Origin of the sequence: Pseudomonas sp. D1HM (assembly GCF_019266105.1) — a bacterium.
Classification (GTDB): domain Bacteria; phylum Pseudomonadota; class Gammaproteobacteria; order Pseudomonadales; family Pseudomonadaceae; genus Aquipseudomonas; species Aquipseudomonas taetrolens.
This window is the reverse complement of sequence record NZ_LRMN01000014.1, coordinates 1-57,671: the sequence shown is the minus strand read 5'-3', so window position 1 is coordinate 57,671 and position 57,671 is coordinate 1. Positions and strand designations below refer to the sequence as shown.

At 56.4% G+C, this 57,671-nt stretch carries 45 protein-coding genes and 1 pseudogene (1 of these 46 running past the window's edge); 32 read left to right on the top strand and 14 right to left on the bottom strand.

The features are described 5' to 3' along the window. Positions 1-509, bottom strand: partial view of an iron-sulfur cluster carrier protein ApbC gene (gene apbC / locus AWM69_RS14555; RefSeq protein WP_218727320.1) — the beginning only. The gene continues 586 nt to the left of window position 1, outside the view; 509 of the gene's 1,095 nt are visible here — the first part of the coding sequence; its start codon is at positions 507-509; its stop codon lies off the left edge, out of view. A 180-nt stretch (positions 510-689) separates the two neighbouring features. Here apbC and metG point away from each other — a divergent pair, with 180 nt between their 5' ends. The 4 genes from metG (at position 690) to AWM69_RS14535 (ending at position 4,945) form a co-directional block, all read left to right on the top strand. Next, entirely contained in the window at positions 690-2,741 is a 2,052-nt protein-coding gene (gene metG / locus AWM69_RS14550) for a methionine--tRNA ligase (protein ID WP_218727318.1), read from the top strand. A 215-nt stretch (positions 2,742-2,956) separates the two neighbouring features. Beyond that, positions 2,957-3,949 (top strand): electron transport complex subunit RsxB, encoded by a 993-nt coding sequence (gene rsxB, locus AWM69_RS14545; protein WP_373274327.1) that lies wholly within the window; start codon positions 2,957-2,959, stop codon positions 3,947-3,949. Positions 3,950-4,017: 68 nt separating this feature from the next. Continuing rightward, a complete protein-coding gene (nth, locus tag AWM69_RS14540; RefSeq protein WP_048378026.1) occupies positions 4,018-4,656 on the top strand; it encodes an endonuclease III in 639 nt (212 codons plus the stop codon). A 106-nt stretch (positions 4,657-4,762) separates the two neighbouring features. Further along, complete coding sequence (locus tag AWM69_RS14535; protein WP_048378027.1) at positions 4,763-4,945, top strand: PA3496 family putative envelope integrity protein; 183 nt, start codon at positions 4,763-4,765, stop codon at positions 4,943-4,945. Positions 4,946-5,032: 87 nt separating this feature from the next. Here AWM69_RS14535 and AWM69_RS14530 read toward each other — a convergent pair whose 3' ends face one another. Then, complete coding sequence (locus AWM69_RS14530; RefSeq protein ID WP_048359026.1) at positions 5,033-5,659, bottom strand: response regulator transcription factor; 627 nt, start codon at positions 5,657-5,659, stop codon at positions 5,033-5,035. A 1,229-nt stretch (positions 5,660-6,888) separates the two neighbouring features. On the opposite strand from AWM69_RS14530, the gene AWM69_RS14525 reads away from it, so the two are divergent. Beyond that, the gene (locus AWM69_RS14525; RefSeq protein WP_218727316.1) at positions 6,889-7,665 is read left to right on the top strand and encodes a hypothetical protein; all 777 of its coding nucleotides are present in this window, start codon (positions 6,889-6,891) and stop codon (positions 7,663-7,665) included. Positions 7,666-7,740: 75 nt separating this feature from the next. Here the strand turns inward: AWM69_RS14525 and AWM69_RS14520 are convergent, their stop codons facing one another. Next, a complete protein-coding gene (locus AWM69_RS14520) occupies positions 7,741-8,958 on the bottom strand; it encodes an argininosuccinate synthase (protein ID WP_131652310.1) in 1,218 nt (405 codons plus the stop codon). Between the two features lie 128 nt (positions 8,959-9,086). Next, positions 9,087-9,992, bottom strand: a complete 906-nt coding sequence (locus AWM69_RS14515) for an OmpA family protein (RefSeq protein WP_218727314.1) — start codon at positions 9,990-9,992, stop codon at positions 9,087-9,089. A 154-nt stretch (positions 9,993-10,146) separates the two neighbouring features. On the opposite strand from AWM69_RS14515, the gene pyrC reads away from it, so the two are divergent. The 4 genes from pyrC (at position 10,147) to bfr (ending at position 12,976) form a co-directional block, all read left to right on the top strand. Further along, complete coding sequence (gene pyrC, locus AWM69_RS14510; protein ID WP_131652309.1) at positions 10,147-11,193, top strand: dihydroorotase; 1,047 nt, start codon at positions 10,147-10,149, stop codon at positions 11,191-11,193. After that, entirely contained in the window at positions 11,190-11,861 is a 672-nt protein-coding gene (rnt, locus tag AWM69_RS14505) for a ribonuclease T (protein WP_131652308.1), read from the top strand. The genes pyrC and rnt overlap by 4 nt, the downstream gene beginning before the upstream one ends. A gap of 227 nt (positions 11,862-12,088) precedes the next feature. Further along, a complete protein-coding gene (locus AWM69_RS14500) occupies positions 12,089-12,307 on the top strand; it encodes a bacterioferritin-associated ferredoxin (protein WP_048378032.1) in 219 nt (72 codons plus the stop codon). Positions 12,308-12,505: 198 nt separating this feature from the next. Further along, a complete protein-coding gene (bfr, locus tag AWM69_RS14495; RefSeq protein WP_048378033.1) occupies positions 12,506-12,976 on the top strand; it encodes a bacterioferritin in 471 nt (156 codons plus the stop codon). 93 nt (positions 12,977-13,069) lie between these two features. Here the strand turns inward: bfr and grxD are convergent, their stop codons facing one another. Beyond that, positions 13,070-13,411, bottom strand: a complete 342-nt coding sequence (grxD, locus tag AWM69_RS14490; protein WP_048378034.1) for a Grx4 family monothiol glutaredoxin — start codon at positions 13,409-13,411, stop codon at positions 13,070-13,072. A gap of 462 nt (positions 13,412-13,873) precedes the next feature. Between grxD and argF the strand changes: the two genes are divergently transcribed. Further along, positions 13,874-14,794 carry an ornithine carbamoyltransferase gene (gene argF / locus AWM69_RS14485; protein ID WP_048378035.1) on the top strand — a complete coding sequence of 307 codons (921 nt, stop codon included), beginning with the start codon at positions 13,874-13,876 and terminating at the stop codon, positions 14,792-14,794. Further along, the gene (locus AWM69_RS14480; RefSeq protein ID WP_131652307.1) at positions 14,791-15,900 is read left to right on the top strand and encodes an ABC transporter ATP-binding protein; all 1,110 of its coding nucleotides are present in this window, start codon (positions 14,791-14,793) and stop codon (positions 15,898-15,900) included. The genes argF and AWM69_RS14480 overlap by 4 nt, the downstream gene beginning before the upstream one ends. A 62-nt stretch (positions 15,901-15,962) precedes the next feature. Here the strand turns inward: AWM69_RS14480 and ybaK are convergent, their stop codons facing one another. Beyond that, the gene (ybaK, locus tag AWM69_RS14475; RefSeq protein WP_218727312.1) at positions 15,963-16,433 is read right to left on the bottom strand and encodes a Cys-tRNA(Pro) deacylase; all 471 of its coding nucleotides are present in this window, start codon (positions 16,431-16,433) and stop codon (positions 15,963-15,965) included. A gap of 380 nt (positions 16,434-16,813) precedes the next feature. On the opposite strand from ybaK, the gene AWM69_RS14470 reads away from it, so the two are divergent. The 11 genes from AWM69_RS14470 to AWM69_RS14420 all read left to right on the top strand — a co-directional run bounded on the left by AWM69_RS14470 (position 16,814) and on the right by AWM69_RS14420 (position 29,335). Then, complete coding sequence (locus tag AWM69_RS14470) at positions 16,814-17,665, top strand: MIP/aquaporin family protein (protein WP_131652305.1); 852 nt, start codon at positions 16,814-16,816, stop codon at positions 17,663-17,665. 89 nt (positions 17,666-17,754) lie between these two features. Then, positions 17,755-19,260 (top strand): glycerol kinase GlpK, encoded by a 1,506-nt coding sequence (glpK, locus tag AWM69_RS14465; RefSeq protein ID WP_131652304.1) that lies wholly within the window; start codon positions 17,755-17,757, stop codon positions 19,258-19,260. 136 nt (positions 19,261-19,396) lie between these two features. Beyond that, complete coding sequence (locus AWM69_RS14460) at positions 19,397-20,152, top strand: DeoR family transcriptional regulator (protein ID WP_131652303.1); 756 nt, start codon at positions 19,397-19,399, stop codon at positions 20,150-20,152. Between the two features lie 248 nt (positions 20,153-20,400). After that, positions 20,401-21,939: a glycerol-3-phosphate dehydrogenase gene (gene glpD / locus AWM69_RS14455; RefSeq protein WP_131652302.1), complete on the top strand. Its 1,539-nt coding sequence runs from the start codon at positions 20,401-20,403 to the stop codon at positions 21,937-21,939. 380 nt (positions 21,940-22,319) lie between these two features. Beyond that, positions 22,320-23,249, top strand: coding sequence for a glutamate/aspartate ABC transporter substrate-binding protein (locus AWM69_RS14450; RefSeq protein ID WP_131652301.1), 930 nt, complete (start codon positions 22,320-22,322; stop codon positions 23,247-23,249). Positions 23,250-23,450: 201 nt separating this feature from the next. Continuing rightward, complete coding sequence (locus AWM69_RS14445; protein WP_048378043.1) at positions 23,451-24,197, top strand: amino acid ABC transporter permease; 747 nt, start codon at positions 23,451-23,453, stop codon at positions 24,195-24,197. After that, the gene (locus tag AWM69_RS14440; RefSeq protein WP_131652300.1) at positions 24,197-24,871 is read left to right on the top strand and encodes an ABC transporter permease subunit; all 675 of its coding nucleotides are present in this window, start codon (positions 24,197-24,199) and stop codon (positions 24,869-24,871) included. The genes AWM69_RS14445 and AWM69_RS14440 overlap by 1 nt, the downstream gene beginning before the upstream one ends. Beyond that, positions 24,868-25,602, top strand: coding sequence for an amino acid ABC transporter ATP-binding protein (locus AWM69_RS14435; RefSeq protein WP_048378045.1), 735 nt, complete (start codon positions 24,868-24,870; stop codon positions 25,600-25,602). The genes AWM69_RS14440 and AWM69_RS14435 overlap by 4 nt, the downstream gene beginning before the upstream one ends. Before the next feature lie 159 nt (positions 25,603-25,761). Beyond that, positions 25,762-27,666, top strand: a complete 1,905-nt coding sequence (locus AWM69_RS14430) for an ATP-binding protein (RefSeq protein WP_218727310.1) — start codon at positions 25,762-25,764, stop codon at positions 27,664-27,666. Continuing rightward, positions 27,663-28,988: a sigma-54 dependent transcriptional regulator gene (locus AWM69_RS14425; protein WP_131652298.1), complete on the top strand. Its 1,326-nt coding sequence runs from the start codon at positions 27,663-27,665 to the stop codon at positions 28,986-28,988. The genes AWM69_RS14430 and AWM69_RS14425 overlap by 4 nt, the downstream gene beginning before the upstream one ends. A gap of 20 nt (positions 28,989-29,008) precedes the next feature. Next, the gene (locus AWM69_RS14420; RefSeq protein ID WP_218727464.1) at positions 29,009-29,335 is read left to right on the top strand and encodes a GlpM family protein; all 327 of its coding nucleotides are present in this window, start codon (positions 29,009-29,011) and stop codon (positions 29,333-29,335) included. 392 nt (positions 29,336-29,727) lie between these two features. On the opposite strand, the gene metE is transcribed toward AWM69_RS14420, so the two are convergent. After that, positions 29,728-32,037: a 5-methyltetrahydropteroyltriglutamate--homocysteine S-methyltransferase gene (gene metE, locus AWM69_RS14415; RefSeq protein WP_218727308.1), complete on the bottom strand. Its 2,310-nt coding sequence runs from the start codon at positions 32,035-32,037 to the stop codon at positions 29,728-29,730. A 107-nt stretch (positions 32,038-32,144) separates the two neighbouring features. Between metE and metR the strand changes: the two genes are divergently transcribed. Continuing rightward, positions 32,145-33,062, top strand: coding sequence for a transcriptional regulator MetR (gene metR / locus AWM69_RS14410; RefSeq protein ID WP_048378050.1), 918 nt, complete (start codon positions 32,145-32,147; stop codon positions 33,060-33,062). Between the two features lie 131 nt (positions 33,063-33,193). On the opposite strand, the gene AWM69_RS14405 is transcribed toward metR, so the two are convergent. Genes AWM69_RS14405 through AWM69_RS14395 form a run of 3 tightly spaced genes read right to left on the bottom strand, consistent with a single transcriptional unit; the run spans position 33,194 to position 34,834 of the window. Then, positions 33,194-33,715 (bottom strand): GNAT family N-acetyltransferase, encoded by a 522-nt coding sequence (locus AWM69_RS14405; protein WP_218727306.1) that lies wholly within the window; start codon positions 33,713-33,715, stop codon positions 33,194-33,196. Positions 33,716-33,727: 12 nt separating this feature from the next. Then, on the bottom strand, positions 33,728-34,366 hold the full coding sequence (locus AWM69_RS14400) for a LysE family translocator (RefSeq protein WP_218727304.1): 639 nt from the start codon (positions 34,364-34,366) through the stop codon (positions 33,728-33,730). Between the two features lie 24 nt (positions 34,367-34,390). Further along, complete coding sequence (locus AWM69_RS14395; protein ID WP_218727302.1) at positions 34,391-34,834, bottom strand: NUDIX domain-containing protein; 444 nt, start codon at positions 34,832-34,834, stop codon at positions 34,391-34,393. A 368-nt stretch (positions 34,835-35,202) separates the two neighbouring features. Here AWM69_RS14395 and AWM69_RS14390 point away from each other — a divergent pair, with 368 nt between their 5' ends. From AWM69_RS14390 to AWM69_RS14380, 3 genes are all read left to right on the top strand, one after another. Next, positions 35,203-36,822: an FMN-binding glutamate synthase family protein gene (locus AWM69_RS14390; RefSeq protein ID WP_218727300.1), complete on the top strand. Its 1,620-nt coding sequence runs from the start codon at positions 35,203-35,205 to the stop codon at positions 36,820-36,822. A 130-nt stretch (positions 36,823-36,952) separates the two neighbouring features. Continuing rightward, the gene (locus AWM69_RS14385) at positions 36,953-38,056 is read left to right on the top strand and encodes an OpgC family protein (RefSeq protein ID WP_218727299.1); all 1,104 of its coding nucleotides are present in this window, start codon (positions 36,953-36,955) and stop codon (positions 38,054-38,056) included. Between the two features lie 220 nt (positions 38,057-38,276). Then, entirely contained in the window at positions 38,277-43,325 is a 5,049-nt protein-coding gene (locus tag AWM69_RS14380; protein ID WP_218727297.1) for an NEL-type E3 ubiquitin ligase domain-containing protein, read from the top strand. Positions 43,326-43,376: 51 nt separating this feature from the next. Here AWM69_RS14380 and AWM69_RS14375 read toward each other — a convergent pair whose 3' ends face one another. Continuing rightward, a complete protein-coding gene (locus AWM69_RS14375; protein WP_048378057.1) occupies positions 43,377-44,795 on the bottom strand; it encodes an amino acid permease in 1,419 nt (472 codons plus the stop codon). Between the two features lie 370 nt (positions 44,796-45,165). Here AWM69_RS14375 and AWM69_RS14370 point away from each other — a divergent pair, with 370 nt between their 5' ends. The 3 genes from AWM69_RS14370 (at position 45,166) to AWM69_RS14360 (ending at position 49,745) form a co-directional block, all read left to right on the top strand. Next, on the top strand, positions 45,166-48,276 hold the full coding sequence (locus tag AWM69_RS14370; RefSeq protein WP_218727295.1) for a transglycosylase domain-containing protein: 3,111 nt from the start codon (positions 45,166-45,168) through the stop codon (positions 48,274-48,276). Positions 48,277-48,387: 111 nt separating this feature from the next. After that, positions 48,388-48,963 (top strand): PadR family transcriptional regulator, encoded by a 576-nt coding sequence (locus tag AWM69_RS14365; RefSeq protein WP_218727292.1) that lies wholly within the window; start codon positions 48,388-48,390, stop codon positions 48,961-48,963. Further along, positions 48,960-49,745 carry a siderophore-interacting protein gene (locus tag AWM69_RS14360; RefSeq protein ID WP_218727290.1) on the top strand — a complete coding sequence of 262 codons (786 nt, stop codon included), beginning with the start codon at positions 48,960-48,962 and terminating at the stop codon, positions 49,743-49,745. The genes AWM69_RS14365 and AWM69_RS14360 overlap by 4 nt, the downstream gene beginning before the upstream one ends. Before the next feature lie 161 nt (positions 49,746-49,906). On the opposite strand, the gene AWM69_RS14355 is transcribed toward AWM69_RS14360, so the two are convergent. Continuing rightward, entirely contained in the window at positions 49,907-50,524 is a 618-nt protein-coding gene (locus AWM69_RS14355) for a Pr6Pr family membrane protein (RefSeq protein ID WP_218727288.1), read from the bottom strand. Between the two features lie 64 nt (positions 50,525-50,588). Then, positions 50,589-50,819, bottom strand: a complete 231-nt coding sequence (locus tag AWM69_RS14350; protein ID WP_003443274.1) for a VF530 family DNA-binding protein — start codon at positions 50,817-50,819, stop codon at positions 50,589-50,591. 211 nt (positions 50,820-51,030) lie between these two features. Here AWM69_RS14350 and AWM69_RS14345 point away from each other — a divergent pair, with 211 nt between their 5' ends. From AWM69_RS14345 to AWM69_RS14335, 3 genes are all read left to right on the top strand, one after another. Further along, on the top strand, positions 51,031-53,067 hold the full coding sequence (locus AWM69_RS14345) for a TonB-dependent receptor (RefSeq protein WP_218727287.1): 2,037 nt from the start codon (positions 51,031-51,033) through the stop codon (positions 53,065-53,067). A gap of 323 nt (positions 53,068-53,390) precedes the next feature. Continuing rightward, positions 53,391-54,728, top strand: a complete 1,338-nt coding sequence (locus AWM69_RS14340; protein ID WP_218727463.1) for a carbohydrate porin — start codon at positions 53,391-53,393, stop codon at positions 54,726-54,728. A 119-nt stretch (positions 54,729-54,847) separates the two neighbouring features. Further along, entirely contained in the window at positions 54,848-57,265 is a 2,418-nt protein-coding gene (locus tag AWM69_RS14335; RefSeq protein ID WP_218727286.1) for a glucose/quinate/shikimate family membrane-bound PQQ-dependent dehydrogenase, read from the top strand. A 64-nt stretch (positions 57,266-57,329) separates the two neighbouring features. Here AWM69_RS14335 and AWM69_RS22895 read toward each other — a convergent pair. Further along, positions 57,330-57,671: pseudogene (locus AWM69_RS22895) on the bottom strand (hypothetical protein); the annotation flags it as partial.

Genomic DNA, 57,671 nt, shown 5'->3' with positions numbered 1-57,671 from the left:
CCATGGGCCTCAATTGGCACGAACCACTTCTGGTCACGAATTTTCGGCCGTGTGCCCTCAGCGATACCAAACATCACACCCTGACTCGGCCCATAGATATCGGCGTCAAGTATCCCGACCCGCGCGCCCTCACGGGCCAGCGCCAGGGCCAGGTTCGCGGCCGTGGTGGACTTGCCTACGCCACCTTTACCGGAAGCAACTGCCACAATGTTTTTCACATTGGCCAGCCCCGGGATTTGCGCCTGCGCCTTATGCGCAGCAATCACGCAGCTGACCTCGACCTTGGCCGAAGTCACGCCATCCATGTTCTCGAGGGCCATTTGCAGCATTTGCGCCCAGCCCCCCTTGAACAGACCGGCGGCATAACCCAGCTCAAGCTGGACGCTAACCCGCGCGCCCTCGATCTCAATGCTTTTCACGCATCCGGCGCTGACCGGATCCTGATTCAAATAAGGGTCGGTGTATTGGCGAAGGACGGCCTCCACCGCTGCGCGATTGACTGCGCTCATGGGCAACTCCCGAAAGACTGAGTAAAACAGGTCGCTATCGTACCTGTAATAAACCGCGGACAGCAGGCTTTTGAGCCGATCAACCGCCGCGTAAACGATCAGATATACACCCACTGGGTGAAATATATCGTCCGGCGCTTTATAGTGGCCGACCACCGTCTCATCAAGTAGCCGAGCCCCATGTCCGAGCCACGCAAGATCCTCGTCACCAGCGCCCTGCCCTATGCCAATGGTTCAATTCACCTTGGCCATATGCTTGAGTACATCCAGACCGATATGTGGGTGCGCTTCCAGAAGCATCGCGGTCATCAGTGCACTTATGTCTGCGCAGACGACGCCCACGGCTCGGCAATCATGTTGCGCGCCGAAAAAGAAGGCATCACCCCGGAGCAACTGATCGCCAACGTCCAGGCTGAACACAGCGCCGACTTTGCCGAGTTCCTCGTCGACTTCGATAACTTCCATTCGACCCACGCCGAAGAAAACCGTGAGCTGTCGAGTGCGATCTACATCAAGCTGCGCGAAGCGGGCCATATCGCTACCCGTTCGATCACCCAGTACTTCGACCCGGAAAAGAAAATGTTCCTGGCCGACCGCTTCATCAAGGGTACATGCCCGAAATGCGGCACTGATGATCAATACGGTGACAACTGCGAAAAGTGCGGCGCCACCTACGCCCCCACTGATCTGAAAAATCCGAAATCCGCGATCTCGGGTGCCACGCCTGTCCTCAAGGACTCCGAACACTTCTTCTTCAAGCTGCCCGACTTCGACGCCATGCTCAAGAGCTGGACCCGTAGCGGCGCCTTGCAAGATGCCGTGGCCAACAAGATTGCCGAATGGCTGGACGCGGGCTTGCAACAATGGGATATCTCCCGTGATGCGCCGTACTTCGGCTTCGAAATCCCGGACGCACCAGGCAAGTACTTCTATGTCTGGCTGGACGCGCCGATCGGCTACATGGCCAGCTTCAAGAATCTCTGCGCCCGTCGCCCGGAGCTGGACTTCGATGCGTACTGGGCCAAAGACTCCACCGCCGAGCTGTATCATTTCATCGGCAAGGACATCGTGAACTTCCACGCCCTGTTCTGGCCAGCCATGCTCGAAGGCGCCGGCTACCGCAAGCCAACAGCGATCAACGTCCACGGCTACCTGACCGTCAACGGCCAGAAAATGTCCAAATCCCGCGGCACCTTTATCAAGGCCCGCACTTATCTGGATCATTTGTCGCCGGAATACCTGCGCTACTACTACGCCTCAAAACTGGGCCGTGGCGTCGATGACCTGGACCTGAACCTGGAAGACTTCGTGCAGAAGGTCAACTCGGACCTGGTCGGTAAAGTCGTGAACATTGCCAGCCGTTGTGCAGGCTTCATTCACAAGGGCAACGCCGGGGTCATGGTCGAAGGCAATGCCGCGCCAGAACTGACCGATGCGTTCCTCGCGGCAGCACCGAGCATTGCCGATGCGTACGAAGCGCGTGACTTCGCTCGCGCCATGCGTGAAATCATGGCACTGGCCGACCGCGCCAATGCCTGGATCGCCGAGAAAGCGCCTTGGGCAATGGCCAAGCAAGAAGGCAAGCAGGACGAAGTCCAGGCAGTCTGCGCCCTTGGCATCAACCTGTTCCGTCAGTTGATCATCTTCCTCAAGCCGGTATTGCCTCTGCTCGCAGCCGATGCCGAGGCGTTCCTCAATGTCGCGCCCTTGACCTGGAACGATCACGGCACGTTGCTGAGCAACCATCAGTTGAACGCATTCAAGCCGCTGATGACCCGCATCGACCCGGTAAAAGTACAAGCCATGACCGACGCTTCCAAAGAAGACCTGGTTGCCAGCCAGACCGACACCAACGCCGCAGCCCCTCAAGGCAATGGCGAGCTGGTAAAAGAACCGCTGGCAGCAGAAATCGACTTTGATGCCTTCGCCGCAGTTGACCTGCGTGTCGCACTGATTCTCAAGGCAGAAGCGGTTGAAGGTGCAGACAAGCTGCTGCGTTTGACACTGGATATCGGTGACGAGCAACGCAATGTGTTTTCGGGCATCAAAAGCGCCTACCCGAACCCGGCAGAGCTTGAAGGCCGTCTGACCATGATGATTGCCAACCTTAAGCCGCGCAAAATGCGTTTTGGCATCTCTGAAGGCATGGTGATGGCTGCTGGTCCTGGAGGTGAAGAGATTTACCTGCTGAGCCCGGACAGCGGCGCCAAACCAGGTCAACGCATCAAGTAACACCACTTCTGACAGCCCCTCGTGCCCCTCAGGGCATGCGGGGCTGCTCATTCAGTAGCCGCCCTTCTTGCCTTGTCGGATAATCAGCTTCGTTCGCCTGACCGTATCGATCATGACTGACCTGACACTCACGCTTTATTGCCACACCCTCATTAATCACCGCGCATGATGAATGTCGCCCGGGTGCGGCTCGCTGTCGCTGGACTAATCACACCATGAGCCTGATCCAACGTATTGATGCTTTATTGCCGCAAACCCAATGCGGAAAATGCGGCCATCCCGGCTGCAAACCCTATGCGCAAGGTATTGCTCAAGGCGAAGCCATCAACAAATGCCCGCCTGGAGGCGCTGAAACCATCTCGGCGCTGGCCAGCCTGCTGAAAATCCCGGTAGTGGCGCTTGATACAGAGCGCGGCACTGCTCCGCCCCAAGTGGCCTATATTCGAGAGGCCGAATGCATTGGCTGTACCAAATGCATCCAGGCATGTCCGATCGATGCCATTCTCGGTGCGGCCAAGCTCATGCATACCGTCATCATTGATGAGTGCACGGGCTGTGACCTTTGTATCGCCCCCTGCCCTGTCGACTGCATAGAAATGCGGCCATTGCCTGACAACGTGATCGCGGTCGTCGGCGGACTTGCTCATGAAGCAGAACAATTTCAGGCGCGTACACAAAAAAGGGATCATGCCCGCAACCGTTACGAGCGCCGCACGCAGCGTTTGAACCATGAGGAACAGCAAAGGCTCGCAGAACGCTTGGCGCGCACCCAGCGAACTGCAGCAGTGGCCGATACGTCGAAAAACGTAGAGGAGATGCCCCTTGTCGTAGCCAATCCCAACGATGCAGCGTTAAAAAAAGCTAAAGTCACACTGGCCATGGCTCGCGCTCAATTGAACAAATCGCTCAAGGCGTTTGGTCATCCGCCAACCCGTCCACAGCAAGCCCAATTGGTCGTGCTTCAAGAACAGTTCGAGTCCGCGGAACGAGCACTCGCTAAACTGGAGAGTGCCAGCGAGGTTTCTGCGCCAGCCCCCGTTATCAATAACGCAGAGCTCAAGCGCGCCAAAATCCAGCTTGCCATGCGTCGCGCCGAACTGAAAAAAGCCAGTTCTCAAGCGCAATCCAGCGCGGAACTGGCCCTATTGAATGATGCAGTTACAGCGGCCGAATTGACGCTGAGTGCTTTAGAGCAATCTGAAGCCTGATACGTTTTCGAGCGCAATTCACGCTCATCGCCGTTTAACGGACTGCTATCCAGGAAACGTTTTTACCCATGAATGCAGCAAAACGTCTTGAAATATTTCGTCGGTTTCACGAAGACAATCCAGAGCCAAAAACCGAACTGGCCTATTCCTCGCCTTTCGAGCTATTGATTGCTGTGATTTTGTCTGCCCAGGCCACTGACGTCAGCGTCAACAAGGCGATGGCTAAACTGTTTCCTGTCGCCAATACCCCAGAAGCCATCTACGCTCTGGGTGTAGAGGGGCTGTCGGCGTACATCAAGACCATTGGTCTGTATAACAGCAAGGCCAAAAATGTCATTGAGGCGTGTCGTCTACTGATTGAGCGGCATGACAGTCAAGTTCCGCAAACACGAGAAGCCCTTGAAGCACTTCCTGGTGTGGGACGAAAAACGGCAAATGTGGTGCTAAATACAGCATTCAGGCAACTGACGATGGCCGTTGATACGCACATTTTCAGAGTCAGCAACCGTACTGGAATCGCGCCTGGAAAAAATGTCGTGGAGGTCGAAAAGCAACTCATGAAGTTCGTACCCAAGCCCTACCTGCTGGATGCCCACCATTGGCTCATCCTGCATGGTCGCTACGTATGCCAGGCCCGCAAGCCACGTTGCGGAAGCTGCCGCATAGAAGACCTGTGCGATTTCAAGGAAAAAACCTCTGACGATTGAGTAATAGAGATCTTATGGGCTGATCGATTGAGAAAATCTTTTTTACCCGCGCAGCGATTATCGCTATAAGGGGCGCCATTGACTGTCTTAGCCTGGAGTGAACTGAATGAGCACTGGCAAAGAAGAACTGGAAGTAGAAGAAGATTTTACGACGGCCGATCAGGAAGAGATCGTAGAGCCTGTAATTGAGGTGGCCAAAACCAATTTGGCCAAGCGCCGGACCATCGACGCTCTCCTGGAAGAAAAACGGCTCAGAAAAGAGCTGGAAGACTATGGTTACGATCTTTAAGATCGGCCCGGATTATCAAAAGCCTCCTTTATCGGAGGCTTTTTGTTTTCAGGGACCACTGGGTTTCAGTCACCCGCTGGCACCTCCTCATACCAGGCCATTACGCTGTGCAAGCTCGATCAGATCCACCAGCGAACGGGCATTAAGTTTCAATAGCAGCCGTGTCTTGTAGGTACTGACCGTTTTATTGCTCAAAAACATGCCATCGGCTATTTCCTTATTGCTTTTACCGCGCGCCAGTTGCTGCAGTACCATCATCTCGCGCCCCGAAAGGCGGTTGACCATATCGGCCTCACTCGCATTGCCCAGACTGGAACGCACCGAATGAAGCGCCTGATTGGGAAAGTAGCTGTAACCTGAAAGTACGGCCTTGATGGCACTCAACAGCTCCGTCAAATCCTGCTGTTTGCATACATAGCCTGCGGCACCCGCCTGCATGCACCGCATGGAAAAATGACCGGGTGCTTGCGAAGTCAGCACCAGCACTTTAATCGGTACTGCAGGCGTTGAAAGTCGCGCAATCACTTCAAGCCCGTCCAGTTTGGGTATACCTATATCCAAAATAACAATATCTGGCGCATGCTCACGCGCAAGTTGCAAAGCATCCACACCATTGTCCGTCTCGGCGATAACTTCATAGCCATGTCGCTCCATGAGCATACGAACGGCAAGACGAATTACAGGATGATCATCCACGATCAGCACTTTATTCATGGGAAATTCCAATTTTTTTCGCTGTTCGAATTTTAGAGTCAGCACAATAGCCTAGTCACAACACCCTGGGCATAGTGCCCCCCCCCAAGCACTAACAAGCAAAGACATTTCCTACAGATAAAAAAGATTTACCTTACAAAAAAATCACTCACAGAGATCAAGCCGCGCCACACCTTCTCGTTAAGAGACCCGCAAACGAGAGCGTCCAGAACAGAACTGCCAACACTCCACTCGCAACCTTAGTAAATATTGGTAATAACTTTATACACCCCAAAAGAAACGCTCTGACTTACCCCGAAACGCCCGGAAGCAAGTTTTATTTAACAGTCAATACAGCACATGACTCCTACGGGCCACAACCCGCTCTTCTTTCAGGCTTACCTCCTCTCTTCTCTCGAAAAAACCTACGAAGTTCGAAGGAAAATCAGCTTCAGCAAACAATACAGAACTCAAAATGCGTCACTACTACATGATCATTCCGCAGAACGCATGATACTAATCTGACACCTCCAATAACTAATGGACTTTATTCCACTGCCTTTATCCCACAACCGAAACCTTACAGACGACATATGTAAATTACCACCTCCCTTTAAAAAAGATCACACTTTCAGCCACAAAAAACATAGCTTCATTACAGATTTATTAAACTCACAAAGCATTACGCTGAAAATCTACTCTGTTTCCAGAAAAAAATATTACCATTTCGTACTTAAAGAAGAAGACTACACGACATTCGGAAATCACCTGAAAACAAGATGCCAAACACTAAAAGCCTGACCTTCAAACTTCAGGTCGCCGCCCCCCTTCCAAAAAACAACGTTTCACTCACAATAATTCAGCAAGTACCGCACTCATTTTCAGCGACCAACCAGCACCGACTTTCTTTACAGCGCCCTACACCAAAAACTTAATAACACCTAATACATGGCATCATCATTTCACGGCCCAGTTCCTACACAGAAAGTAATACATCTGAAAAACAGTCAGCTCGCCCACATAATCAATGAGCAATCGATACATTTTATTTGCACACTTAAAATCCGGGGTCTAACTTTACTGGAAACCCTTCGCATCGGGCCGTATTCCAGGCGGAGCCGTGCTGTAAACCGACAACAGGTACAGCACGGACTCACACCAAAAAAACATTATTTAAATATTATTTGTCATTTTTCGTGCACGACGCGGATATCCCACTGAAATAAAATACCTCATCGATAGGTCATGCCATGATCAAAAACAAAATCAACATCAACAACCCGCTCACGGTTATCGCTATTTTCTCAATGCTGACCGAGGCCTCTGCAGCAGCCTCGCTGCCCTATATCGACAGTGAAAATCAGAAAATATACGTTTGGTTTCTTATCGTATTCCCTTCGTTCTTGATCACCCTGTTCTTTCTGACGCTTAATTTTAACAATAAAACCCTTTATACCCCGGCTGACCTGTCCAAGGAGAGAGTCACTCTGGCCGTGCCAACTTCCAATGCGGCTTACCCGGATCAGGCCATTGCAGTGTCAAGCACCCACACCGACTTGCCCCCTTCCAGCCTGTTTTCTCAGCCCGGTATTAAATTCAACTCATGCCCCCCTCTGCGTTATATATTTCTGCCCCAGCCCCCCAAATACAGCCCCCCTGACTTGAAGGCTCCGACATGCGCAGACAATACGCCCTTCAGCCTGCCCCTGGTGTCCAATACCCGAACCGAAGCCACCGTATTTAAACACTTTCACCTGATCGACCTGAACGACACCGCCTGGCAACTGACACCCAAGAACACGTTAAGTGATGTACTGCGCAATCACTTTAAACTGAGCCAACAGCCTAAAAACAGCACTCACAAAAACGACCTTATTCTTTTGCTCGCCGACACAGCGGCCGAAGTTGAAACCTGCCTTCAATACACCACCATGAGCAAACATAAGAGCGCTGCACTATTCGGTCACGCGACGGTACTGACATACAATATCGAAACCCGGCAGTTGAATAGATTACGTTCACCCTGAGCGCTATGAGCCATACCCCTTTTTAAATCAAAAAAAACCCCGGCGAAAGGCCGGGGTTTTTAAGACGCGCGAGTGTTAGAACAACTTACGGCCTTTGTTCGCCGCAATGCGCATGCGCAAGGCATTCAACTTGATGAAGCCTGCTGCATCTTCCTGATTGTAGGCGCCGCCATCTTCTTCGAACGTTGCAATATTGGCATCAAACAACGATTCATCAGACTTACGACCGGTAACAATGACATTACCCTTGTACAGTTTCAGGCGAACAACACCGTTAACATGTGCCTGAGAAGCATCAATCATTTGTTGCAGCATGAGGCGCTCAGGGCTCCACCAGTAGCCGGTGTAAATCAGACTGGCGTACTTGGGCATCAACTCGTCTTTCAGGTGAGCGACTTCACGGTCCAGAGTGATGGACTCAATGGCACGGTGAGCACGCAGCATGATGGTGCCGCCCGGGGTTTCGTAGCAACCGCGGGACTTCATCCCGACATAACGGTTCTCAACGATGTCGAGGCGACCGATGCCGTTCTCACCGCCGATACGGTTCAATGTGGCCAATACCGTAGCCGGAGTCATTTCGACGCCATCCAGTGCAACGATATCGCCATTGCGATAAGTCAGTTCCAGGTAGGTCGGCGTGTTAGGCGCGTCCTCTGGCGACTTGGTCCAGCGCCACATGTCTTCTTCGTGCTCGGTCCAGGTATCTTCCAGTACGCCGCCCTCGTAAGAGATATGCAGCAAGTTGGCATCCATCGAGTACGGGGATTTTTTCTTGCCATGACGCTCGATCGGGATGCCGTGCTTTTCAGCGTAATCCATCAGTTTTTCACGCGAGAGCAAGTCCCACTCACGCCAAGGAGCGATCACTTTGACCCCTGGTTTCAGCGCATAGGCACCGAGCTCGAAGCGAACCTGATCGTTACCTTTGCCGGTAGCGCCGTGGGAAATGGCATCGGCACCGGTTTCGTTGGCGATTTCAATCAGACGTTTGGCAATCAGCGGACGTGCGATGGAAGTACCCAGCAGGTACTCACCTTCGTAAACGGTGTTGGCACGGAACATCGGGAAGACGAAGTCACGAACAAACTCTTCGCGCAGGTCATCAATGTAGATTTCCTTGACGCCCATGGCTTGCGCCTTGGCGCGTGCAGGTTCGACCTCTTCGCCCTGACCGAGGTCAGCGGTGAAGGTCACGACTTCACAGTTATAAGTATCCTGCAGCCACTTAAGGATCACCGAAGTGTCCAGGCCGCCCGAATAAGCCAGAACGACCTTGTTTACGTCCGCCATGCCATCACTCCACGGGTTGTTCGAAAAGCCGAACAGTCTACCGCTCAAGTGTATTAATTTACAGAGGCGCGACAGCTTAAGACGACAAAGCGACAGTTAGTTTCAAAGGCGCGACTCATGCAGGTTTTTTAGCGTACGTCTGAAGAGGAGGTTGCGCTGGTTACCGGAACTGATTTTTCAGGCACTGGAAGGCGCTCAAGCCGCACGCTGACACGACGGTTTTTCGCACGATTCGCAGCGCTGGTGTTCGCTGCCAAGGGGTATTGCTCCCCATGAAACCGCAGTGTGATCTGTGACTCTTGCAGGCCATTTTCCTTGAAGTAATCCATAACGGCTAACGCTCGACGCCGTGACAGCTCGCGATTGGTCAAACGATTGCCTGTATTGTCCGAATAGCCATCAAGAAAGACGTGATTGACCGTCGGATCTGCCTTCAAGTAGTCCACCACCCCTTGCAGACTGTTCCGGGCCTGAGCGTCCAGTTCGGTTCCGCTACCCGGAAAACCGATCCGGCTTTGCCGCACCTGTTCAAAATTCCTGGGAAGCAGCTTGACGGTGCAGGCTTGGTAATCGGCATACGCTTGCCGAAATTTCACCGGTAAAAGACGCACCTCCGACACATGGCCTTCGCGGGATGAATGCCTGACCACTGGACTTCTCCCCTCCAGCAGACCGCGAAATAACCCGCCGGCCTGACTTTGAGAGCTATTGAACAGCACATGACCCCGACCGATGCGCACAGCCCCCAAACTTATGTCACCCCGCCCCGGCTGCCAGGGCGCAGCTGCTGCCAATAGGGTCGCGGAGCCTTCTCCCAGCATTGAGTTGTAGGCATTCAGTCGGAAAACAGCTTGCTCACCGGCGCGACGCACGAAGGCTCCAGAACCGAAATCGGTAATGGGCTGAATCAGACGACACTCGAACGGATCGCCTTCAACCTTCCACTCAACACTCTCCAGTCGCGTCTGAAAAGTCAGGGCCATGGCAGGCAGGCAGGTAAACAGACCGAGCAGAATGAGATAACACTGGCGCACGGGAGGCTCCACAGGCTTGTACTGCAAAAAATCAGTCAGCCGGTTACGGCATACCCTGGATATATCGGTTAGCCGCTACAAAACTTGATAGCGAGTGCCTGAGAGAGTCTTTTCCGGTAGCATTCACATCAGTTTGACCCGCCTGGAATCCCCAATGTCTGACCGCCTGACCCTGCTGCGTCCCGACGACTGGCATATACATCTTCGCGATGGTGCTGTGTTGCCTCACACTGTCGCGGATGTTGCGCGCACCTTTGGCCGCGCCATCATCATGCCTAACCTGGTACCTCCGGTGCGTAATGCAGCCGAAGCCGATGCCTACCGCCAACGCATTCTGGCGGCTCGCCCGGCTGGTAGCCGTTTCGAGCCGTTGATGGTGCTGTACCTCACTGACCGAACCCAGCCAGAGGACATTCGCACGGCCAAGGCCAGCGGCTTCGTCCATGCTGCCAAGCTGTATCCGGCTGGAGCAACGACCAATTCCGACTCTGGTGTCACCAGCATCGATGCGATCTTCCCGGTCCTCGAAGCCATGGCCGAAGTCGGTATGCCATTACTGATACACGGCGAAGTCACCCGCGCCAACGTGGATGTGTTTGATCGCGAGAAAATCTTCATCGACGAGCACATGCGTCGTGTCGTGGAACGCTTCCCGACCCTGAAGGTTGTCTTTGAGCACATCACCACCGCAGATGCGGTGCAGTTCGTCACTGAGGCTTCGGCCAATGTGGGCGCAACCATCACGGCTCATCACTTGCTTTACAACCGCAATCACATGTTGGTGGGCGGCATTCGCCCGCACTTCTATTGCCTGCCGATCCTCAAGCGCAACACCCACCAGGAAGCCCTGCTGGATGCGGCCACCAGCGGCAGCGAAAAGTTCTTCCTTGGCACCGACTCGGCTCCGCACGCCCAGCACGCCAAGGAAGCTGCTTGTGGCTGTGCCGGTTGCTATACCGCCTATGCGGCCATTGAGATGTACGCTGAAGCCTTCGAGCAACGCAATGCGCTGGACAAACTGGAAGCCTTTGCCAGTTTGAACGGCCCTCGCTTCTATGGGCTGCCTGCCAGCACTGAACACATCACCCTGGTTCGCCAGGAGTGGACCGCCCCTGCCAGCCTGCCTTTCGGCGAGCTGAATGTAATTCCGCTGCGCGCCGGTGAAAAACTGCGCTGGCGCCTGCTGGAGGAACAACTGTGAGTGACGACCATTTTGATGACGAACACGAAGGCGGTCATGGCGGCCCACGCCACCCGATGGCCGAGCGTTTTCGCGGCTATCTGCCGGTCGTAATCGACGTTGAAACCGGCGGCTTCAACTGCGCCACTGATGCACTTCTGGAAATCGCGGCTGTCACCATCGGCATGGACGAGAGAGGCTTTGTGTTCCCGGAACACACCTACTTCCATCGTGTTGAGCCTTTTGAAGGCGCCAACATCGAAGCCGCAGCACTGGAATTCACCGGGATCAAGCTGGATCACCCACTGCGCATGGCGGTCAGTGAAGAAACGGCGTTGACCGACATCTTCCGCGGCGTACGCAAGGCATTGAAAGCCAATGGCTGCAAGCGTGCCATTCTGGTGGGGCATAACAGCAGTTTCGACCTGGGCTTCCTCAACGCCGCGGTTGCACGCCTCGACATGAAGCGTAATCCGTTTCATCCGTTCTCAAGCTTCGATACCGCCACCCTCGCGGGCCTGGCTTACGGTCAAACCGTACTGGCAAAGGCATGCCAGACCGCTGATATCGATTTTGACGGACGCGAAGCTCACTCGGCCCGCTACGACACTGAAAAAACCGCCGAACTGTTCTGCGGTATCGTTAACCGCTGGAAGCAAATGGGCGGCTGGAAAGACTTCAACGACTGATCCTGTCGTTTACCCTTTCTGCGCTACATAAAAGCCGGGCCCTTGGGTCCGGTTTTTTTATACCCGCAACAATCGGTCGCCGACGGCAGCCCGGTAGAAAGGTGCCCCAGACCGTTCGTCAGCAGGTGTCAGACGAAGCGCAATCAAGACCCAATGCACTTTGACAATCATTCTCGTTAACATTAAGATCCAAGGCATTGAATCCCAACCAGCGATGGTTCTTATTTATGTACGTTTGCCTTTGCACTGGCGTCACCGATGGAAAAATCCGCGACGCAATCTACGACGGTTGCTGCAGCTATCGCGAAGTCCGCGAAGCGACCGGTGTTGCCAGCCAATGCGGCAAATGTGCCTGCCTAGCCAAACAAGTGGTGCGCGAAACGCTGTCTTCGCTACAAGCCAGCCAGACGGTGATGAGCTATCCGGCAGAATTTTCGGTCGCCTGATTCACCCGTTTTAAAGAGCCGGACTTAATGTCCGGTTTTTTTATGCCCATATTTCAAGTGCTTACGCCCTAGACGCGGAACACAAACATTCTTATTCCGATTAATTTTCATTTATTATTCAAACACTTAGGTTTGACAGTCGTAAGTGTGCGGCTCAAACTCTGCTTTATATACGGTTAATTAAGGCAGGCTCAAGCCATGAAAGGCGATATTTCAGTCATCCAGCACCTCAATAAAATTCTCGGCAACGAGCTGGTCGCTATCAACCAGTACTTCCTGCATGCCCGCATGTATCAGGACTGGGGCCTGGAGAAATTGGGGGCTCACGAGTACCACGAGTCCATCGACGAGATGAAGCACGCGGACAAACTGATCAAGCGCATTCTGTTTCTTGAAGGCCTGCCTAACGTGCAAGACCTGGGCAAGCTACATATTGGCGAGCACACCAAAGAAATGCTCGAGTGCGACCTGCGCATTGAAAAGACCGGCCACGCTGATCTCAAAGCCGCTATTGCCCATTGCGAAGTTGTTGGGGACTTTGGCAGCCGTGAACTGCTCGAAGATATTCTTGAGTCCGAAGAAGAACATATCGACTGGCTGGAAACTCAGTTGGGCCTGATCGATAAAGTAGGTATTGAGAATTACCTGCAGTCGCAGATGGGTGAGTAACTAACGCCCACTAAAAAGCCCCGCTCTGATCTTCAGAAGCGGGGCTTTTTTATGCACTGTAACTTCTATAAGGAAATTACAACTGCGTACCGATCAGGCATCAGCCTTTGCGGCAGCGGCTTTCTCTGCAGCGTCTTTGATCAATGCCTGCAAGGAACCGTCTGCAGCCATTTCAGCCATGATGTCGCTGCCGCCAACCAGTTCACCAGCAACCCACAGCTGTGGGAACGTTGGCCAGTTAGCGTATTTCGGCAGATTGGCGCGAATTTCTGGATTTTGCAGAATGTCCACGTAAGCGAACTTTTCGCCACAGCCCATGACGGCCTGAGCAGCTTTAGCCGAAAAGCCACACTGCGGGGCGTTTGGGGAGCCTTTCATGTAGAGCAGAATGGTGTTGTTAGCAATCTGTTCTTTAATAGTTTCGATGATATCCATGGAGCACCTCGGCTGAACTTTCCGACTCAGTTGTCGGCACGGTGGCGCATTGTAACGGAAAGCCGAGCATGACGCTCGGTCTCCCCGACAGACAATAGTCTGAATCCTTACGCCTGAATCAAGCATGCAAGCCCGCCCCACGGGCCTGCCTGCAGAACCGTCCCCCTGTGACAGTCCCTCCCCTGCGCACGCCGAATTGCCAAGCAACGTACGTGCAGTGTACAAATGAGCAGCTGAGGTAAGGCAAATCACTGAACGGTGGTTTTAGCCGCGCTCATGCAGCGCAAGACTCGCTCTGACCTCTAAACTCGTGACCCTTATTGGCAAGACGCGACATTTCCTTATAAGATCGCGCCTTCTCCTATTTCGTCGCCCCGTGCGGCTTTCGCCGCAGGTCTCGCCCGTTTTTCCGTAAAACCAGGCTTTGAGCATCTGCGGTCGTTGCAAAAAAGGTAGTTAATGATGAGCGCAAGGCACTTTCTCTCCCTGATGGATTGCACGCCCGAAGAGCTAGTCAGCGTGATTCGTCGCGGTATCGAGCTAAAGGACCTGCGTCATCGCGGCGTTCTCTTCGAACCCCTTAAAAACCGTGTACTGGGCATGATTTTCGAAAAATCATCGACCCGGACACGCCTGTCCTTTGAAGCGGGCATGATCCAGCTGGGCGGCCAGGCTATTTTCCTGTCGCCACGCGATACTCAGCTCGGCCGGGGCGAACCTATTGGCGACTGCGCGATTGTGATGTCACGCATGCTCGATGCGGTAATGATCCGCACCTTCGCCCACAGCACGCTAACCGAATTCGCCGCCAACTCCCGCGTACCGGTGATCAATGGCTTGTCAGACGATCTGCACCCTTGCCAGTTGCTGGCGGACATGCAGACCTTCCTTGAGCATCGCGGCTCGATCAAGGGCAAGACAGTCGCCTGGATCGGTGACGGCAACAACATGTGCAACAGCTACATAGAAGCGGCTATCCAGTTCGACTTCCAGCTGCGCATTGCCTGCCCTGAAGGCTATGAGCCCAATGCTGAGTTTGTTGCCCTGGCGGGCGATCGCGTCACCATCGTGCGCGATCCGGGTGAAGCCGTACGAGGCGCCCACCTGGTGAGCACCGACGTCTGGACGTCCATGGGTCAGGAAGAAGAAACGGCCAAACGCCTGAAGCTGTTCGCGCCGTATCAGGTCAACCGCGCCCTGCTCGACCTCGCAGCAGAAAACGTGCTGTTCATGCATTGCCTGCCGGCTCACCGGGGCGAAGAAATCAGCCTCGACCTGCTGGATGACCCGCGCTCCGTTGCATGGGATCAAGCCGAAAACCGCTTGCACGCGCAAAAAGCGCTGCTCGAATTCCTGGTCCAACCGGCGTATCACCACGCATGAGTCAGCCTCTATTGCTAAACCTCCGCGATCTGGCCTGTGGATACCAAGGCCAGAGCGTGGTGCAAAATCTCAATCTGCACCTCAACGCCGGCGATATCGGCTGCCTGCTGGGCTCTTCAGGGTGCGGTAAAACCACGACGCTGCGGGCCATTGCCGGTTTTGAGCCGGTGCATCAGGGCGAGATTCAGCTTGCAGGCGAAGTCATCTCCAGTGCCGGCTTCACGCTGGCACCCGAGAAGCGTCGCATTGGCATGGTGTTTCAGGACTATGCCCTCTTCCCGCACCTGAGCGTGGCAGACAACATAGCGTTCGGCATTCGCAAGCATCCGGACAAAGAGCGCGTGACCGAGGAGCTGCTTGAGCTGGTCAACCTCAAGAACCTCGGCAAACGCTTTCCCCATGAGCTGTCCGGCGGTCAGCAGCAGCGAGTGGCTTTGGCCCGCGCCCTCGCGCCAGAGCCACAGTTGCTGTTACTCGACGAGCCATTTTCCAACCTCGATGGAGAGTTGCGTCGCAAATTGAGCCATGAAGTTCGGGAAATCCTGAAGGCCCGTGGCACCAGCGCAATTCTGGTCACGCACGACCAGGAAGAGGCCTTCGCCGTCAGCGACCACGTCGGTGTATTCAAGGAAGGTCGTCTGGAGCAGTGGGATACGCCCTACAACCTCTACCACGAGCCGCTTACGCCGTACGTAGCGAGCTTTATTGGCCAGGGCTACTTCATTAGAGGCCAACTGCTGACTCCTGAATCAGTGCAAACCGAATTGGGCGTGTTGCGCGGGAATCGGGCTTATACATGGCCTACCGGTGGCGCAGTCGATGTACTGCTTCGTCCAGACGATATCGTCTACGCCCCCAATAGCGATTTGAAAGCGCGGATCATCGGCAAGACCTTCCTCGGCGCTTCAACCCTCTACCGCCTGCAATTGCCGACTGGCAGCCAGCTGGAATCGATTTTCCCCAGCCATGCCGATCATTTGCCAGGTGCGGAAGTGGGTATCAGCGTAGCCGCCGAGCATCTGGTGATGTTTCAAACCAGCGGCAGCAAGGCAGCGCAGATTCCTCACACCGAAACCGGTGTCAGACGTTTCAGCGCCGCCAGTTGAAACACCGGCTCCCGTAGCAGTTGCCATAAACCCGTGTGGCAGCTGCTGCGGACGATCGCAGCTCAGGCTCGACCTATTTCAGCAAACGCCGCCTGTGTGTGCTCAGACAGAACGCCTGCCGCCAGCTCCACTTCCAGTCCGCGTCGCCCGGCGCTGACAAAAACACTCGCAAACCCCAGCGCACTCTGATCAATAAAAGTGCGCAGGCGCTTCTTTTGGCCCAAAGGGCTAATCCCTCCCAGCAAATAACCTGTGGCGCGCTGTGCCGCCATCGGGTCAGCCATCTCGACTTTCTTCACTCCAGCCACGTGCGCCAGTGCCTTCAAATCAAGGCTTCCGACGACCGGTACGACAGCCACCAGCAATTCGCCCTTTTCAGAGCAGGCCAGCAGCGTCTTGAACACTCGGGCAGGCTCAAGACCAAGCTTCTCTGCGGCTTCCAAGCCATAAGAAGCTGATTTGGGATCATGTTCATAGCTATGAACGCGATGTTCGGCGCGAACTTTTTTCAGCAGGTCCAATGCAGGCGTCATGTCAGTTCCAGTCGCGAAGTGAATATAGAAAACCGAGGGGCAATTCTAGGGCATTAGCCCATGAAAAGGCGCTGGGGCGGGTCTTTCGGCCAAAAAACCAGCTGAAACGTTAAACGCCCTCCTACCAATTTGTAGTTTTTCCTTACAGAAAAACCAGCACCAAAACCTCCGTCAAAAGTCAGAATGTGAATGCCCGTTCACTTTCGACCTTTGACAGCAGTGTTTCTTGTCTATATTTTTTCGAATCTGAATATATCTGTTCGTAACCTGTTTATCTGTCCGCGCATATTGAAAACCGGAATTTACCCTTTCCAGCGTTTGCGCAACTCCATGGCCCCAGACCCACACCGTCTAAAAAATAACAAAAACGAGGTTTCAGAATGACGACTGCATCGCATCATCCCACCCTTTACGGCCAGTGCATGGCGGAGTTTCTAGGCACTGCATTGCTGATCTTCTTCGGTACAGGTTGTGTTGCAGCGCTCAAGGTGGCAGGCGCCAGCTTTGGCTTGTGGGAAATCAGCATCATCTGGGGCATTGGCGTCAGCATGGCCATCTACCTGACAGCCGGTGTTTCAGGTGCGCATCTGAATCCGGCAGTGAGTATTGCGCTCTGCCTTTTCACCGATTTCGAAAAGCGCAAATTGCCCTTCTATATCCTCGCCCAGGTCGCCGGCGCCTTCTGCGCAGCCGCGTTGGTTTACACGCTTTACAGCAATCTATTCTTCGATTACGAACAAACGCATCAAATGGTGCGCGGCAGTCAGGCCAGCCTCGAATTGGCGTCCGTGTTTTCGACCTATCCACACCCGGCACTCTCGACCTTGCAGGCCTTCCTCGTCGAAATGGTGATCACCGCCATCCTGATGGGCGTGATCATGGCGCTGACCGATGACAAGAACGGACTGCCCCGCGGCCCATTGGCGCCGTTGCTGATAGGCTTGCTGATTGCCGTAATTGGCAGCTCGATGGGCCCGCTGACAGGCTTTGCGATGAACCCTGCACGTGATTTCGGACCTAAACTGATGACGTTCTTTGCTGGCTGGGGTGAAGTCTCGTTTACAGGCGCCCGTGAGATTCCTTATTTCCTGATTCCGATCATTGCACCGATCGTGGGGGCTTGCCTGGGTGCAGCCGTTTACCGCGGGTTGATCGCTCGCCATTTACCTGATGCTGAATCAGTGGCAACGGCTGACCAAGCCTGCACTGAAGTGAAAACCCGGACTTCCTGACACTGACTTTTGAAACGGGGCGCACGAGACCACTGCCCGCTACCTTTCTCGCGCCCTGAACCCACTACTTAATTCTGCAAGGCAATCCCATGACCGATATTCAGAATAAGAATTACATCATTGCTCTCGACCAGGGCACCACCAGTTCGCGAGCGATCATCTTTGATCGTGACGCCAACGTGGTATGCACCGCACAGCGCGAGTTCCAGCAGCATTACCCGCAAGCCGGCTGGGTTGAGCATGACCCGATGGAAATTTTCGCCACCCAGAGCGCCGTTATGGTTGAGGCACTGGCACAAGCCGGCCTGCACCACGATCAGGTTGCCGCCATCGGTATCACCAACCAGCGCGAAACCACCGTGGTCTGGGACAAGATCAGCGGCCGTCCGATTTATAACGCGATTGTCTGGCAATGCCGACGCAGTACCGAGATCTGCGAGCAACTCAAGCGTGATGGCCATGAGCAATACATCAGCGACACCACAGGCCTGGTTACCGATCCGTACTTCTCCGGCACCAAGCTGAAGTGGATCCTCGACAACGTTGAAGGCAGCCGTGAGCGCGCCCGTAACGGCGAGCTGCTGTTCGGCACCGTCGACAGCTGGTTGATCTGGAAATTTACCGGCGGCAAAACCCATGTCACCGATTACACCAATGCCTCACGCACCATGCTCTTCAACATCCACACCCTGGAGTGGGACTCCAAGATGCTGGAAGTACTGGATATCCCGCGCGAAATGCTGCCGGAGGTCAAATCGTCCTCGGAAATATACGGCCATACCAAAAGCGGCATCGCCATCGGCGGTATTGCCGGTGACCAGCAAGCCGCGCTGTTTGGACAAATGTGTGTCGAACCCGGCCAGGCCAAGAACACCTATGGCACTGGCTGCTTCCTGCTGATGAACACCGGTACAAAAGCCGTCAAATCAACACACGGGATGCTGACCACCATTGCCTGCGGTCCTGGCGGAGAAGTTGCCTACGCGTTGGAAGGCGCAGTCTTCAACGGCGGCTCCACCGTTCAATGGCTGCGTGACGAGTTGAAAATTATCAACGACGCTCATGACACCGAATATTTCGCCGGCAAGGTAAAAGACAGCAACGGCGTGTACCTGGTGCCAGCATTTACCGGCCTGGGCGCTCCGTACTGGGATCCGTATGCCCGTGGGGCATTGTTTGGCCTGACCCGCGGCGTACGCGTGGATCACATCATTCGTGCAGCGCTCGAGTCGATTGCCTACCAGACCCGCGATGTACTGGATGCAATGCAACAAGATTCGGGCGAACGCCTCAAAGCCTTGCGCGTTGACGGCGGAGCCGTAGCCAACAATTTCCTCATGCAGTTTCAGGCGGACATCCTTGGCACCATGGTCGAACGCCCGCAAATGCGCGAGACCACAGCCTTGGGCGCTGCATACCTGGCCGGCCTGGCCTGTGGTTTCTGGGGCAGCCTGGAAGAGCTGCGCGGCAAGGCCGTGATCGAACGTGAGTTCGAACCGGCCCTTGAGGAAGCCAGCAAAGAGAAACTCTATGCCGGCTGGAAAAAGGCCGTGAGCCGTACCCGTGACTGGGCTCCCCATGACGAGAACAATTAATCACTCAGGGCAATAACCGCAGCGGGCGCCCATGGCGCCCGCTGTCACATTCACGGTTCATGGCACCTGCAAGTAGCAGGCAGCGCTTTCCTGCGGCATCATGGGCGAATTTGCTTCGCCGCCCAAAGGAAACTCCATGAATCTGCCTCCACGCCAACAGCAGATCCTCGAACTCGTACGCGAACGCGGCTATGTCAGCATCGAGGAAATGGCTCAGTTGTTCGTCGTAACACCGCAGACCATCCGTCGCGATATCAACCTGTTGGCTGAAGCCGACCTGTTGCGTCGCTATCACGGTGGCGCGGCCTATGACTCCAGCGTTGAAAATACGGCCTACGCCATGCGGGCTGACCAGATGCGCGATGAAAAACGCCGTATTGGCGAAGCCATTGCCCTGCAAATTCCTGATCACGCCTCTATTTTCATCAACATCGGTACCACCACCGAATCGATTGCACGGGCATTGCTCAACCACAATCACCTGAAAATCATCACCAACAATCTGCATGTGGCATCGATCCTGAGCGCCAAGGACGATTTCGAAGTGCTGATAGCGGGGGGCAACGTACGTCGCGATGGCGGTATTGTGGGTCAGGCCAGTGTCGACTTCATCAACCAGTTCAAGTTCGACTTCGCCTTGGTAGGCATCAGCGGTATCGATTCCGACGGCAGCCTGCTGGACTTTGACTATCAAGAAGTACGCGTTTCTCAGGCCATCATCGCCAACGCCCGACAAGTCATACTTGCCGCTGACTCAAGTAAATTCGGGCGCAACGCAATGGTTCGCCTGGGGCCGATCAGCCTGATCGATTGCCTGGTGACCGACCAGCCGCCAGTCCCTGAACTGGCGCAATTGCTGGCCCAGAACAAGATTCGCCTCGAAGTGGTTTAAGCACCCGCCCCTGCTGCAGCTGTCAGCGACCGGGACAAAAGCACACAAAACTGCAGGGGCTGCTTCGCAACCTGGCGCGGCAGCAGTACCCTTACCCGCAGAATGTTCGTAAATCTTCCTTTAGTCACCTTTCGATGAGTTTTTTCAATCGCCCGAGGGTGGATACGCGCGTCTTTATGGGCTACTATTTTCGAAAATGAACATTAATGTTCGAATTCAAATATGCGCACAGACGCGAGGCCCCCTAAATGACCCTGAGCACCTTGCCTGCCACTCCCCTCGCTGAGGTCTACGACGTTGCCGTGATTGGTGGCGGAATTAATGGCGTCGGAATCGCGGCAGATGCTGCAGGTCGCGGGTTGTCGGTCTTCCTGTGCGAAAAGGATGATCTGGCCAGCCATACATCATCAGCCAGCAGCAAACTGATTCACGGCGGCCTGCGCTACCTTGAACATTATGAGTTCCGTCTTGTGCGCGAAGCATTGGCCGAGCGCGAAGTACTGCTGGCAAAAGCACCGCACATTGTTAAGCCCATGCGCTTTGTCTTGCCGCATCGCCCGCACCTGCGCCCCGCGTGGATGATCCGTGCCGGCCTGTTCCTGTATGACCACTTGGGCAAGCGCGAAAAACTGGCGGGCTCTACCAGCCTCAAATTTGGTGCAGACAGCCCGCTGAAGCCAGCGATCACCAAAGGCTTCGAGTACTCGGATTGCTGGGTCGATGACGCACGACTGGTGGTCCTCAATGCTATGGCTGCACGGGAAAAGGGCGCGCATGTTCACACCCAGACCCGCTGTATCGGTGCTCGTCGCAACAAGGGTTTGTGGGAATTGAACCTGGAGCGGGCAGACGGCAGCCTGTTCTCGATACGCAGCAAGGCACTGGTCAACGCTGCCGGGCCTTGGGTCGCCAAGTTCATCAAGGACGACCTGAAACTGGACTCCCCTTATGGCATCCGCTTGATTCAGGGCAGCCATTTGATCGTGCCTAAAATGTATGACGCGCCTAACGCGTTCATCCTGCAGAACGAAGATCAGCGGATCGTCTTCACTATTCCGTACATGGATCAGTTCACCATCATCGGCACCACGGACCGCGAATACATTGGCGATCCGGCCAAAGTCAGCATCACTGAAGAAGAGACCGACTACCTGCTGAACGTGGTCAACGCTCACTTCAAGCAGCAAATCAGTCGCAGCGACATCCTGCGGACTTATTCCGGTGTGCGCCCATTGTGCAATGACGAGTCCGACAACCCTTCAGCCGTAACCCGCGACTATACCCTTGCGCTGTCCGGCTCCCCGGGCGAGGCACCACTGCTGTCCGTATTTGGTGGCAAGCTGACGACCTACCGCAAGCTGGCCGAGTCAGCCCTGGCTGAACTGGCACCTTACTTCACTCAGATGAAACCCGGCTGGACGGCCAGTGCAGCCCTTCCGGGCGGTGAAGACATGACCACACCCCAGGCCTTGAGTGCCGCTCTGTGCCTACAGCACAGCTGGCTCGATGCGGCGATCGCCAAGCGCTGGGCCATCACCTACGGCAGCCGTTCATGGCGCTTGCTGGACGGCGTGAAAAGTCTCGATGACATGGGCGAGCACATCGGCAGCGGCCTTTATACCCGTGAAGTCGATTACCTGTGCAGCCAGGAATGGACCCTCGATGCCCAGGACATCCTCTGGCGCAGAACCAAGCTGGGCCTGTTTACTACCAAAGAAGAACAGGAGCATCTGGCGCAATACATGAGCACGCTGAACCTCATGCAGCGCAAAGTGCAAGCGGCTTAACCTCACCTCGGTATTGTTGCAGGAGCCCGCAATGCTGGCGGTTTCATTACCGCACAGCAGCAACGCTGCCCTTCCCCAGGGCAGCCCGGCGCCTGCAAACATTCTGTGACCCCGGTCACACTTCTTTTCATTCGGATTTCCGAACAGCTCAGGCCGCAGTGATTCGGCTTTCCGGGTTATTTCTCGCTGTGCGCCGTGCGCAAAATCACTTAATTCCCTTATAAATCAACGACCTGAATTTAAATACTGAAGCTGGCACGGCTCATGCTCTACACTCAGAGCCGAATGCTTAAACAGTGCGTTTAGCCTGTTAGGACATTTGAAGTACAAAAGGGCTCGTGAACGGGCTCAATAAAAAAAACAATGTCGAGGAAACACCGATGCGTATCGTTCCGCAACTGTTGGCCGCAGCTATTGCTGCAGCTCTGATTAGCACTCCAGTATTCGCCGCCGAACTGACCGGCACGCTGAAGAAAATCAAAGACTCCGGCACCATCACCCTTGGGCATCGTGACTCCTCCATTCCGTTCTCCTACATCGCTGATGCTTCCGGCAAGCCGGTTGGTTACTCCCATGATGTGCAGATGGCAATCGTCGACGGGCTGAAAAAGCAACTCGACATGCCCGACCTCAAGGTCAAGTACAACCTGGTCACCTCTCAAACCCGTATCCCGCTTGTGCAAAACGGCACAGTCGACGTTGAGTGTGGTTCCACCACCAACAACGTAGAGCGCCAGCAGCAAGTGGACTTCTCGGTCGGTATCTTCGAAATCGGCACCCGCCTGCTGTCCAAAAAGAACTCGCCTTACAAGGACTTCGCTGACCTCAAAGGCAAGAACGTTGTGACCACTGCAGGCACCACCTCCGAGCGCATCCTCAAGTCGATGAACGCCGACAAGCAGATGGGCATGAACGTGATCTCGGCCAAGGACCATGGCGAAGCGTTCAACATGCTTGAGTCGGGTCGCGCTGTCGCGTTCATGATGGACGACGCCCTGCTGGCCGGTGAGATGGCCAAGGCCAAGAAGCCGACTGACTGGGCAGTGACCGGTACACCTCAGTCGTTCGAAATCTACGGCTGCATGGTTCGCAAAGGTGACCCTGACTTCAAGAAGGCTGTGGATGACGCCATCGTTGCTTATTACAAGTCCGGCGAAATCAACAAGACCTACGACAAGTGGTTCCAGTCGCCTATCCCGCCTAAAGGCCTGAACCTGATGTTCCCTATGAGCGACGAGCTCAAGGCGCTGATCGCCAACCCGACCGACAAGGCGGCTGACGAAAAGCCGGCGGATGACAAGAAGGCCTGATACCCGGCACTTCTGGCCCCGGACGTGAATATCCACGTTCGGGAGCCTGACCATCTGCTGCACTGGCTTCTCATTGCACGAGTGAACACTCGAACCGCTGGTTGTCGAGCGGGTGACGTGTGCCCGACGCGCCTGTCGGGAGAGAAAGGATTCCCTGAAGCAAGTGTTTGTTTATAGACCCATCTGAGGGGGAGACCCTGCATGAATTACAACTGGGACTGGAGCGTGTTCTTCAAGTCCACCGGCGTAGGCAGCGAGACTTATCTCGACTGGTTTATCTCCGGCTTGGGCTGGACCATCGCGATCGCTGTCGTGGCCTGGATCGTTGCATTGTTGCTGGGTTCGCTGCTGGGCGTCATGCGCACCCTGCCGAACCGTCTGATTGCGGGCATCGCCACGGTTTATGTCGAAATCTTCCGTAACGTGCCGCTGCTGGTGCAACTGTTTATCTGGTACTTCCTGGTGCCCGATCTACTGCCGCAAAACCTGCAGGACTGGTACAAGCAAGACCTGAACCCGACCACCTCGGCGTACCTGAGCGTTGTCGTGTGCCTGGGACTGTTTACTGCCGCCCGTGTCTGCGAGCAAGTACGCACCGGGATTGAAGCACTGCCACGAGGCCAGGAATCCGCGGCCCGCGCAATGGGCTTCAGCCTGTCGCAGATTTACTGGAACGTGCTGCTGCCACAAGCTTACCGGATCATCATTCCACCCCTCACCTCTGAATTCCTGAACGTATTCAAGAACTCGTCCGTGGCCTCTCTGATCGGCTTGATGGAACTGCTGGCACAAACCAAACAGACGGCCGAGTTTTCCGCCAACCTGTTTGAAGCCTTCACCCTCGCCACGTTGATCTACTTCACCTTGAACATGAGCCTGATGTTGCTGATGCGCCTGATCGAGAAGAAAGTCGCAGTGCCCGGCCTGATGTCTCTGGGGGGCAAATAATGGACTTCTTCGATTTCAGCGGCATCGTTCCCGCCCTTCCGGGCCTGTGGAACGGCATGATCATGACCTTGAAGCTGATGGTCATGGGTGTTGTTGGCGGGGTGATACTCGGTACGATACTGGCCTTGATGCGTTTGTCGTCAAGTAAGCTTCTGGCCAATCTGGCCGGCGCTTATGTGAACTACTTCCGCTCTATCCCGTTACTGCTGGTGATTACCTGGTTTTACCTCGCGGTGCCGTTTGTACTGCGCTGGATCACCGGCGAAGACACCCCTATCGGTGCCTTTGAGTCGTGTCTGGTAGCCTTCGTCATGTTCGAAGCTGCTTACTTCTGCGAGATCGTACGGGCAGGTGTCCAGGCCATTTCCAAGGGTCAGATGAGCGCAGCCAAGGCCCTGGGCATGAGTTACGGCCAGGCCATGCGCCTGATCATCCTGCCGCAGGCATTTCGCAAAATGACGCCTTTGCTGTTACAGCAGAGCATCATTTTGTTCCAGGACACCTCGCTGGTTTATACCGTTGGCCTGGTGGACTTCCTCAATGCTTCGCGCTCCAGTGGCGACATCATCGGACGCTCCAACGAGTTCCTGATCTTCGCCGGTCTGGTGTATTTCATCATCAGCTTTTCCGCCTCGCTGCTGGTCAAGCGTCTGCAAAAAAGGTTTGCCGTATGATCTCGATCAAGAACATCAACAAGTGGTACGGGGACTTCCAGGTACTGACCGATTGCAGCACTGACGTCAAAAAAGGCGAAGTGGTTGTGGTCTGCGGGCCCTCGGGCTCGGGCAAGTCGACCCTGATCAAGTGTGTCAACGCCCTTGAGCCGTTCCAGAAAGGCGACATCGTGGTCGACGGCACATCGATCGCCGACCCGAAAACCAACCTGCCTAAACTTCGCTCACGTGTCGGCATGGTGTTTCAGCATTTCGAACTGTTCCCGCACATGACCATCACCGAAAACCTGACCATCGCCCAGGTCAAGGTACTCGGTCGCAGCAAGCAGGAAGCCACCAAAAAAGGCCTCGAGTTGCTGGAGCGCGTCGGTCTGTCGGCTCACGCCCACAAGCACCCGGGCCAGCTTTCGGGCGGGCAGCAGCAACGTGTGGCCATTGCCCGTGCGCTGGCGATGGACCCGATCGTCATGCTGTTTGACGAACCGACCTCGGCACTCGACCCGGAAATGGTTAACGAAGTACTGGATGTGATGGTGCAACTCGCCCATGAAGGCATGACCATGATGTGTGTAACCCACGAAATGGGTTTTGCACGCAAGGTCGCCAACCGGGTGATTTTCATGGACCAAGGGAAAATCGTCGAAGACTGTGAAAAAGAAGAGTTCTTCGGCGACGTGAGCGCCCGCTCGGAGCGCGCACAGAACTTCCTCTCCAAGATCCTGCAGCACTAAGGCGCAACACCTGTAGCCGCTGCCGCAGGCTGCGACAAGGCCCGAAGGGGCTCCGCTTTCAAGAAAGCAGGGCTGCTACGCGGCCCGTCGCAGCCCGTGACAGTGACTACAGGGTTCGCAAGATCCTTATCGCGCAGTGGTTGACCCAAGGCATCTGTGATGAAATGCGACCCCACTCTTTATCGCGGTGCCCCGCCCTCACTTGCCGTGAAACCTCGTCTGCTTCGTCACTTTCTGCTGCCGCCGCTGATCATTCTGTTGACGATCGGCCTGGGTTACGCGGGCTATCGCATCAGCGAGCACTTCAGTATTCGCAGCCTCAGCGAAAACGGCGAACGCCAGCTGGAACTGCACGCGCGTACCGTTGAAAGCGAACTGAGCAAATACACGTACCTGCCCAGCCTGCTTGAGCTGGAATCCAGCGTGTCCCATTTACTGGCAGACCCGAACGCTTCAAACCGGGTCACCGTCAATCAATACCTCGAAGGCCTCAATCGACGCAGCCGCAGCCGAGCGATCTATGTGCTCGATACCACCGGTCGCGTAGTAGCCACCAGCAACTGGCGCGATTCCGACAGTTATCTGGGCGAGGATCTGTCGTTCCGCGCTTACTTTCAAGATGCCATCCGCGGTCAGCCCGGACGATTCTATGGCATTGGCAGCACGTCCGGCGAGCCGGGCTATTACCTGGCCCACGGCCTCGAAGAACAAGGCAAGATCATTGGTGTCGCCGTGATCAAAGTACGCCTCGAAGCACTGGAAGAACGCTGGCAGCGTGCCCGCCTCGAAGCCTATGTCAGCGACGAAAACGGCATCATCATTCTCTCCAGTGATCCGTCCCGGCGACTCAAGGCCGTACGCCCGCTGAGCGCCGAAACCAAAGAGCAACTGGCCCGCAGCCTGCAATATTACTGGTGGCCGCTCAATGAGCTGGAGCCGCTGAACCGCGAGCACCTGTCCGAAGGCGTCGAAAAGGTTACGTTTGCCGTCAACAGCGAAGTCATTACCGACCAGCAGCAAGTCAGCTATCTGGCGCAAACCCGCAACCTCAATGACACCCCTTGGGACATCACCCTGCTCACACCGTTACAAGACCTGCGCCGCGAAGCGATCAACCAGGGCATGCTGGTGGCGGTTGCATTCGGCTTGCTGGCGTTTCTGCTGATTGCCTGGAATGAGCGACGCAAAGTCATTGCGACCCGGCTTGCCGCACGTGAAGCGCTGCAAGAAGCCAACAACCAGCTGGAACGCAAGATCGCCGAACGCACCACCCATCTGCGCGCCAGCAACGAGCGCCTGAAGGGCCAGATTCGCGAACGTCGCCTGGCCGAAGACACCCTGCGCCACGCCCAGGATGAACTGGTACAGGCTGGCAAGCTGGCGGCCATCGGTCAGATGTCGACCAGCATTGCCCACGAGCTGAATCAGCCACTGGCCGCGCTACGCACGCTGTCCGGCAACACGGTGCGCTTTCTGGAACGCGGAGACCTGAAGGTGGCGGCGCAGAACCTCAGCACCATCAACAACCTGGTGGATCGCATGGGCCGTATCACCGCCAACCTGCGCTCGTTTGCCCGACGCGGTGATGATCAGGGCCAGGCCAGTCTGGTTAAAGCGGTCGACGCCGCCCTGCAGCTGCTCACCGGTCGCCTGGAAGAATCTTCGGTTGAATTACAGCGCGATGTTCAGGATGTCGCGCTCAAGATCGATCAGACTCGCCTGGAACAAATCCTGGTCAATCTGATTGGCAACGCACTGGATGCCATGCAAGGTCAGCCAAGCCCTCCCCGACTCTGGCTCGAAGGCGAGCTCAGCGAAGACAAATACCGTTTGCACGTGCGCGATAATGGTCCCGGCATTGCCCCCGAGGCACGCAAGCATTTGTTTGAACCCTTCTTCACCACCAAACCCGGCGAACAAGGCCTGGGACTTGGCTTGACCCTTTCGGCAAGCCTGGCCGCCGCCGCTGGCGGCAACCTCAGCGTCGAGTTCCCGGCAGCCGGTGGCGCTACATTTGTCCTCTTATTACCGCTGGTGCAACCCGCTAAGGCTGAACCGTTATGAACAACGAGCTGACCGTCCTGATAGTCGAAGACGACCCCCATGTCCTGCTCGGATGCCAACAGGCGCTGGCACTGGAAGACATTCACAGCGAAGGTGTGAGCAGTGCCGAACAGGCACTCGCGCTGGTCGGTGACAACTTTGCCGGTATTGTGATCAGCGATATTCGCTTGCCGGGAATCGACGGGCTGGAGCTACTCAAGCGACTCAAGGCCCGTGACCGCAGCTTGCCGGTGGTACTGATTACCGGGCATGGCGATATTTCGATGGCCGTGGGCGCCATGCGCGATGGCGCGTATGATTTTATGGAAAAACCGTTCTCTCCCGAGCGCCTGGTAGATGTCGCCCGCCGTGCCCTGGAGCAACGCAGCCTCGCACGCGAAGTGTGGTCGTTACGCCGGCAATTGGCCGAGCGGGACTCCCTGGAAGGCCGGATCATTGGCCGCTCGCCCGCCATGCAACAGTTGCGCGAACTGATTGCCAATGTGGCCGACACATCAGCCAACGTGCTGATTGAAGGCGAAACCGGCACCGGCAAAGAGCTGGTCGCCCGCTGCCTGCATGATTTCAGCCGCCGTCAGCCGCAGCAGTTTGTCGCACTCAACTGTGGCGGCTTGCCGGAAAACCTGTTTGAAAGCGAGATATTCGGCCACGAGGCCAATGCTTTCACCGGTGCCGGAAAACGCCGTATCGGCAAAATAGAACACGCCGATGGCGGTACGCTGTTTCTCGACGAAGTCGAAAGCATGCCCCTCAACCTGCAGATCAAATTGCTGCGAGTGCTGCAAGAGCGCACCCTCGAACGGCTGGGTTCCAACCAGAGCATCGATATCGATTGCCGGGTCATTGCAGCCACCAAGTCCGACCTCGATCAACTGAGCAAGGCCAGCCAGTTCCGCAGCGACCTGTATTACCGCCTGAATGTGGTCACTCTTGAACTACCGCCCTTGCGTGAACGCCGCGAAGACATCCTGCAGCTGTTCGAGTACTTCCTCCAGCAATCCTCCCTGCGCTTTGACCGCACCGCGCCGGAACTGGACAACCAGACCCTGTCGAACCTGATGAGCCATGACTGGCCTGGCAACGTGCGTGAGCTGCGCAACGTGGCAGAACGCTTCGCCCTGGGGTTGCCGGCGTTTAAAAAACCGGGCAGTAACGCGGCTCAGGGCCTGGGCTTTTCGGAGGCGGTTGAGGCTTTCGAGCGTAATCTGCTCAATGATGCCTTGCAGCGCAGCGGTGGCAACCTGACCCAGGCCAGTCAAGAACTGGGCATGGCCAAGACCACTCTGTTCGACAAAGTCAAAAAGTACGGTCTGGCTCACTAAGCGAGGAATGTGTGGATCTGATTCTCAAAGCGACTCTGGGCGCTGCCGTCGTGATCATTCTGGCGATGCTGGCAAAGACCAAAAACTATTACATCGCCGGACTGGTGCCGCTGTTCCCGACCTTTGCCCTGATTGCGCATTACATCGTCGGTAAGGGCCGTTCGCTGGATGACCTGAAAACCACCATCGTTTTCGGCATGTGGTCGATCATTCCCTATTTCATCTACCTGGCCGCGCTCTATGTCCTGGTCGATCGCATGCGCCTTGAGCTGTCATTGGCCCTGGCTGCAGTGGCCTGGCTGATAGCCGCCACCCTCCTGGTCAGCGTATGGGTGCGGTTGCACTGAGCCTTGGCACCCATGTAGCCGCTGACGAGGCTGCGTTCGGCGGCGAAGCCGTCGCAAATCCAGGTTCTTCGGTGTACCTGGTGGATCGAGGGCTCAGGGTTGACGGCCGCTTCGCGCCCGATCGCAGCCTCGTGCCTCGTCAGCGGCTACAGACCGCGCGCTATCTCCGGGTCAGTGTGTGAGTGCATAAAAAGCGCCCTCCTCAGCCCTCGGCTAGCCACGTCACCTATGTAGCCGCTGACGAGGAACGAGGCTGCGTTCGGCGGCGAAGCCGTCGCAAAATCAGGTTCTTCGGTGTACCTGGTGGATCGAGGGATCAGGGTTGACGGCCGCTTCGCGCCCGATCGCAGCCTCGTCCATCGTCAGCGGCTACAGAAGGATCAACGTACGTCTTACGCCGCTTGCGCCCTCAACTGGCGTGCGGCGGCGACCATGTTGATCAGCGCGGCTTCAGTCTCGGCCCAGGCACGGGTTTTGAGGCCGCAGTCCGGGTTGACCCACAAGCGCTCGGATGAAATGCGCTGCGCCGCCTTGCTCAGCAGTTTGACCATCTCGGCCGTGTCCGGTACTCGTGGTGAGTGGATGTCATACACGCCCGGGCCGATATCGTTCGGATAGTCGAACGCTTCAAACGCCTCCAGCAGTTCCATGTCCGAACGCGAGGTTTCAATGGTTATGACGTCCGCGTCCATCTCGGCGATCGACTGGATGACATCATTGAACTCGCTGTAGCACATGTGAGTATGAATCTGGGTCTCATCAGCCACACCTGAAGCGCACAAACGGAAAGCTTCCACAGCCCAGTCCAGGTAGTCCTGCCACTGCGCACGACGCAGAGGCAGGCCCTCACGAAAAGCCGCTTCGTCGATCTGGACAATTTTGATCCCGGCTTTTTCCAGATCGACCACTTCATCGCGAATCGCCAGCGCCAACTGCTGCGCCTGGACCTTTCGCGAAATATCTTCGCGGGGGAACGACCACATCAACATGGTCACAGGGCCGGTCAGCATGCCTTTCATCACTTTGTCGGTCAGGCCCTGCGCATACTTGATCCATTCAACAGTCATGGCTTTGGGACGGCTCACATCGCCAAAAATAATCGCCGGCTTTACGCAGCGCGAACCATAGCTCTGAACCCAGCCGTATTGGGTAAATACGTAGCCCTCCAGTTGCTCGGCAAAGTACTCCACCATGTCGTTACGCTCGGCTTCACCATGCACCAGCACATCCAGCCCCAAACGCTCCTGAATCTGCACGGCCTGGCGGATTTCGCTGTGCATGGCAGCGGTGTAGTCATTGACCGATAGCGTGCCTTGCTTCCAGGACTGACGCGCCAGACGAATGGACGCAGTTTGCGGGAACGAACCAATAGTGGTGGTCGGGAATGCGGGCAGATTTAAACGCTCACGCTGAACCTCGATACGTGCTGCAAACGGTGAGTGGCGCTGGCTGTCCGCTTCGGTGATTGCATCAATTCGGGCTTGAACTGCCGGTTTGTGGATCCGCGCCGAACCCTCACGGCTTTGATGCACGGCCTGACTTTCAGCCAGGGCCTGTTGCACCGCGGGCGCCTGCGGAATGTTCAGCGCATCACGCAAGACTGCAATTTCACTGCATTTTTGCCGGGCAAAAGCCAGCCAGCTTTTAAGCTCGGGATCCAGACCGGCTTCACGCTCCAGATCGACCGGGCTGTGCAGCAGCGAGCACGAACCGGCCACCCACAGGTTATCGCCAAAACGCTCCTCGGCTTCTTGCAATTGCGCCAGCGCGTTTTCCAGATCGCAGCGCCATACGTTGCGACCATTGACCAGCCCCAGCGACAGGACTTTATAAGTCGGCAGTCGATCCAGAATTGCATGCAACTGATCCGGGGCACGCACCAGATCAACGTGCAAGCCTTCCACCGGCAGGCCAACAGCCAGGCCGAGGTTATCTTCCAGACCGCTGAAGTACGTGGCTACCAACTTCTTCAGCGGCGAATACTGAAGGATGTGATAGGCGCGTTCGAACGCGTTTTTCCAGGCCTGTGGCAAATCCAGCGACAGAATCGGCTCGTCGATCTGTACCCATTCCACGCCCTGTTCGGCCAATCGGGACAGGATGTCGCCGTACACCGGCAGCAAATCTTCCAGCAGCTCAAGTTTGTCGAACGCGTTGCCCTTGGCCTTCCCCAGCCACAGGTACGTCAGCGGGCCGATGATCACCGGTTTGATGTTATGACCCAACGCACGGGCCTCAGCGACTTCCTCGAACAATTCGAACCAGCTCAACTCAAAACGCTGGTCGGCACTGAACTCCGGGACAAGGTAGTGGTAGTTGGTGTCGAACCATTTGGTCAGCTCCTGGGCATGTTGAGCAGTGTGCTCAGCGCCGCAGCAGCGCTGATTGGCGCCACGGGCCATACCGAACAAGGTGTCCAGGGTTGGACGGCGCTGAGGGTCAAGGGTGCCGGCAAAGCGTTCAGGGATCACACCGAATGTGAGTGAGTGCGCCAGGACCTGGTCATACCAGGCAAAGTCACCTACCGGCAGCAAATCAATACCGGCGTCCTTTTGCATCTGCCAGTTTGCGGCCCGCAGTTCGCGTCCTGCATTTTGCAGAGCGGCTTGGTCGATATCACCTTTCCAGTAAGCTTCGAGTGCTTTTTTCAGTTCACGATCAGCACCGATACGTGGAAAACCAAGATTGTGGGCCAGGGCCATGACGACATTCCTTCGGGTAAGTAATGGCGTAATTATCGACAGCCGAAGCAACATGAGACAAACTCAACGTTTTCGTGTTGAACATCAAATTTACTCATGGAGCCACCGTGCTGGAAATTCGTCATCTCAAAACCCTGCACGCATTACGCGAATCCGACAGCCTGGTCGAAGCCGCTGAACGCCTTCACCTGACCCAATCAGCGTTATCACATCAGTTCAAAGAGCTGGAAGAGCGCATGGGCATGCCGCTGTTTGTCCGCAAAACCAAGCCCGTACGCTTCACCAGTGGCGGCTTGCGCCTGTTGCAACTGGCCGATGCCATGTTACCGCTGCTGCGTGGTGCCGAACGCGACATCGCACGCTTGGTTGGCGGTACGGCCGGGCGTCTGCACATGGCCATTGAATGCCACAGCTGTTTCCAATGGCTGATGCCGACGATCGACCAGTTCCGCGATGCCTGGCCTGAAGTCGAACTGGACCTGGCGTCGGGTTTCGCCTTCGCCCCGCTACCGGCATTGGCCCGGGGCGATCTGGACTTGGTGGTCACTTCTGACCCGCAAGAAATTGCCGGGCTGACGTATGTACCGCTGTTTACCTATGAAGCCATGCTGGCAGTGGCCAACCAGCATCCACTGGCCAGCAAGCCGTTTATCGTGCCCGAAGACCTGAGCACCGAAATTCTCATCACCTATCCGGTAGAACGCGATCGGCTCGACATTTTCACCCGTTTCCTGGAGCCCGCCGACATTGAACCAGCACAAGTCAGAACCTCAGAATTGACGGTGATGATGATGCAACTCGTGGCCAGCGGCCGTGGTGTATGCGGGATGCCGCACTGGGCACTGCATGAATACAGCTCACGGGGTTATGTGAGAGCCAAGCGCCTCGGCGAAAAAGGTCTGTTCGCCACCCTGTACGCCGCTGTACGGGCCGACATGCTGGACGCACCGTACATGCGCGACTTCTTGCTGACGGCAAAAGATACGTCGTTCTCGACGCTGGATGGGGTAAGTGCGGTGCGTTAAACGTCTCGCAGGCCCGCTCAGTATTGGAGCAAGGCAGTTTTTGGAGACGGTTCTGAGGGACGAGGGCTGCGTAGCGGATCGCAGCCCTCGTCACTCGCCAACGGCTGCAGAACGCCGACTTTCAGACCTCCTCAGAATCCCGCAGGCAAGCCCCTCTCAACCAATCGCCGCATATGGACGCGGTCGAAATAGTCTTCTCCTACCCGGATCGCGCAGTCCTCGAGCCCAGACTGTTCAAAGCCGCAACGCCGGTACAGCGCCAGTGCGGCTTTACTGCCGGCGCTGACGGTCAGCTCGATCACCTTGATCTCGGGCTCTTCCTCCGCCAATGACACCACCGCCTGTATCAGGTGTTCGCCCAGCGCATGCCCGCGAAAGGCCTGCGGCACATATAAACCAAACAAGGTGGCCTTATGCTGGGCTTCGTCCCAGGGCTCGAAGGCCAAACCGACGATGCCCGCCAATTGGTCATCGATAAAAGCGCCAAAAATGGCACTCAACTCATCCTCCAGCTGCGCCTCCCACCAGCTCAGCGGCAACTTTTCACGATGGGCGATGGTTGAAACAAACGCTTCAGGATGCAGCGCATAGGCCTCCAGCATCAGCTGGCGATAGGCCCTGGCGTGCGCGGGGTCAAGCAGTTCTATAGCCATTACGGGTCCAGGTTATACGGTTCTACGTTGTTCCAACATCAGTTTGACCGCCAGAGCCCCCAGCACGAAGCCCATGACATAGCGCTGCAGCATCAGCCAGAGCGGGTTACGCACAAACCACACGGCGATGCCCGAGGCAAACAGAGCGATCAGCAGGTTTACGGTAAAACTGACGCTGATTTGGGTCAGGCCCAACAGGATACTTTGGGTAAACATCGAGCCGTAGTCCGGATTGATGAATTGCGGAAATACAGACAGGTAAAACACCGCGACCTTGGGATTCAACACGCTGGTCATAAAGCCCATCAGCACCAGTTTCGATGAGGAGTCCGGCGCCAGCTCCTGCGCTTCAAACGGCGAACGAGCGCCTGGCTTCAGCGCTTGCCAGGCCATCCACAACAGGTACAACGCCCCGGCCCACTTCAGCACCTCATAAGCCATCGGAACAGCCAGAAATACCGCGGTCAAACCGGCCGCAGCAGCGAACATATGCACAAAGAAGCCGCCCACAACCCCGATCAAGGACGTAACTCCCGCTTTGCGGCCCTGGCAGATTGAGCGCGAAATCAGATAAATCATATTCGGTCCCGGCGTCAAAACCATCAGCAGGCAGGCGGCAGCAAAAATCAGCAGTTCATGAACAGGCATCATGGGCAGTCCTTGTCAGGTGAGGGATCAGACAGCGGTCAACACAACATCACGATAAAACGGCAGGATCACTTCGCGGGTCAAAGGCGCCAGTTGCAAACCTCCATCACCGTTCGGATCGATCCATTGCACTTCTTCAATTTCCGCAGCGGGAGCCACGACTTGATCGATATGCAGCAGAAACACCTCTGCCTGCACCTCATATCCCGGCTCATTGACCGCAGGCGCTGAGAAGTGGCCCAGATACGTCGCCTTCGCAGGATCGATTACCAGCGCCAGCTCTTCTTCAAGCTCCCGGACCAGAGCCATGACAGGTTGTTCGTGGGCTTCGATTTTACCGCCGGGCTGCATGAACGCCTCGGTCCCGCGCTTGCGCACCAGCAAGGTACGGCCATCCGGGCCGATCAAAACAGCAGCAGCAATACGAATGATACGAGGCGTTGGGGCGGTGCAGATGTCTGAAGAAGTCACGTGAGTCGGCCAGCAGCAGAGAAAGAGCGTAAAGCATCACACGCCCCGACCACGTCGCAAAGACACAGATCACGTCTCAGGTCGAAGCCTCTGTATGGAAATCGCCCAGCCACGCCGATCGGGTGACAGGCAAGCAATGAAGGGCTCTATCACGACTTTCGTCGGGATGCTGCATCGAACGAAATCCCGTTCAATGGTTAATCTGATTTACGATGGCGCTTGCCTGAAGCGTGGCAATCACCTCCCTCCGGGAAAACCTCCAGTGCAAAGAGAGGTTCCTGGCCACTGCGAGTTATCGCACTCGCTGTGCGCGATCCCCGCAGGCACAACAGCCTGACGGAACAGATAAGCCTGAAACAGGAAACCGTATGAGCCTGTCATTGTTAAGCCGTTATGCGTTTTTTGCCTTTTGTGTGGTGTTCACCCTTGCCAGCCTGCCATTCATGCACCACGAATGGCTATGGCCTTTTACCGCCGTGACTCTGGCGCTGAGCCTGCTCGGTATTTTCGACCTGATGCAAGGCCCGCACGCGGTGCGTCGCAACTACCCGATTCTGGGCAATATTCGTTACCTGGTAGAAGCCATCCGCCCGGAGATCCGCCAGTACCTGCTGGAATCAGACAGCGATGCACTGCCCTTCTCACGTGCTCAGCGTTCGTTGGTGTATTCGCGTGCCAAAAACCAAACCGCTGACAAACCGTTTGGCACCCTGATTGACGTGTACCAGCCCGGATTCGAGTTTATCGGCCACTCCATGCGCCCGGCACCACTGACCGACCCGAGCAGCTTTCGGGTCGTGGTGGGTGGCCCGCAGTGTACCCAGCCTTATTGCGCATCGATCTTTAATATCTCGGCCATGAGTTTTGGCTCACTGAGTGCAAATGCCATTCGTGCCCTCAATCAGGGGGCAAAACTCGGCAACTTTGCCCATGACACGGGCGAAGGCAGCATCAGCGCCTACCATCGCGAAAACGGCGGTGATCTGACCTGGGAACTGGGGAGCGGCTACTTTGGTTGCCGCACCGCCGATGGCCGTTTCGATCCGCAACGGTTTGCCGAGCAAGCCCGTACCCCGCAAGTCCGGATGATCGAAATCAAAATGAGTCAGGGTGCAAAGCCCGGGCATGGCGGTATTTTGCCCAAACACAAAGTGACCCCGGAAATCGCCGAAACCCGCGGCATACCGATGGGTGAAGACTGTATTTCACCCTCGCGCCACAGTGCATTTTCGACACCGATCGAGCTGATGCAGTTTATTGCCCAACTCCGGGAGTTGTCGGGCGGCAAACCGGTAGGCTTCAAGTTTTGCCTGGGCCACCCTTGGGAGTTCATGGGCATTGCCAAGGCCATGCTGGAAACCGGTATCCTTCCGGACTTTATCGTGATCGACGGCAAGGAAGGCGGCACGGGTGCCGCGCCTGTCGAGTTCACCGACCACATTGGCGCACCGATGCGCGAAGGCCTGCTATTTGTCCACAACACCCTGGTCGGCCTGAACCTGCGAGACAAGATCAAGCTCGGGGCGAGCGGCAAGATTGTCAGTGCCTTCGACATCGCCAGCGTGCTGGCCATTGGCGCCGACTGGGCCAACTCGGCCCGGGGCTTCATGTTCGCCATCGGCTGCATCCAGTCGCAAAGCTGTCATACCAACAAGTGCCCGACCGGCGTGGCAACCCAGGATCCATTGCGCCAACGCGCCCTGGTCGTGCCGGACAAAGCCCAGCGTGTGTTCCAGTTCCATAACAATACGCTCAAGGCCTTGGCCGAGATGCTCGCGGCAGCAGGCCTGGAACACCCGGCCCAACTCAAGGCCAAGCACCTGGTGCGAAGAATGTCGGCCACCGAAATCAAACTGTTCTCGCAATTGCATGTGTTCCTCAAGCCAGGCGAGCTGCTGACCGGCGAAGTCAACGGTGAGTTTTATTCGCGTATGTGGCAAATGGCGCGGGCAGACAGTTTTGAGGCGAATGAAATCGTCGCGGCTTGAGACATTCTGCAATACCAGACCTTTGCAATTGCCCCGTAATACCTTCACCCTGCGCGCCGCCGATGTGCGGCGCGCAACCTCCGCTGCAGCTGCCGGTCTTCATTAAACCTTTGTTCGAGTACTCGCCGTCATGCTTAACGGACGCGACCAACGCATCGACTTTTTCCGAGGTCTGGCGCTGATCTTTATTTTTTGGGACCACATCCCGCATAACCCGTTGGCCGAGTTGACTGTACGTAATTTCGGATTCAGCGATGCTGCGGAGATTTTTGTATTTCTGGCCGGCTATGCCGCCGTTCTGGCCTACGGAAAAATTGCCCGCCGCGACGGTTACCTCATTGCCAGTGTGAAAATCCTGCGTCGCGCCTGGGTGCTGTATGTAGTGCATATCTTCTTGCTGGCGGTGCTGATGGGCATCGTGTTCTTTGCCAACAGCCATGTCGAAACCCGCGATCTGGTGCAGGAAATGGGCTTGCAGTACTTCTTGAGCAACCCGCAACAGGCACTGACCGACGAACTGCTGCTGCGCTTCAAACCTAACCTGATGGACCCCCTGCCCCTGTATATCCTGCTGTTGCTGGGCTTGCCGCTGGTGCTGCCAATGCTGCTGCGCAAGGCGCGCTACGTGGTCATGGCGTCATTCGCTGTCTATTGCCTGGCCCCGAGCTGGAACCTCGCTGCGCAAGAAGGGGGCGTCTGGTTTTTCAACCCGATGGCCTGGCAATTCCTGTTTGTGCTCGGCGGTGCGGCGGCGATGTATGGGCAACAGCCCAACATCACGTCACCGCGACCGTTATCGCATCAGCCCGTATTTATCGGCGCGCTGCTTTACCTGTTGATCACCGGGCTGGTTGCGCTCTCGTGGCGCTGGCCACAGGTCCACGACGCATGGATGCCGCTTTGGCTGGGTGAATACCTTTACCCCATCAGCAAAACCAATCTGTCGCCGGTCCGCCTGCTGCACTTTCTGGCACTGGCTTACGTCGTTGCCAAATGTGTACCCCACAGTGAATGGCTCAATACCTGGTGTGCCCGCCAGTCCTGCCGCATGGGTCGCTACTCTCTGGAGGTGTTCTGCCTTGGGGTGATTTTGGCGCCCTTGGCGGACATGCTGAATGCACTGGGGGGAGACACGCTGGTCATCAAACTGTTCAGCGCACTCACAGGCGTTGGAGTCATGGCCGCACTGGCAATGTGGCTCGACTGGAACAAGCGTCTGGGGAAAGCCCTCTAGGCACACCGGACTCGGCCAAGGCTGCCATATGTTCCTTTGGGGCATGTGGCAACACACCGCAACTTCTATATGAAAAGCCCACTAAAACGGCACTAACTATCTATATAAAACGTTCAAAAAACTTATAACTGGCGCCCTGCTCGCATCGACTCTTTCATCTTTTTTACGCGCTCCCTTGTGCCTAGACTCGAACGATCTCTAGCACTATGGACATGCGACCATGAGCGTTATTCTTCATAACGAACTTCCCCCTGCCCCACCTTTAGAAAAAGTCGGCCTGCATTACGACGTGCTCGCAAAAAAAGTCGCCCCCCTGCTTGAACAGGGTGCTGCGATCTTTCTCGAGCACCTCCCGGGTCATACTCAACTTATTCCACCCTGGTATGAAACAACCCGTACACAGCGCCTGAAGCTTCATTATCACCTGATGCTCAATCAACGTTCCCTCACTGAAGTCAGTGCGGTACTGGACAAGGTGGGAACTGTCGAAGCCTTTGCCAGCCGTACACTGGAGCCGGCAATGCAGGCCCGCTGGCACTACACGCCGGACGTGCACAAGAACGTATTCGTGCGCACCACACATGAGCCTGCCCCTGTAGAAGGTGGCTGGATCTACATTGCAGACGCCAATATCGACGATTTCATACGCATCCAGCGGTATCCCGACAGCCTGGACGTCACGAAAACCGAGACCCAAACCCTGCTGCAAGCCGCCCTGCACAACTTTGAACAGCGCGATACCGTCAAAGGTGCCTTCGAGCCGGGGTCAGGACTGCTGAAAAGCAGGTCATCCACTGCGCCAGACAATGTATTGCCAATCCCCCCTGAACATTTCGCTGCGTTCGTCCGTAACCTGAACATTGGCGAGCAGTACCAGCAACACCTTGAGGGTATCTTTTTCCCGAGCGACAGCCTTGAAAAAGCCACACTTGAGCAAACCTTTATCCAGCAAGAGCGGCATTCATTATTGCTTCAGGCCGATATTGCCTATTTAAAAAAAGATATCAGCGAAGCCGTTCATACCTGTTTAATAAACTTCGGCTCCCGACCCGGCACATTGACACTCAATGGCCAGCCCTTCATCTATGAACACCTCGAACTTGACCGTACAGGTTTGAATACCGTTATTGCCTTTCATGCGAGCGATCTGTCCATTGACCCTCGCTGTATTCTTTATATTCCCGGCGACCCCGTCAGTTGCCTTAAAGAATACGCCAACAAAGGCGAAGCCCATCGTGACCTGCTGAACAAGTTAAGTGACAAGGGTTACCGTGGCTTCTTTATTCACCTGACCGCGCAACGGTACTCGCTGCAGTTGCTCAAACGCCTGAATGCCCGTTTCGAGCATGGCACGCATGATCCCCTGCGCTTCGACGAAGTTCAGCCCGCACAAGAGTTCTTCCGTTACATGTATGAAGCCAGGGTCGAAAAGCTGTTCGATGACGCCCGCTTCATCGCCGTCCCCACTGCACAGACAGACCGTGTATCGCTGATTGAGCGCCTTGAGCATTACGTCGAAACAGGCATGACGGTCTTGAATGTCGCTGCGTTCTTCGTGCCCGGTCTCGGTGAAGCGATGATGGCGGTGTTTGCAGCCCAACTGTTGACCGATACGTTCCATGGCATCGAAGCCTGGGAGCAAGACGAAAAAAAACAGGCCTGGTCGTATACCCAAAGCGTGCTGCTGAACATTGTGATCGCGGCCGGGATCGGCAAAGTCGCATCGGCCCTGGGAAAGGCCCCGGAGATTATCCCTTCAGCGCTGGTAGAAGAACTGGATGCCGTGCAAATGCCCGGGGGGGAAACCCGGCTTTGGAAGCCCGACCTCGCCCCCTTCGAACACGATATCAGCCTCCCGCCCGACTTGAGGCCCGATGAACAGGGTTTACTGCAGCATGAGGGCCATACTTACCTGCCACTGGAAAACAAACTCTATCGCGTGCAAATGAGTAGCGATGGCCAATACCGCCTGATGCACCCGACCGATCCTGATGCTTACCGGCCGCTGCTGTCACACAACGGCCAGGGCGCCTGGAAAAATGAAACCGAGTCGCTCTCGGAGTGGGACCGGGCCACGCTGGTCAGGCGGCTGGAGCCTTCGTTTGCCGGTTTGAGCGATGAACAGGCCGAGGATCTGTTACGTATCAACCAGATTGAAGAACCCGTTCTACGTCAGTTGTATATCGATGGTTTGCCCCCGCCAGCGTTGCTGCAAGACACTATCGACCGCTTCCATATTGATCAGGAACTGCGCTTTTTCATCCGGCAAATGCGCGCAGGCGAACTTAATGCCGATCCGCAAACCCAGCTACAACTACTGACCCAGGAAGACATGTGGCCCGCCACCAAAGTACTGCGTTTTATCGGTGAAGACGGGCATGCAGTGGCCGAATATGGCAATCGCCAGGTGTCACGCGTCCCGGTCGTGCAAGTGCTGGATGTGCAGTTGCGTGAAGGCAACTTGCTCAAAACCGTCCTTGAGGTACTGGACGAGTCTGAAGTCAGCGCGCTGCTGGGTCACACACCGGTGAATCTGGAAGTACGAACCGAAGCCCTGCGAATGAGGATTGTGCAAAGTGCCGAGCAGCACTTCGACAAGCTCTTTACCTCCCGCTATCAATCGTTGCAAAACCGGCACACACCGCTGCAAGGCTTGCTCACCAAAGCGTTTCCGGCGCTACCGGTATGTGCCGCGCAAGAACTGATCAATGCCGCCCGCAGTGCAGAGTATTGGCAGTTACTCGATGCCGGGCAGATCCCTCTTCGGTTGGCCGAGGAGGCCAGCCTCTATCTGGAAGAGCTGCGGCTGAGCCACGCTTACGAAGGCGCACGCTTCAACACTGTGCACAATCCTGATACGCAAAAGCTGATTTTGCACAGCCTTGAGCACATGCCCGGCTGGTCGGACCAGATCACTCTGGAAGTGCGTGAACACTCATTGCACGGGCCCATCATTGATCGCGTAGGCGCCCCTGAAGCGCTCATTCGAAAGATACTGGTCAAAGAGGGGGATCGCTACCAGACCTTCAGCGACCTCGAAGAACACTTGCATGGCAGCGATGATCTGTATGCCTCAGTGTTGCATGCGCTCCCGGATGAACAGCGCAACGCACTGGGGTTCCCGCATACCTGGCAAGGCCCGGCCTTGAAAGAGGCACTGGCACAGCAACCGCTCATGCCGCGCAGGGCGCTCAGGGCCCTGCTGAAAATGCCACCCGAGCGCGATGCCAGCTCCCCCATGAAGCTGGCAAAAGGCCGCGAAGGCTACCCGCGTCCAGAGGTCGGCACCGTGCGGTGCCGACGTTCGCCCCTCGCCTGTTTTGGCCGGCCGCCCAGAAAAATCCTGCGCCTGATGGAAGAGCTGTATCCCAGCCACACACCCGACGTCGTACAAGATTTCCTGGGGCTTGACAACCTCACCGGGAGGGCGGCGCTGACCCGCCTCGAAAATCTCAAGGACGAGTTCAGCAAGCTCTGCAAATCCCTTGATGCGTGGGTCGCCGAACCTCCCGACTGGATTTCAGTGAGTGAGCACCATATTCGTCATGTCCGGGTCGAAGACAAAAGACGCGTGGCGCTTGCCATCAAGCGCTGCTGGCAACGCCTGACCCGACGAATCCGACTGGCCGACGGAACAGAACTGGGCCATGAACTGAAGATCGATGGCATCAGCGTAGGCCAACTGCCTGCCCTGACGGCTGACTTCAGCCATGTCAGCTCATTGCAGTTTAAAAATCTGTATCTGGGAAACGACTTCAACCTCTTCCTGGAGCACTTCCCCAGCTTGCGCTGGCTTAATCTTGAATCCGCCGGGCTCGAGCAACTCCCCGTTGCGATCGGCAACATGCCCCATTTGACCAAGCTCTACCTGAGCGGTAACCGGATCGCCCTGACCCCTGATACCGCCCGGGTAATCAGCCGCATGAGCACACTCAAGATCCTTGAGCTCAATGATAATCCGCTCGGCGTGGTGCCTGACTTTACCGCCCTGACCGACCTGCGCTTGCTCAGGCTGCGCAACACCCGGATAAACCACTGGCCGCAAGGCATTGAAACCCTGCCCGAACTGCACACCGTAGACTTGCGAGAAAACCGGATAAGTACCTTGCCGGACGCTTACTTCCAAATGAGCGCCAGCCGGATCGACAACCTTTTACTGCACGACAATCCCTTGACCAACGACATGCAGCGAGAGGTGGACAGCTTGCGCGAGCGGCTCGGATCGCACAGCGTGGCGCGAACCCATGCCCCCGAGTCAAATGACCCGGTCAATCTCTGGCTAAGAGACGAATCAGCGCCAGCCGCACTGGACCAGAAAAAAGCACTCTGGCACAAACTGGTGGCGGAGCCCGACAGCGCGGCCTTCTTTGGTGTCATCAAGGATCTGGTTATCTCGCCCGGTTACCATCAGGCGCGCTCCGTGCTTGCTGGCCGGGTGTGGCGAGTGCTCGAGGCCGCTGGCGAAGACACGGGACTGCGCGAGCAGTTGTTCGCTGCCGCCGTCGAGAATGAAACCTGCGTGGACTGCGCAACAACGGTTTTCAGCCGGATGGGCTTCAAAGTGCTGTTGCATGAAGCCGCCCGACTGGAAGGCAGCGCCAAAGAGCTGGAAATCCTCAAACTGATGAAAGGCCACCTGCGCCTGCTGCAGCTCAATGACATCGCGCAAACACAAATCGCCCTGCAACAGGCGCGCTATCAACGAGCCATCGCGGATCAGTTACCCTCAGCCGAAATTGGCAGGCTCAAGCCTGACCCGCTCGAAGTGCAGTTGATCTATCAAGTCGATTTGGCCGATCGCCTGGAACTCCCCTGGCAGCCAACGCACATGCAATTTCGTGAAGCCGCCAAGATAAGGCCAGAGCAAATCGAGGAGGCCTATCGCATTGTCATCAACCAGGAGAACAAGCCCGGCTATCTGGTGAACGAGCTGCTCAAACAGGGTGTGTGGGTCGACCATCTGGAGGCGGCACACGGCGAATGGATAAAATCCGAAAACGTGCGCCTGGATCAACAGTTTGAAGACCTTGAAAACCTGCGTGAAAAACAGGCCTTATGGGCAGACAGCACACCCGGTGAGGTCCGCTCGCAGCTGGAAGCCGACTTGAAAGCATTGGCGTTGAAACTGGAGATTGCCGAGGCCAAAGTCTTCACGGGCGAACCCATGACAGACGCCACCTACAACGAGCAACTGCTGAACATCGATCTTCTGAAGAAAGACATACTCAGACACCTCACCCGGCAAGCACTGGATGCGGCTGCCGGGTGATGCTCTAGCGGTGTTGAACGCCCCCCCAGCCAATAAGGGGGGCGAGTTCAATCAATTAGCCGATGAAACACCAGGCGACTGGGTTTTAGGGGACAGCTTGAAGACATAGAACAGCACAGTGAGCAGCACCAGAAATGCCGGGCCCACGTACAGGGCGATTCGCGTTTCTTCAAAGTAGGCCATCAGCCCGATGACCACTGCCAGAAACGCCAGCGCCACGTAAGAGCTGAACGGATATAGCCACATGCGATAGCTCAGGCCGGCAGCTTCTTCGCGACTCAGGCTACGACGGAACTTCAACTGCGCCAGCAGAATCATGGTCCAGGTCCAGACCGCTCCGAAAGTGGCAATGGCAGTCACCCAGACAAACACTTTTTCGGGCGCCAGATAGTTGAGTAATACACCCAGCAACAAGGCACCGATCGAAAGCAGCAACGCCTGACGAGGCACGCCGTTTTTCGAGGTAGTGGCAAAGTTGGCAGGTGCCTGGCCATTTTGCGCCAGGCTATAAAGCATGCGCCCCGTGCTAAAAATACCGCCGTTGCAGGACGACAGTGCAGCCGTAATCACCACAAAGTTGATGATCCCTGCTGCGGTCTTGATACCCAGGCGCTCAAAGGTCATAACGAATGGGCTGCCTTGCGTGCCAATCTCGTTCCACGGGTAGATGGACAGAATTACAAACAATGCCCCCACGTAAAACAGCAGGATCCGCCAGAACACCGAGCCAATGGCACTCGGAATGGTCTTTTGCGGATTCTTGGCTTCACCGGCAGTCAGGCCGATCATCTCGACACCCAAGTACGCGAACATCACCATTTGCAGGGACATCAACACACCCTGAATACCATTGGGCATGAAGCCGCCGTGGGCCCAGAGGTTGGAAATACCCAGCGCAACCCCATCATTACCAAAGCCGAAGGCAATGATGCCAATGCCGCCGATGACCATTGCAATGATGGTGACGATTTTGATCAACGCAAACCAGAACTCAAACTCACCGAATGCCTTGACTGCGATCAGGTTGATCGAGCCCATGCTCACCAGTGCAGCCAGCGCCCAGATCCAGCGCGGTACATCGGGGAACCAGACCCCCATGTACACCGCGACCGCAGTGATTTCTGCGACACAGGTCACCAGCCACAGGAACCAATAGTTCCAGCCCGTTAAAAAGCCCGCCAGCGGGCCGAGATAATCTTGTGCGTAGCGACCAAAAGATCCGGCTACCGGATTGTGCACGGCCATTTCGCCCAGTGCGCGCATGATCACCAGAATGGCCAGGCCGCCGATGATGTAAGACAGCATGATGGCCGGACCGGCCATTTCAATGGCCTTGGCCGAGCCCAGAAACAAGCCCACGCCGATGCAGGCGCCTAGCGCCATCAGGCGGATATGGCGTTCGCCAAGTTCGCGTTTGAGAGGACCGCCTTCCACGGTTTCACCATGTGACGGGTGGTTGCCGACTGGCATAAATATACAACCTCATATTGTTATTGGGTGTACATCAGCAGGGCGCTCTATCAAGCCTGGCAGGTCACCTGGCGCACCTGATGATCGGACCTGGCCTTGTAGGCCAACCGACCAAAAGGGAAATGCCCTACTGAGATCGGCGGCGAGTATTGCACAGGGTTGATGCGCAGTCATTCCCCTACCTACGGCGAATTTACCTAGTCAAACAGCTCTATTCCTACACTTTCAGGCTGACATCCGGTTGTTCGCCCCATGAGGCAAGCACCGAAAAAGTAATGTGTTTTTAGCGCGTACAAACTTTTCGCTTAGCGCTGCCAACGTCTACGCTTCACTCAAGCGCATCCAATATGCGTACGTGGATCAGGTAATTATGGGCGCACTGTGGCATTCCAACTCGAGTAGAACAGCAGTGCCTGAAACGACAATGGCGGATACCCCGCCCCCGCCGAAAAAGCCCGGGGGCAAGCGCTACGGCTGGCGCATGTTCTGGTTAATCGCGGTGATCGCGTTGGTCGCTCTGGGGTTTGCGGTCGCCAAAGAAACGCGCACCTCAAAACTGCAGGCCAGAGAGTTCAGTCAATTTGCCAGTTCATTGAGTTACTCAATGCAGCCCGGTCCTTCCGACTCGATGCGCTATCCCGGTGATGGCCCTTTTGATAAACGTCTAGGCTACAGCGCAATAGATGACTTCCTGCCTCGGCTGCTCAAGCGTGACTACATCATTGCCGAGCAAGCCCGCTTTTCGCCTGAACTGCTGAGCTATACCGAAAAAGGTTTTTTCGTACCCTACGCAGAAAAAATTCAGGCAGGACTCTCAATCACTGATTGCTCCGCGGCACCGCTCTATCAGTATCACTATCCGCAGCAGCTCTATTCGAGCTTTGCGGACATCCCGCCGCTGGTGGTTCACAGCCTGCTGTTCATTGAAAACCGAGACCTGCTTGACCCGAAACAGCCACAGGCAAACCCGGCTGTCGACTGGCCACGCTTTGTCATGGCTGCCTACTCGCAAGTGGCCAAGCTGTTGCACTTGCCTGGACAGTCTGCGGGCGGCAGCACGTTGGCCACCCAGCTTGAAAAATACCGCCACTCGCCTGATGGGCTGACGGGATCAGGCAGCGAAAAGTTGCGCCAGATGATCTCGGCCAGCGTGCGTGCATATCAGGATGGCCCGCAAACCCTGCCTGTACGGCAAAAAATCGTACGTGACTACCTCAACAGCGTGCCTCTGTCGGCGGTGCCCGGTCACGGTGAGGTACACGGCATGGCTGAGGGCTTGCGCGTGTGGTACGGCGCCGACTTCAATCAGGTCAATCAACAACTGGCCAGCACCGCTACAGACCCTGAAAGCCTGGCGCAACGTGGCCTGGCGTTGCGCGAAGTGCTCTCGCTAATGATCGCCCAGCGGCGGCCGTCGCACTATCTGGCTAAGGGCCGCGAGGAATTGGCGCAACTGACAGACAGCCACATCCGTCTGCTGGCACAAAACAATGTCATTGACCCGGCCCTGACCGCCGCCGCGCTGGCAAGCCGGGTGACCTACCGCGACTGGCGAGTGGCGCCGACCATTCAACCCATCGAAACCAACAAGGGCATCAGCGTTGCCCGAAGCCGACTTTCATCCTTGCTCAAGCGCTCATTTTACGACCTCGATCGTCTCGATCTGATGGCCACCAGTACGCTGCAGACTGAGCTGCAGCAGCAGGTCAGCGATTATTTGCGCCAACTGGCAGACCCGGTGTTTGCCGGAAAACTGGGATTGCTCGGCGAACGTTTGCTGACGCCAGGCAGCACCGCCCAGGTGCGTTACAGTTTCACCTTGTTCGAACTCACACCGGACGGCGCGCGAGCCCGGGTGCAAACCGACAACACCGACCAGCCCTTCGACATCAATGAAGGCAGCAAGCTGGAATTGGGGTCGACTGCCAAACTGCGGGTCATGACTTCGTACCTGCAAATCATTGCCGAACTGCACGAGCGCTACGGCAACCAATCCAGCGCCCAGCTGAAAAAAATCCAGATCAGTGATCAAGACCCGCTGACTAAATGGGCACTGGCCTACCTGATCCAAACCCCCGGATCGAGCCTTGCCAACATGCTTGCTGCGGCACTCGATCGAAAATACTCGGCCAGCCCTGCCGAAGGTTTCTTTACCGGCGGTGGCATGCATCGTTTTAACAACTTCCGGCATCAGGACAATGGCCGTAGCCCGACTTTGCGCGATGCCATCCGGGAATCGATCAACCTGCCTTTCGTCCGCCTGATGCGTGACGTGGTGCGCTACACCATCTATCAAGCACCGAGCAATAATGCCGACCTGCTCAAGGACGATAGCAATCCGTTACGTCAGGAATACCTCAGCCGCTTCGCCGACCGCGAAGGCACGACCTACATGCTCAAGTTCTGGAAAAAATACAAGGGCAAGGATTCACAAGCCCGCCTGGACACCTTTCTGGACAGCATGCGCCCCACTGCCATTCGTATGTCAGCGGTGCATCGCTACCTGTTTCCCCGTGCAGATCAAGCCACATTCAACACTTTCGTGCGCTCACACCTGGGCAACGCGAAAGTCCCCGATGATCGTCTCGACAGGCTCTATCAAAGCTATGGTCCCGGGGCTTACGACCTGCCCGACCAAGGCTATATCGCCAAGGTCCACCCCTTGGATCTGTGGCTGCTGGGTTATTTACTGAACAATCCCCAAGCCACTTTCCAGCAGGCGGTTGCTGCCAGTCAGTTCGAGCGTCAAGAAGTGTACAGCTGGCTGTTTAAGAGTCGGCACAAGAGCGCACGTGACAGTCGTATCCGCACCATGCTGGAAATCGAAGCGTTCCTGGATATCCATCAGCGCTGGCAAAAAGTCGGGTACCCGTTCGATCACCTGGTGCCCTCGCTCGCGACCGCGCTGGGCAGCTCCGGAGATCGCCCTGCTGCCCTGTCGGAGTTGATGGGGATCATTCTTAACGATGGCGTGCGCTTGCCGGTCTTGCGCATCGATACCCTGCATTTCGCCGCAGGTACGCCCTATGAAACGCGCTTGACCAATGACCCTGACAAAGGCGAGCGTGTGATGCCCAGCGAAGTCGCCACGGCCCTGCGCGAAGCCCTGTCGCAAGTGGTAGATGCCGGTACGGCACGCCGGGTTTCAGGCAGTTTCACCCTGAAAGACGGCTCGCCGCTGGGTATGGGCGGCAAAACCGGCACCGGCGATAACCGGATCGAAAGCCTTGGCGCAGGCGGCCGCCTGATCAGTTCCAAATCGATCAATCGCACGGCCACATTCGTGTTCTACATCGGCGAACATCATTTTGGCACCCTGACCGCATTCGTCCCGGGACGTTCGGCCGAAACCTTCAAGTTCACCTCCGCGCTGCCTGTGCAAGTGCTCAAGGGCATGGCGCCCATTCTCACGCCTTATCTGCAACCCGGCACCCACACGTTGTGCCATCCCCCGCTTCAAGCGAACACCGCCGCGAAATAAGCGTGAAGGCATAACGGTCAATGATGAGAATCATTGCCGTTCGTCTGCTGCGTTTGCAGCCTATTAAGATATATCTTAAGTTCTATCTTATTGAAGAGAGGAGCAAGAGATATGAGAGAGCATCATCACCACAAAACACAGGGTGTCGGCCAAGACGGCTTTGAAAATCGTCCCGGGCGCGAACGCGGCGGGCGCGGGCCCAGGGTCTTCGCCCCTGGTGATTTGAAATTACTGCTGCTGGCACTGATCGCCGAGCAGCCTTGCCATGGCTACGACTTGATCCGCCAGATCGAAGGCATGTTTGACGGCGCATACAGCCCGAGTCCGGGCGTTATCTACCCGACCCTGACTTTTCTTGAAGAGAGTGAACTGATCCAGGGTGACGCTGAAGGTGGCAAAAAACGCTATACCGTCACCGATGCAGGTCGCCAGTCTCTGACTGATCAAGCCATTGCCCTGAACGGCGTGCGCACACGGATTGACGTCAGCAAACGCTCCCTGCGTGGCCATGATCGCCCCGCTGAAATTCATGAGGCGGTACACAACCTGCGCCATGCCTTGCAAATGCATCACGGTCGCTGGAATGCGGCAGAGATCGCGCGGGTCAGTGACTTGCTCAACAACACCGCCAAAGCCATCGTCGAGGGCCCTGTCTCAGCCGGGTCTGCGCAGGAGAATGCCGAATGAATACTGCCAACGCCCAGACCATTCACCGGGTCATGCATGAAATAAAGCGCCGCAAACTCGAAGTGCTACGGGTGGTCGAGCTGACACCGCGCATGCGACGCATCACTGTGGGTGGCCCGGAGTTGGCGGGTTTTATCAGCTTGGGCAGCGATGATCACGTAAAGCTCTTCTTCCCGCAGAACGCCGAAGAGCAGGCGATGCTGGACACGCTCGAGTTAAGCGCCGGCTTGAAAAACCAGGCGATGCCGCCGATGCGTGACTACACACCCCGCCGCTATGACTTGAACACCCTTGAGCTGGACATCGACTTTGTATTGCATGGTGATGGCCCCGCCGCCACTTGGGCGGCTCAGGCCAAGCCTGGCCAGTGCCTGCACATCGGCGGCCCGCGCGGGTCGATGGTGGTACCGGATATCTTCGACAGTTACCTGTTGATTGGTGACGAGACCGCTATACCGGCCATCGCTCGCCGTCTGGAAGAGTTGCCCGCCAATCGCCGTGTTCAGGTCGTGGTCGAGGTGCAAGATGCATCTGAAGAACAAGCCTTGTGCAGTGCCGCTACCGTCGACGTGACGTGGGTCCAGCGCAATGCACCGGCACGCACGCTGCTTGAGACGGTTGAACAGTTGTCCCTGTCCGAAGGCACGCTATACGCCTGGGTCGCAACGGAGAGTGCACTGTCACGCAAGGTGCGCAAAGTATTGCTCGACCGTCATGGATTGAACGAAGCGTTCGTCAAGGCGGTGGGTTACTGGCGCCTGGATGACAGCGCTGAGGCGTAAGCCCCTCTCACGAACAGCCTTCAAGGGTGCAGCGCACTTCACTGCTATGAATGGCCCTGTAGCCGCTGCAGCAGGCTGCGATAAGAGCCGAAGGATCTTCAACGCAACCCGTCTCAGCCTTCGGTAGTTGCTGCAGCATTTTGAGTGCAGCGTGGCGACCGCTACGCCTGAGGCCGGGCTCTGCCCCCGAACCACCGATCCAGGCCCACCGTGACCAGCGCCATCCCTACAAACCCCGCCAGGATCCCGCTGGCATTGATACAGGCCTGCACATAACCCAGGTTGTCGACGTCAATAAACGGGTACGGGTAAAAGCCCAGCAGATCTCCACGCAACATAATGCAGGCGAAGTACAGGATCGGATACAACACCCATAATCCGATATGCCTCAATCGCAGCAAGCCTTTGGGGACAAAAAACCACCAATACAGCGCAAACAGGACAGGCATGACATTGTGCAGCAACGCATTGGCCAGCCATTGCATCCCCTGAGGTTGCCAGAGCTGACGCAGCAGCACGTTGTAAGCCACACCGACAACGATAATGCTGACAGCAATGCCGCTACTGACCCACGGCTGCATAAAAAAAGCCTGACACTTTGTGGGCTCACGATGGTCCGCAGCGCAGGTCAGAACAGCCGCGGCCAGTGTGTTGGTGAGGATGGTGAAAAAACTGAAATAGTTCACCAGGCCGCCCAGCAGACTTGCGTCCGACATCCAGCGGCCAAGCAATATCAGATAAAGCTGAATAGCCAGCCCGCCCCATCCCAGTAATGCCATCAGGGTAAACAGCCGCTGCTTTTGCGCAGCACTCCATCTCCCCCACCGCGGACTCATGGACGGGTCAAAGCTCGCGTTTGGTGCGGGCGTACTTCACATAGAGCTTCTCGACCTTTTCCCGTGCCCACGGCGTTTTGCGCAGAAACGTCAGGCTCGACTTTATGCTCGGGTCACTTTTGAAGCAGCGTATATCGATACGCTCAGCCAGCCCTTCCCATTCGTAATGCGCCACCAGCGCCGTGAGGATCTGTTCCAGCGTCACGCCATGCAATGGGTTGTTATTGGGTTCAGTCATGCCGAGCCTTTTTAAGCAAGAGAGGGAAAGCCGCGCACCATAGCCGAGCACTTGCTCAGGGGGAAGCGCATTCGCCCGCGACTGAGTTTAGCTATGGCTGATACCTGGCAAAAAAGTTCCGCTCGGCGAGCACAAAAGAGATGTTATATTGTAACAACAGTTATTATCATAGCCTTCGTTGAATGCGCCCCTCTCTGCCAAGGAACCTGCAATGTCATCCCCCGCTCTTTCCCGTCACGTGCGCTGCCTGCGCCTGACGCCGCTGGCCACCGCACTGCTGATCTCCTCTCCGGTCTACGCGCTGGAGTTGCAACCCCAAGTCATTACCGGCAATCCCCTGGGAAGCACCCGGCTCGCCTCACCGACCACGGTACTGGAAGGGGATGACCTGACCTTGCAGCAGCAAGGCAGCCTGGGTGAAACCCTGAACAAACAACCCGGGGTGTCTTCGTCCTATTTCGGCCCTGGCGCCAGCCGCCCCATCATTCGCGGGCTGGATGGCGATCGCATTCGTGTTCTGCGCAATGGTGTTGGCGCGCTGGATGCCTCGTCGCTGTCCTACGATCACGCGGTGCCACTGGATCCGGTCACTGTCGAGCGCATTGAAATCGTTCGTGGCCCGGCCGCGCTTCTGTATGGCGGCAATGCGATTGGCGGCGTGGTCAATACCTTCGACAACCGCATCCCCACTGAAGCCATTGAAGGCATTCAGGGCGCCGGAGAGTTGCGCTACGGGGGGGCCGCTACAACGCGCAGCAGCGCAGGAAAACTGGAAGCCGGTGATGGGCGCTTCGCTCTGCATCTGGACGCTAACTCCCGCACATTCAGCGACCTGAAAATCCCCGGGGAAGCACGCAGTCGTCATGCTCCGGAAAGCGAAGACGGTGACGGCAAAAAAGGACGCTTGGGTAATAGCAACGGTCGTCAGGATGGCGGCGCGCTGGGCGGTTCCTATACCTGGGACGACGGTTATGCGGGTCTGTCCTACAGCACGTATGACGCTAATTACGGTTCACCTGCCGAGCAGGATGTGCGCATCCGCATGAAGCAGGATCACTACGCCTTTGCCTCCGAACTGCGCAACCTGCAAGGGCCGTTCACCTCGTTGAAATTCGATGCGGGCTATACCGACTATGAACACCGCGAAATAGAAGGGGGCGAGATCGGCACTGTGTTCAAGAACAAGGGCTATGAGGCCCGTGTTGAAGCACGTCATGTCCCTTTCGGGGCCCTGAACGGGGTGGTCGGTGCTCAAATTAATCGCAATGAATTTTCAGCACTGGGTGAAGAGGCCTTCGTACCTCAGACCGATACCAACAGCGGCGCGCTGTTTATTCTCGAAGAGTTGCAGGCCACCGAGCGTCTCTCGCTCAGCCTGGGCGGGCGGCTGGAACATACGGTGGTCGACCCGGACGCCAAGGGCAATGAGCGCTTTAACGCAGCCGACCGCTCCAATCGCTTTACCACTGGCAGCCTCTCATCCAGCGCAGTCTTCACGCTGACGCCCATCTGGTCGGTGGCTGCCACGCTGGGCTATACCGAACGCGCCCCTACGTTCTACGAGCTCTATGCCAACGGCGCTCATGTCGCCACGGGCACTTATGAAGTGGGCAATGCCAACCTGTCGAAAGAAAAAGCCATGTCCAGCGATCTGGCACTGCGTTTTGATAATGGCACCCACAAGGGCAGTGTCGGCGTGTTTTACAGCCATTTTTCCAATTACATCGGTCTGCTGGGAACTGGTCGCACACTTAACGACGAAGGAGAAGCTGACGCCGACGGTATCCCCGAATACACCTATTCCGGGGTCAGAGCACGCTTCACCGGCTTTGAAGCCAAGGATCTCTGGCAGCTTGGCGAAAGTGCATACGGCAAGTTCGCACTTGAACTGTCAGGCGACTACACCCGTGCCACCAATCTCGATACCGGTGAGCCGCTGCCACGGATCGCGCCTCTGCGCCTGAGCAGCGGTTTGCTATGGGAACGGGATCGCTGGCAGGCACGAATCGACGTCGAACACGCCAGCAATCAAGGCCGGGTACCGGAAAACGAGACCGGGACCGATGGCTACACCACCTTGGGCGCAAGCGCCGGGTACCATTTTGATCTGGGCAGCAGCCAATGGCTGGCATTCGTCAAAGGCGACAATCTGACCAACCAGACCGTGCGTTATGCCAGCTCAATTTTGCGTGACATCGCGCCAGCGCCGGGACGCGGAATCGAGGTAGGACTACGCACCGCCTTCTAAGCTGCAGACCAGACAGCACAAGGGCTCCCCCCGCTTTGGAGCCCGCACTGTCTGAGACAAAAAACCACTGAGACGAAGGGTCGCAGCCCACTGTTACCGATTCCGAAATGATCCATGTCATTTAAAGTGCTGTTTCTAAACGTTTCATGCCTTTATCATTTCCACATTAAGGGCTGAAACGTTTCATACCGCCCTTAACTCTTGAAGGATCAGTCCTGTCTATCAAGACAGCGCTACCCACGACACATTCATACCTATAAAGACTCGCACCTCGACCTATGTCCAACTTCTTGATTTTGCGCAAACCCCGCGCGCTATGCCCTATGGCCGGGCAAAAAGCCCTGGGCCTGATTGGCGGTCTGACCGCTATGGGCTTTGCTGCCTGTGTGCAGGCGACCCCCGCTTTCGATAGCGACTCCAAGTGGATGTTAGGCGATTGGGGCGGTACCCGTACCGAGCTGGAAAAACAAGGCTATAGCTTCTCGCTCGACTACGTGGGCGAAGTAGGCTCCAACCTGCATGGTGGCTATGACCACGACCGTACCGCGCGCTACAGCGATCAGTTCGGCCTGGGGACGCACCTGGACCTGCAGAAGATTTTGGGCTGGGAAGATGCTGAGTTTCAACTGACGGTGACTCACCGCAGCGGCAACAACATCAGCAATGACCGTATCAATGACCCGCGTGTCGGCGGATTCACCTCGGCTCAGGAAGTCTGGGGCCGTGGTCAAACTACGCGTCTGACCCAGATGTGGTACCAGCAAAAGTTTCTCGACCGCAAACTCGACATCAAAGTCGGCCGTTTCGGTCAGGGCGAAGACTTCAACAGCTTCCCGTGCGACTTCCAGAACCTGGCGTTCTGCGGCTCGCAGGTTGGCAACTGGGCCGGCAGCATTTGGTACAACTGGCCCGTCAGCCAGTGGGCGTTGCGCGTCAAATATCACCTCACGCCTGAACTGTACGCACAGGTCGGAGCCTATGAGCAAAACCCGTCCAACCTGGACCGCGGCAATGGTTTCAAGCTCAGCGGCAGCGGTACTCAAGGCGCGGTCATGCCGATTGAACTGGTATGGACGCCAAAAATTAATGGCCTGCCAGGGGAATATCGCGCGGGTTACTACTACAGTAATGCCAAGGCAACCGATGTTTACAAAGATGCCAATGACCAGCCGGCAGCACTGAGCGGCGAGGCTTACCGCAGCAGTTCGAGCAAACACGGGATGTGGCTGGGCGTGCAACAGCAGCTCACTACCCGCGCCAGCGATCAGTCCAGGGGGTTGAGTGTGTTCGCCAATGCCACCATGCACGACAAAAAAACCAATGCCATCGATAACTATGTCCAGGCAGGCATCGTCTACAAGGGTGTGTTCGATGCCCGGGCCAAGGACGACATCGGCTTTGCAATCGCACGTGTCCATGTGAACCCGGCGTACCGCAAAAACGCACAGGCCACCAATCAGGCACGCGCCGTCTACGACTTTGACAACCCGGATTACCTCCCCCCGCAGGACACGGAATACAGCGCCGAACTGTACTACGGCGTCCATGTCACAAACTGGTTAACCGTTCGACCGAACCTGCAGTACATCCGTCACCCGGGGGGTGTCAGCAAGCTGGATGACGCTCTGATCGGCGGCCTGAAGATCCAGAGTTCGTTCTGATGAACGAGCGGTAGCCCACTTGAAGCAAAACACTTTTTTCAGTTGATTCATTCCCGCGTCGGCCGGTCATTACGACAAGCATTCACGGGTACACCTTTAACGTAACGGAGAACCACACTATGAGCACTGATGGTGCTTTCAGTCGCAGTCGCTTGCTACCGAGCCTCCTCGGTATCTTGCTGCTGCTAATGGGCCTGGCCATGTTGGCCGGGGGTATCAAGCTGGTGACGCTCGGCGGGTCGATGTATTACCTGCTGGCCGGTATTGGCTTCGGGTTATCGGGCGCATTGCTGATAGCAGGACGCCGCGCCGCACTGGGCCTGTACGCACTGGTGTTGTTCGCCAGCACCGTCTGGGCCCTGGTAGAAGTCGGCCTGGACTGGTGGCAGCTGGTGCCGCGCCTGGCCCTGTGGTTCGCCATCGGTATCGTACTGTTGCTGCCCTGGTTCCGTCGTCCGGTTCTGCGCGGTCAACCGGCACCGGTTGCTACCGGCGCGCTGAGCGTTGCCGTGGTATTGGCTGGCCTGGCTGCACTGGCCAGCCAGTTCACCAGCCCGGGTGAAATCAAAGGCCAACTGGACCGTGATGCCGTACCTGACATGACCAACACCGCACCGGCAATGCCCGATGGTGACTGGCAGTCCTACGGTCGTACCGCTTATGGCGACCGTTACTCGCCGCTGAAAGAAATCACTCCGGAAAATGCCCACAAGCTGGTTCCAGCCTGGACATTCCGTACCGGTGACATTCCGAATGATGGCGATCCCGGCGAGACAACTGCCGAAAATACCCCGCTGAAAGTCAATGGCATGCTGTACGTGTGTACTCCGCACAGCCAGGTCATTGCCCTTGACCCGGACAGCGGCAAGGAAATCTGGCGCTACGACCCGAAGATCAGCACTCAGAACGCTGAAAACTTCAAAGGCTGGGCGCACATGACCTGCCGCGGCGTGACTTATCACGACGAAAACACCTACGCCAAAGCCAGCACCGAACAAAGCGCTGCCGAGCCTGCTGCTGCCACTTCGAGCAACTCGTGCCCACGTCGCCTGTTCCTGCCGACTGCCGACACCCGCCTGATCGCACTGAACGCCGACACCGGCAAAGTGTGTGAAGACTTCGGCACCAATGGTGCGGTTGATCTGCGTCACAACATCGGCAACTTTGCTCCCGGTGGCTACTACTCCACCTCGCCACCTGCCGTGACCAAAGATCTGGTTGTGATTGGCGGCCACGTGACCGACAACATCTCCACCGACGAACCATCGGGCGTGATCCGTGCGTACGATGTACGTACCGGCAAGCTGGTGTGGAACTGGGACAGCGGCAATCCGGAAGACACCACTCCGATTACCGAAGGCCAGACCTACACTCGCAACTCGCCTAACATGTGGTCGATGTTTGCCGTCGACGAAGACCTCGGCATGCTGTACCTGCCGATGGGCAACCAGACGCCAGACCAATATGGCGGCGACCGTACCGAAGATTCCGAGCGTTATGCCGCAGGCATCACGGCTCTGGACATCAAGACCGGTAAAGTCCGTTGGTACCGTCCGCTCACTCACCATGACCTGTGGGACATGGACGTGGGTGGTCAACCAACCCTGATGGACCTGAAAACGGCCGATGGCGTGAAAAAGGCTCTGCTGGCTTCCACCAAACAGGGCAGCATCTACGTTCTGGACCGCAACACCGGTAAAGACATCGTACCGATCCACGAAATCCCGGCTCCGGGTGGCGCTGTAGAAGGCGACCGTACGGCACCGACTCAGCCTCGTTCAGACCTGAACATGATCCCGCCGGTCCTGACCGAACGTGACATGTGGGGTGTAACGCCTTTCGACCAGATGCTGTGCCGGATCAACTTCAAATCCCTGCGTTACGACGGCATGTACACCCCGCCATCGCTGCAAGGTTCGATTGTGTATCCAGGTAACTTCGGCGTGTTCGACTGGGGCGGCATCTCGGTTGATCCGGTTCGTCAGATTGCATTCCTGAACCCGAGCTACATGGCCTTCACCTCCAAGCTGGTTCCACAGGCCGATGTGGCAGCAATGGGCCCGCGCAAAGGTGAAACCTCCGGCGTTCAACCGAACAAAGGCGCACCTTACGGCGTGATTCTTGAGCCTCTGCTGTCGCCACTGGGCCTGCCTTGCCAGGCTCCGGCGTGGGGTTATGTTGCAGCGGTCGACCTGACCAACAACAACGTGATCTGGAAGCACAAAAACGGCACCGTGCGTGACAGCTCGCCGGTTCCAATTCCATTGTCGATGGGCGTCCCAAGCCTGGGCGGCACCTTCACTACCGCAGGTGGTGTTGCCTTCCTGAGCGGCACCCTTGACCAGTACCTGCGTGCTTACGACGTGAGCAACGGCAAAGTACTGTGGGAAGGTCGTCTGCCTGCTGGCGGCCAGACCACCCCAATGACCTACACCGGTAAGGACGGCACTCAATATGTGCTGGTCATGGCTGGTGGTCATGGCGGTCTGGGCACCAAAAAAGGTGACTATGTAATGGCGTTCAAACTGGCTGACTAAGCATCACAGCCCGTTGCAGAAAAGGCGGCTATCGAAAGATAGCCGCCTTTTTTTGTATCCCGGATTAAAGCTGAACCGCTCCCCCAACCAGCTCGACTTCGCGCCGCATGATGGCACTTTCAAGTTCCGGCGAGCGCTTGGCCCACTGTTCAGGCGGGAGGGGTTTGGACCATTCAATAATGTCGGGATAGGTGAGGTCGGGGGGTGGAGAGAGTTTCCAGTGTTGCAGCATGTATATTATTGGGCTACCAAAAATAAAGACTCCGAATATTAAAGAGGCGGCCTGGCCTATCTCCGCAGCCCGTAGATGCAACCAAAAACTGTGCGCATAATCGAAGCACGTCCCCCAAATAACTCCCCGCTGCTTCAGACTGCCCCATCCCTCTTCAAAGTCATTGCCTGGGGG

What these genes read in the sequence shown, in the direction of transcription:
- AWM69_RS14470 (WP_131652305.1), top strand. Translation starts at nt 16,814, where the DNA reads ATGACGACTGCATCGCATCATCCCACCCTTTACGGCCAGTGCATGGCG.
- AWM69_RS14460 (WP_131652303.1), top strand. Translation starts at nt 19,397, where the DNA reads ATGAATCTGCCTCCACGCCAACAGCAGATCCTCGAACTCGTACGCGAA.
- AWM69_RS14350 (WP_003443274.1), bottom strand. Translation starts at nt 50,819, where the DNA reads ATGACTGAACCCAATAACAACCCATTGCATGGCGTGACGCTGGAACAG.
- AWM69_RS14370 (WP_218727295.1), top strand. Translation starts at nt 45,166, where the DNA reads ATGGGCGCACTGTGGCATTCCAACTCGAGTAGAACAGCAGTGCCTGAA.
- AWM69_RS14430 (WP_218727310.1), top strand. Translation starts at nt 25,762, where the DNA reads ATGAAATGCGACCCCACTCTTTATCGCGGTGCCCCGCCCTCACTTGCC.
- AWM69_RS14405 (WP_218727306.1), bottom strand. Translation starts at nt 33,715, where the DNA reads ATGGCTATAGAACTGCTTGACCCCGCGCACGCCAGGGCCTATCGCCAG.
- AWM69_RS14345 (WP_218727287.1), top strand. Translation starts at nt 51,031, where the DNA reads ATGTCATCCCCCGCTCTTTCCCGTCACGTGCGCTGCCTGCGCCTGACG.
- pyrC (WP_131652309.1), top strand. Translation starts at nt 10,147, where the DNA reads ATGTCTGACCGCCTGACCCTGCTGCGTCCCGACGACTGGCATATACAT.
- AWM69_RS14385 (WP_218727299.1), top strand. Translation starts at nt 36,953, where the DNA reads ATGCTTAACGGACGCGACCAACGCATCGACTTTTTCCGAGGTCTGGCG.
- AWM69_RS14380 (WP_218727297.1), top strand. Translation starts at nt 38,277, where the DNA reads ATGAGCGTTATTCTTCATAACGAACTTCCCCCTGCCCCACCTTTAGAA.
- AWM69_RS14520 (WP_131652310.1), bottom strand. Translation starts at nt 8,958, where the DNA reads ATGGCGGACGTAAACAAGGTCGTTCTGGCTTATTCGGGCGGCCTGGAC.
- metE (WP_218727308.1), bottom strand. Translation starts at nt 32,037, where the DNA reads ATGGCCCTGGCCCACAATCTTGGTTTTCCACGTATCGGTGCTGATCGT.
- AWM69_RS14535 (WP_048378027.1), top strand. Translation starts at nt 4,763, where the DNA reads ATGAGCACTGGCAAAGAAGAACTGGAAGTAGAAGAAGATTTTACGACG.
- glpK (WP_131652304.1), top strand. Translation starts at nt 17,755, where the DNA reads ATGACCGATATTCAGAATAAGAATTACATCATTGCTCTCGACCAGGGC.
- AWM69_RS14530 (WP_048359026.1), bottom strand. Translation starts at nt 5,659, where the DNA reads ATGAATAAAGTGCTGATCGTGGATGATCATCCTGTAATTCGTCTTGCC.
- AWM69_RS14365 (WP_218727292.1), top strand. Translation starts at nt 48,388, where the DNA reads ATGAGAGAGCATCATCACCACAAAACACAGGGTGTCGGCCAAGACGGC.
- AWM69_RS14355 (WP_218727288.1), bottom strand. Translation starts at nt 50,524, where the DNA reads ATGGCATTACTGGGATGGGGCGGGCTGGCTATTCAGCTTTATCTGATA.
- AWM69_RS14440 (WP_131652300.1), top strand. Translation starts at nt 24,197, where the DNA reads ATGGACTTCTTCGATTTCAGCGGCATCGTTCCCGCCCTTCCGGGCCTG.
- ybaK (WP_218727312.1), bottom strand. Translation starts at nt 16,433, where the DNA reads ATGACGCCTGCATTGGACCTGCTGAAAAAAGTTCGCGCCGAACATCGC.
- AWM69_RS14390 (WP_218727300.1), top strand. Translation starts at nt 35,203, where the DNA reads ATGAGCCTGTCATTGTTAAGCCGTTATGCGTTTTTTGCCTTTTGTGTG.
- AWM69_RS14525 (WP_218727316.1), top strand. Translation starts at nt 6,889, where the DNA reads ATGATCAAAAACAAAATCAACATCAACAACCCGCTCACGGTTATCGCT.
- AWM69_RS14340 (WP_218727463.1), top strand. Translation starts at nt 53,391, where the DNA reads ATGGCCGGGCAAAAAGCCCTGGGCCTGATTGGCGGTCTGACCGCTATG.
- bfr (WP_048378033.1), top strand. Translation starts at nt 12,506, where the DNA reads ATGAAAGGCGATATTTCAGTCATCCAGCACCTCAATAAAATTCTCGGC.
- AWM69_RS14400 (WP_218727304.1), bottom strand. Translation starts at nt 34,366, where the DNA reads ATGATGCCTGTTCATGAACTGCTGATTTTTGCTGCCGCCTGCCTGCTG.
- AWM69_RS14480 (WP_131652307.1), top strand. Translation starts at nt 14,791, where the DNA reads ATGAGTCAGCCTCTATTGCTAAACCTCCGCGATCTGGCCTGTGGATAC.
- AWM69_RS14360 (WP_218727290.1), top strand. Translation starts at nt 48,960, where the DNA reads ATGAATACTGCCAACGCCCAGACCATTCACCGGGTCATGCATGAAATA.
- AWM69_RS14450 (WP_131652301.1), top strand. Translation starts at nt 22,320, where the DNA reads ATGCGTATCGTTCCGCAACTGTTGGCCGCAGCTATTGCTGCAGCTCTG.
- AWM69_RS14425 (WP_131652298.1), top strand. Translation starts at nt 27,663, where the DNA reads ATGAACAACGAGCTGACCGTCCTGATAGTCGAAGACGACCCCCATGTC.
- AWM69_RS14375 (WP_048378057.1), bottom strand. Translation starts at nt 44,795, where the DNA reads ATGCCAGTCGGCAACCACCCGTCACATGGTGAAACCGTGGAAGGCGGT.
- glpD (WP_131652302.1), top strand. Translation starts at nt 20,401, where the DNA reads ATGACCCTGAGCACCTTGCCTGCCACTCCCCTCGCTGAGGTCTACGAC.
- AWM69_RS14435 (WP_048378045.1), top strand. Translation starts at nt 24,868, where the DNA reads ATGATCTCGATCAAGAACATCAACAAGTGGTACGGGGACTTCCAGGTA.
- grxD (WP_048378034.1), bottom strand. Translation starts at nt 13,411, where the DNA reads ATGGATATCATCGAAACTATTAAAGAACAGATTGCTAACAACACCATT.
- AWM69_RS14335 (WP_218727286.1), top strand. Translation starts at nt 54,848, where the DNA reads ATGAGCACTGATGGTGCTTTCAGTCGCAGTCGCTTGCTACCGAGCCTC.
- rsxB (WP_373274327.1), top strand. Translation starts at nt 2,957, where the DNA reads ATGAGCCTGATCCAACGTATTGATGCTTTATTGCCGCAAACCCAATGC.
- nth (WP_048378026.1), top strand. Translation starts at nt 4,018, where the DNA reads ATGAATGCAGCAAAACGTCTTGAAATATTTCGTCGGTTTCACGAAGAC.
- AWM69_RS14445 (WP_048378043.1), top strand. Translation starts at nt 23,451, where the DNA reads ATGAATTACAACTGGGACTGGAGCGTGTTCTTCAAGTCCACCGGCGTA.
- AWM69_RS14500 (WP_048378032.1), top strand. Translation starts at nt 12,089, where the DNA reads ATGTACGTTTGCCTTTGCACTGGCGTCACCGATGGAAAAATCCGCGAC.
- metG (WP_218727318.1), top strand. Translation starts at nt 690, where the DNA reads ATGTCCGAGCCACGCAAGATCCTCGTCACCAGCGCCCTGCCCTATGCC.
- argF (WP_048378035.1), top strand. Translation starts at nt 13,874, where the DNA reads ATGAGCGCAAGGCACTTTCTCTCCCTGATGGATTGCACGCCCGAAGAG.